The sequence below is a fragment of the Paenibacillus sp. SAFN-117 genome, from assembly GCF_051966115.1.
GTDB lineage: Bacteria > Bacillota > Bacilli > Paenibacillales > NBRC-103111 > Paenibacillus_L > Paenibacillus_L residui.
This window is the reverse complement of sequence record NZ_JBQCLK010000008.1, coordinates 1-57,671: the sequence shown is the minus strand read 5'-3', so window position 1 is coordinate 57,671 and position 57,671 is coordinate 1. Positions and strand designations below refer to the sequence as shown.

General features: G+C 50.9%; 46 protein-coding genes, 1 pseudogene and 1 riboswitch (1 of these 48 running past the window's edge). Of the genes and pseudogenes, 25 read left to right on the top strand and 22 right to left on the bottom strand.

What is annotated here, in order from left to right; all coding sequences use genetic code 11:
- A protein-coding gene (locus ACTHRH_RS07255; RefSeq protein ID WP_225312774.1) for a glycosyltransferase family 2 protein crosses the window boundary here: on the bottom strand, positions 1-10 show its 5' portion. It extends 959 nt beyond the left edge of the window; the window shows 10 of its 969 coding nt (coding positions 1-10); its start codon is at positions 8-10; its stop codon lies off the left edge, out of view.
- Positions 11-44: 34 nt separating this feature from the next.
- A complete protein-coding gene (locus ACTHRH_RS07250) occupies positions 45-3,854 on the bottom strand; it encodes a glycosyltransferase family 39 protein (protein ID WP_440414815.1) in 3,810 nt (1,269 codons plus the stop codon).
- A gap of 602 nt (positions 3,855-4,456) precedes the next feature.
- On the opposite strand from ACTHRH_RS07250, the gene ACTHRH_RS07245 reads away from it, so the two are divergent.
- From ACTHRH_RS07245 to hisC, 7 genes are all read left to right on the top strand, one after another.
- A complete protein-coding gene (locus ACTHRH_RS07245) occupies positions 4,457-5,167 on the top strand; it encodes an ABC transporter ATP-binding protein (protein WP_225312773.1) in 711 nt (236 codons plus the stop codon).
- The gene (locus tag ACTHRH_RS07240; protein ID WP_144939049.1) at positions 5,118-6,215 is read left to right on the top strand and encodes an efflux RND transporter periplasmic adaptor subunit; all 1,098 of its coding nucleotides are present in this window, start codon (positions 5,118-5,120) and stop codon (positions 6,213-6,215) included. The genes ACTHRH_RS07245 and ACTHRH_RS07240 overlap by 50 nt, the downstream gene beginning before the upstream one ends.
- A 5-nt stretch (positions 6,216-6,220) precedes the next feature.
- The gene (locus ACTHRH_RS07235) at positions 6,221-9,139 is read left to right on the top strand and encodes an ABC transporter permease (RefSeq protein ID WP_440414812.1); all 2,919 of its coding nucleotides are present in this window, start codon (positions 6,221-6,223) and stop codon (positions 9,137-9,139) included.
- A gap of 4 nt (positions 9,140-9,143) precedes the next feature.
- Positions 9,144-10,022: an ABC transporter ATP-binding protein gene (locus ACTHRH_RS07230; protein ID WP_144939045.1), complete on the top strand. Its 879-nt coding sequence runs from the start codon at positions 9,144-9,146 to the stop codon at positions 10,020-10,022.
- A complete protein-coding gene (locus ACTHRH_RS07225) occupies positions 10,019-11,482 on the top strand; it encodes an ABC transporter substrate-binding protein (RefSeq protein ID WP_440414809.1) in 1,464 nt (487 codons plus the stop codon). Before ACTHRH_RS07230 ends, ACTHRH_RS07225 begins: the two co-directional genes overlap by 4 nt.
- 114 nt (positions 11,483-11,596) lie before the next feature.
- Complete coding sequence (locus ACTHRH_RS07220; RefSeq protein ID WP_440414807.1) at positions 11,597-13,813, top strand: hypothetical protein; 2,217 nt, start codon at positions 11,597-11,599, stop codon at positions 13,811-13,813.
- Positions 13,814-14,084: 271 nt separating this feature from the next.
- The gene (gene hisC / locus ACTHRH_RS07215; RefSeq protein ID WP_150960299.1) at positions 14,085-15,200 is read left to right on the top strand and encodes a histidinol-phosphate transaminase; all 1,116 of its coding nucleotides are present in this window, start codon (positions 14,085-14,087) and stop codon (positions 15,198-15,200) included.
- 161 nt (positions 15,201-15,361) lie between these two features.
- Here hisC and ACTHRH_RS07210 read toward each other — a convergent pair whose 3' ends face one another.
- Positions 15,362-16,159: a M55 family metallopeptidase gene (locus ACTHRH_RS07210; RefSeq protein ID WP_144939037.1), complete on the bottom strand. Its 798-nt coding sequence runs from the start codon at positions 16,157-16,159 to the stop codon at positions 15,362-15,364.
- 149 nt (positions 16,160-16,308) lie between these two features.
- Here ACTHRH_RS07210 and ACTHRH_RS07205 point away from each other — a divergent pair, with 149 nt between their 5' ends.
- From ACTHRH_RS07205 to ACTHRH_RS07180, 6 genes are all read left to right on the top strand, one after another.
- Positions 16,309-16,551 (top strand): YkuS family protein, encoded by a 243-nt coding sequence (locus ACTHRH_RS07205; RefSeq protein WP_379288142.1) that lies wholly within the window; start codon positions 16,309-16,311, stop codon positions 16,549-16,551.
- A 316-nt stretch (positions 16,552-16,867) separates the two neighbouring features.
- Positions 16,868-17,143 (top strand): hypothetical protein, encoded by a 276-nt coding sequence (locus ACTHRH_RS07200; protein WP_144941814.1) that lies wholly within the window; start codon positions 16,868-16,870, stop codon positions 17,141-17,143.
- Between the two features lie 461 nt (positions 17,144-17,604).
- Positions 17,605-18,513: an N-acetylmuramic acid 6-phosphate etherase gene (murQ, locus tag ACTHRH_RS07195; protein ID WP_440414804.1), complete on the top strand. Its 909-nt coding sequence runs from the start codon at positions 17,605-17,607 to the stop codon at positions 18,511-18,513.
- Positions 18,514-18,619: 106 nt separating this feature from the next.
- Positions 18,620-19,558, top strand: a complete 939-nt coding sequence (locus tag ACTHRH_RS07190) for a DUF4434 domain-containing protein (RefSeq protein ID WP_150960284.1) — start codon at positions 18,620-18,622, stop codon at positions 19,556-19,558.
- Positions 19,559-19,629: 71 nt separating this feature from the next.
- Positions 19,630-20,556 (top strand): ROK family protein, encoded by a 927-nt coding sequence (locus tag ACTHRH_RS07185; RefSeq protein ID WP_144941819.1) that lies wholly within the window; start codon positions 19,630-19,632, stop codon positions 20,554-20,556.
- 166 nt (positions 20,557-20,722) lie between these two features.
- Positions 20,723-21,559 (top strand): sugar phosphate isomerase/epimerase family protein, encoded by an 837-nt coding sequence (locus tag ACTHRH_RS07180; protein WP_440414802.1) that lies wholly within the window; start codon positions 20,723-20,725, stop codon positions 21,557-21,559.
- Positions 21,560-22,398: 839 nt separating this feature from the next.
- On the opposite strand, the gene ACTHRH_RS07175 is transcribed toward ACTHRH_RS07180, so the two are convergent.
- Together ACTHRH_RS07175 and ACTHRH_RS07170 are read right to left on the bottom strand one after the other, a co-directional pair.
- Positions 22,399-23,967, bottom strand: a complete 1,569-nt coding sequence (locus ACTHRH_RS07175; protein WP_379288149.1) for an FAD-dependent oxidoreductase — start codon at positions 23,965-23,967, stop codon at positions 22,399-22,401.
- 12 nt (positions 23,968-23,979) lie between these two features.
- Complete coding sequence (locus ACTHRH_RS07170) at positions 23,980-25,074, bottom strand: hypothetical protein (protein ID WP_379288151.1); 1,095 nt, start codon at positions 25,072-25,074, stop codon at positions 23,980-23,982.
- Positions 25,075-25,476: 402 nt separating this feature from the next.
- On the opposite strand from ACTHRH_RS07170, the gene ACTHRH_RS07165 reads away from it, so the two are divergent.
- The 8 genes from ACTHRH_RS07165 to ACTHRH_RS07130 all read left to right on the top strand — a co-directional run bounded on the left by ACTHRH_RS07165 (position 25,477) and on the right by ACTHRH_RS07130 (position 35,281).
- Positions 25,477-27,807 (top strand): helix-turn-helix domain-containing protein, encoded by a 2,331-nt coding sequence (locus ACTHRH_RS07165; protein WP_440414799.1) that lies wholly within the window; start codon positions 25,477-25,479, stop codon positions 27,805-27,807.
- A 315-nt stretch (positions 27,808-28,122) separates the two neighbouring features.
- Positions 28,123-29,091 (top strand): ABC transporter permease, encoded by a 969-nt coding sequence (locus ACTHRH_RS07160; RefSeq protein ID WP_379288157.1) that lies wholly within the window; start codon positions 28,123-28,125, stop codon positions 29,089-29,091.
- Between the two features lie 23 nt (positions 29,092-29,114).
- A complete protein-coding gene (locus ACTHRH_RS07155; protein WP_144940322.1) occupies positions 29,115-29,990 on the top strand; it encodes a carbohydrate ABC transporter permease in 876 nt (291 codons plus the stop codon).
- Between the two features lie 65 nt (positions 29,991-30,055).
- Positions 30,056-31,627, top strand: coding sequence for an extracellular solute-binding protein (locus ACTHRH_RS07150; RefSeq protein ID WP_144940324.1), 1,572 nt, complete (start codon positions 30,056-30,058; stop codon positions 31,625-31,627).
- A 634-nt stretch (positions 31,628-32,261) separates the two neighbouring features.
- A complete protein-coding gene (locus tag ACTHRH_RS07145; RefSeq protein WP_379288162.1) occupies positions 32,262-32,804 on the top strand; it encodes an RNA polymerase sigma factor in 543 nt (180 codons plus the stop codon).
- Positions 32,791-33,948, top strand: a complete 1,158-nt coding sequence (locus ACTHRH_RS07140; protein WP_440414796.1) for a hypothetical protein — start codon at positions 32,791-32,793, stop codon at positions 33,946-33,948. The genes ACTHRH_RS07145 and ACTHRH_RS07140 overlap by 14 nt, the downstream gene beginning before the upstream one ends.
- A gap of 195 nt (positions 33,949-34,143) precedes the next feature.
- Complete coding sequence (locus tag ACTHRH_RS07135) at positions 34,144-35,055, top strand: NAD(P)/FAD-dependent oxidoreductase (RefSeq protein ID WP_440414794.1); 912 nt, start codon at positions 34,144-34,146, stop codon at positions 35,053-35,055.
- A gap of 79 nt (positions 35,056-35,134) precedes the next feature.
- Complete coding sequence (locus tag ACTHRH_RS07130) at positions 35,135-35,281, top strand: hypothetical protein (protein WP_440414792.1); 147 nt, start codon at positions 35,135-35,137, stop codon at positions 35,279-35,281.
- Positions 35,282-35,312: 31 nt separating this feature from the next.
- On the opposite strand, the gene ACTHRH_RS07125 is transcribed toward ACTHRH_RS07130, so the two are convergent.
- Complete coding sequence (locus tag ACTHRH_RS07125; RefSeq protein ID WP_440414790.1) at positions 35,313-36,065, bottom strand: DUF2161 domain-containing phosphodiesterase; 753 nt, start codon at positions 36,063-36,065, stop codon at positions 35,313-35,315.
- A gap of 277 nt (positions 36,066-36,342) precedes the next feature.
- Here ACTHRH_RS07125 and ACTHRH_RS07120 point away from each other — a divergent pair, with 277 nt between their 5' ends.
- Both ACTHRH_RS07120 and ACTHRH_RS07115 read left to right on the top strand, forming a co-directional pair.
- Positions 36,343-37,263, top strand: a complete 921-nt coding sequence (locus ACTHRH_RS07120; protein ID WP_144940332.1) for a hypothetical protein — start codon at positions 36,343-36,345, stop codon at positions 37,261-37,263.
- A gap of 171 nt (positions 37,264-37,434) precedes the next feature.
- A complete protein-coding gene (locus tag ACTHRH_RS07115; RefSeq protein WP_144940334.1) occupies positions 37,435-39,330 on the top strand; it encodes a PrkA family serine protein kinase in 1,896 nt (631 codons plus the stop codon).
- 242 nt (positions 39,331-39,572) lie between these two features.
- Here ACTHRH_RS07115 and ACTHRH_RS07110 read toward each other — a convergent pair whose 3' ends face one another.
- From ACTHRH_RS07110 to trmL, 3 genes are all read right to left on the bottom strand, one after another.
- Positions 39,573-39,815 carry an AbrB/MazE/SpoVT family DNA-binding domain-containing protein gene (locus tag ACTHRH_RS07110; protein WP_144940336.1) on the bottom strand — a complete coding sequence of 81 codons (243 nt, stop codon included), beginning with the start codon at positions 39,813-39,815 and terminating at the stop codon, positions 39,573-39,575.
- A 163-nt stretch (positions 39,816-39,978) separates the two neighbouring features.
- Entirely contained in the window at positions 39,979-40,380 is a 402-nt protein-coding gene (locus ACTHRH_RS07105) for a DMT family transporter (RefSeq protein ID WP_144940338.1), read from the bottom strand.
- A 141-nt stretch (positions 40,381-40,521) separates the two neighbouring features.
- A complete protein-coding gene (gene trmL / locus ACTHRH_RS07100) occupies positions 40,522-40,986 on the bottom strand; it encodes a tRNA (uridine(34)/cytosine(34)/5-carboxymethylaminomethyluridine(34)-2'-O)-methyltransferase TrmL (protein ID WP_379288170.1) in 465 nt (154 codons plus the stop codon).
- Positions 40,987-41,396: 410 nt separating this feature from the next.
- On the opposite strand from trmL, the gene ACTHRH_RS07095 reads away from it, so the two are divergent.
- On the top strand, positions 41,397-42,137 hold the full coding sequence (locus ACTHRH_RS07095; RefSeq protein ID WP_379288172.1) for a response regulator transcription factor: 741 nt from the start codon (positions 41,397-41,399) through the stop codon (positions 42,135-42,137).
- A gap of 137 nt (positions 42,138-42,274) precedes the next feature.
- Here the strand turns inward: ACTHRH_RS07095 and serC are convergent, their stop codons facing one another.
- Positions 42,275-43,363, bottom strand: a complete 1,089-nt coding sequence (serC, locus tag ACTHRH_RS07090) for a 3-phosphoserine/phosphohydroxythreonine transaminase (RefSeq protein WP_379288174.1) — start codon at positions 43,361-43,363, stop codon at positions 42,275-42,277.
- A 107-nt stretch (positions 43,364-43,470) separates the two neighbouring features.
- Here serC and thpR point away from each other — a divergent pair, with 107 nt between their 5' ends.
- Positions 43,471-44,067 (top strand): RNA 2',3'-cyclic phosphodiesterase, encoded by a 597-nt coding sequence (gene thpR / locus ACTHRH_RS07085; RefSeq protein WP_440414786.1) that lies wholly within the window; start codon positions 43,471-43,473, stop codon positions 44,065-44,067.
- 192 nt (positions 44,068-44,259) lie between these two features.
- Here the strand turns inward: thpR and glnA are convergent, their stop codons facing one another.
- The 12 genes and pseudogenes from glnA to thrS form a co-directional block, all read right to left on the bottom strand.
- The gene (gene glnA / locus ACTHRH_RS07080; RefSeq protein ID WP_144940348.1) at positions 44,260-45,684 is read right to left on the bottom strand and encodes a type I glutamate--ammonia ligase; all 1,425 of its coding nucleotides are present in this window, start codon (positions 45,682-45,684) and stop codon (positions 44,260-44,262) included.
- A gap of 252 nt (positions 45,685-45,936) precedes the next feature.
- Entirely contained in the window at positions 45,937-46,629 is a 693-nt protein-coding gene (locus tag ACTHRH_RS07075) for a phosphatase PAP2 family protein (protein ID WP_144940350.1), read from the bottom strand.
- A gap of 8 nt (positions 46,630-46,637) precedes the next feature.
- Positions 46,638-47,695 (bottom strand): annotated as a pseudogene (ftsW, locus tag ACTHRH_RS07070) (putative lipid II flippase FtsW).
- Between the two features lie 162 nt (positions 47,696-47,857).
- Positions 47,858-48,028: riboswitch (M-box (ykoK) riboswitch) on the bottom strand.
- 176 nt (positions 48,029-48,204) lie between these two features.
- Positions 48,205-49,263, bottom strand: a complete 1,059-nt coding sequence (aroF, locus tag ACTHRH_RS07065; protein ID WP_144940356.1) for a 3-deoxy-7-phosphoheptulonate synthase — start codon at positions 49,261-49,263, stop codon at positions 48,205-48,207.
- 275 nt (positions 49,264-49,538) lie between these two features.
- Positions 49,539-50,486, bottom strand: a complete 948-nt coding sequence (locus ACTHRH_RS07060; RefSeq protein WP_144940358.1) for a 4-hydroxy-3-methylbut-2-enyl diphosphate reductase — start codon at positions 50,484-50,486, stop codon at positions 49,539-49,541.
- Positions 50,487-50,601: 115 nt separating this feature from the next.
- Entirely contained in the window at positions 50,602-52,071 is a 1,470-nt protein-coding gene (locus ACTHRH_RS07055) for a sensor histidine kinase (RefSeq protein ID WP_440414782.1), read from the bottom strand.
- A gap of 2 nt (positions 52,072-52,073) precedes the next feature.
- On the bottom strand, positions 52,074-52,763 hold the full coding sequence (locus ACTHRH_RS07050; protein ID WP_440414780.1) for a response regulator transcription factor: 690 nt from the start codon (positions 52,761-52,763) through the stop codon (positions 52,074-52,076).
- Between the two features lie 368 nt (positions 52,764-53,131).
- Positions 53,132-54,688: a trypsin-like peptidase domain-containing protein gene (locus tag ACTHRH_RS07045; protein WP_440414778.1), complete on the bottom strand. Its 1,557-nt coding sequence runs from the start codon at positions 54,686-54,688 to the stop codon at positions 53,132-53,134.
- A gap of 187 nt (positions 54,689-54,875) precedes the next feature.
- Positions 54,876-55,286 (bottom strand): YugN family protein, encoded by a 411-nt coding sequence (locus ACTHRH_RS07040; RefSeq protein WP_379288183.1) that lies wholly within the window; start codon positions 55,284-55,286, stop codon positions 54,876-54,878.
- 45 nt (positions 55,287-55,331) lie between these two features.
- On the bottom strand, positions 55,332-55,460 hold the full coding sequence (locus ACTHRH_RS07035; RefSeq protein ID WP_260982190.1) for a hypothetical protein: 129 nt from the start codon (positions 55,458-55,460) through the stop codon (positions 55,332-55,334).
- A 125-nt stretch (positions 55,461-55,585) separates the two neighbouring features.
- The gene (locus ACTHRH_RS07030) at positions 55,586-56,212 is read right to left on the bottom strand and encodes a 3D domain-containing protein (protein ID WP_186328457.1); all 627 of its coding nucleotides are present in this window, start codon (positions 56,210-56,212) and stop codon (positions 55,586-55,588) included.
- A gap of 118 nt (positions 56,213-56,330) precedes the next feature.
- Positions 56,331-57,671: threonine--tRNA ligase (thrS, locus tag ACTHRH_RS07025; protein ID WP_440414775.1), on the bottom strand; the 1,341-nt coding region annotated here is incomplete at its 5' end.

Below are 57,671 nucleotides of genomic sequence, written 5' to 3'. Positions count from 1 at the left end.
CGTATGACAATGAGCTACCTCCTTGACACATGCGGCTCACAGTTCTAACTATAAAAATACCAAGATGGAAACCACTTTAACAGGCCTGCATATTCTTTGCTGATGATCATGCCGGACAAGATGGGATAGAACATGGCGAAGAGAACGAGACATAAGCCCAAATAGGCATAGATCGGTATTTTCATCTGCGGCCGCGCTTCTATTCCCTTTTTAAAAATAAAGGTCAGGCACAGAATCAGAAAAGGCACCATCGCGAAGAAGTGATAGATAAACGTCAGTCTGGGAACGAGCATCCAAGGGATGTACTGTGAGAGAAATGCGGTCACCGCGACCAGCATCCCCCGGTGCCGGTTCTTGAACAGCCACACAATGACCGCCAGAACCGCCAGCGTGCCCAGCCACCAAATCGCCGGATTCCCCATGGACACAATGCTCGAAACTTGTCCTTCCGGGAGCAGAGATTGGCCGGAGTAATACCAGATCGGACGAGCCATGAACGGCCATTCCCACCAGGGGGAAGAGAACGAATGCTCCGCAACCAGCTGGCTGTGGTAATCGAACATATCCTTCTGATATTGTATCAATTTGGCCAGGCTTACTTCTTCACCCGCGGTCATCATGATCGGGACAAAAGACAAGCTGTAAATAATGAGCGGAAGGATGACAAAGAACAAAGAGCACCATAACACACTGGCCAGCGCCATCCTTGGAAAAGCAAGAACCTCCGCTGCCGAGGCACCGCTTCCCGCGGAGTCCGCCGATTCCGCAGCATTCAAGTTACTGACCTCAGCCTTATTTCGCCGCACGGCGGAATATTCGCGGTATCTCTCATACAGAGTGAGAAAAAACAGGAAAGCGAGTCCCACTCCTCCATAAATCACTATCCACTTGCTCGCCGCCCCGATGCCGAAGAACAGCCCGGACCAGAACAAGGGGACCAGCGTCTTCCTCAGGCCGTCCCGATACATATTCATTTGATAGTAACGGTACATAAAATAGTACATGAGCATGATGAAAAACACGCCGTAAACGTCAATGGTCGCTATCCGGGTTTGGGCGAAATGCATAAAATCGCAGGCAAACAGGAAAGAAGCGATAAAGGCATAACGAGTGGCCCCAAACATGCGGAAGGCGAACACATAGATGATTGGAATCATCGCGATTCCGAATAAAGTACCCACTATCCGCCAGCCGAAAGGATTCATTCCGAACACGGCCACCCCGGCGGCGATCAGCTCTTTGCCCAATGGCGGATGTGTGTTCTCGTAAGGTTTGATGCTCTCCAAATGCTCATAGGCCGCCCTTGCATGATAGATTTCGTCAAAGTAGGTGCCGTGCAGGAAGGTCGGATGATAGACCGCCGCATTCGGCTCGTCGAATAAGTGCCGGGCAGCCTCCTCCACCGCTCCGCCCTCAGTCCGGATCGAGCGGACGGGAAGCGGCTCCGCCGCATCCTTGACGAAGAAGGCCAGCTCCTTAAGCTCGAAGCCTGAACGTTCAGCCGTAATCCTGGTATAACGTGCCTTCACATCTACCGGGACGCTGGTCCAGGTAAACACTTTGACATAGTTCATGTCTACCGTTTTGGGCTCGCCCCAATCCCCGTTCTCCGCAGCAAATTCAAGCCGGAACCGGCCATCCCCGATTCCGCCGAAGGCGTTCGTCCGGTCAATCAGCCGTTCTTCGCCAAAATCCACGATGACGGCCTCGCCGTCCCTGGAAGGCTTCCACGATTGTTCGGGCGCCCGGAAGGAGCCAAGCTGGAATAATGCAACTGCGGCATAGATTAAGGTGAGAAGCGATATCAGAATCCAGTCTTTCCTTTTCCAGCGGTTTCTAACGCTCCCATGCTGCTCCTGCGAAGCTTCCTTCGCCCTCCTCACCCAAACCGCCTCCTCATCAGGATCATACACCGGCCGCACTTTTCCATTAACGAACCGGTCCCAGGCGGTCTTGATCAACAATGCCAACAGCAGAACATTAGCCAGAGACGTCAGCAGCAGCAGCCCGTCAAACCGTCCGACGGCGTACATATGCTCCAACCCGTGCGCAAGCACATAGCTTACGTTAACGTAGGAAGTGATGCTGAAGCCGACGAACAAGTGCAGCACCCTCCGATCCCCGGATTGGATGAAGCTGAGCAGAGCCAGAAGGAGTGCGGGAAAAAGATACCTTTCGTGCATCTTAACGCCTAGGACAAATACGACCGAAATCAGAACAAGAGCCATTAAACAATAATCGGGCTCCGTACCTTTCTTGCGTTTGAAGAACAAAAAGGCAGTAAAGATGGTGACCGCGACAATAAACAGCCACCCCCAAGTCTGGTAGGACAGGAACAGAAGCTTCTGTTCCTGAGAAACCCAGTTGCCTCCTGTCAGCGCAAACAGATTGAAGGCATTGAGAGTTGCGTAAGGGTAAGACTGCAGAGTTTCCAGATAGAGCTTAAATACCCACAACAGCGGTTTATGTAACGCAAATGGCAGGACGCCTGCAATAAAGACTGCGGCCCCGGCCACAAATCCCGTTCCCAATTGCCTCCAGCTGCGTTCCCGGGCGAATCCCAGCAGCAATACGGGAGTGAATATGAGCGCCTGCGGCTTGATAAGAACGGCAAGCGCGAACCAGACGCTGGCTGCGGTCATCTTCCTTCCTTGTACCTGAAGCACAGCCAGCACCAGAAAGAAAGTGAAGAAAGAGTCCACCTGTCCCCAGGCTGCCGAATTCACCAAAACTGCGGGATTGAACGCGTAAAGTGCAGCCAATCCGACCGCCGCGGGACGGGACAGCCGGGCGGAGGCCATCCGGTAAACGAGAAGCGATGCGGCCAGGTCGGCCAGAATGGCGGGAAGCTTCATCCAGACGGCAAGCGCAGTCGAAGATGCGGACAGCCCCAGCCATTCCTGGCCTTTACCCAATAAGTACAAGATATAAATATAGCCCGGCGGATAGTCCGCGAAAGTCGTTTGATCATAAAATCCGGTCAGCCCCGCTTCTACCGCATCTCTTGCCCAATATGCGAATGTAGCCATATCTCCGGGGTGCCCGTGCACCTTGACAGCAATCCACAAGCGCAGCAGCAAAGCGGAGGAGAGCAGCAGAGCCACCCATTCCGCCGCGCCGCCAGAGCTCTGTCCGGACAGCCTCCATTCTTGACGGATTCGCCAGTGATAAAGAACGGCAAATCCGAGGAAGAACAGGAGCGCGTAGACAAGCGGCGAGAATAAGGAGACCTTCGCGTTCCCGGAATCCGGGCCGCCATCGGTATCCAATTGTGTCTCGGCGGGAGCGAAGGACACCGGTTCGGCCCCGGCCGGCAGCCCTTCAACTTCCTCGAAAGCCACATCATCGAAGTAGACACGCCCCGTATTCAGGCTGCCATAGCCGCCGAGGCGCAAGGCGACCTCCAGCTTCTGCTGCTCCGGCCCCGTCCTCCCGTATAGTTCTACATACTCCCATTGACCTTGCGTATCTTGGAAATCGGCTGACGTTTCGATCGTTCCGAGAACAGACAGATTGGCCCCCTTCATTCCTTCGGGGATCTGCTCCGCTTTAATCCAGCCGGACAGCCGATAGAGTGTATCCGGCTTGACCGATACGCTCTGCACCCATTTGGCATCGTTGGGCACCGTGCTTTCTATGAGAAGGAAGAACGATCCGCTGCGGGCGCCCTCCCCATGCTCAACAGCGAATCGCGTTGCCTCCTTCCCGGAGATCCAGCTATCGGCCGCCCACGCCTCACTTTTATTTTCAAATCCGGCATTCTGCAGCAAATTGACGGAAGCTGAGCAGGTCCCGGTCCACGACACTGCAGCCAACCAAATAATTAAGGCAAGAATCCATCCTTTTCTATTCAAAAGTATTCACCTGCTTCACTGATTCATCCGTTGACTCTCCTATTTCGTCTATTATGCCAAAATCCGGCTTTGCGCGATAGCCTAAAAATAATTAAAGCACTTCTTCCCATCACAACGTGACATGATGTCTGAATTTTCAATTTTTATGGCAAATAGCATATTTTTCTAAAAAATATCGGGAAATTTGAAACTTTTTCTAGTTTTGAATCGTCATATTTAATGTAGGAGTCTGGCCACTATTCTTCTTCCACCCGGCATTCTTGCTCTCGATCATTTCCCGGATTGGATAAACATCTGCAGAAACGTATACAAAGTCCTCGAGGTTACTGCCGCTTTCGCGCCATCGATAGGCCGATTCATATTCTTGAATCTCCCTTCCCGGATGGAAAAAAAGGAGAGGATTGTCGAATGATGGGATTCGTAACCAAATTGTTACCCATTATTTGCCGTGTCTGATTTAGTATTACTGGGAACTCATAGAGTGATTAATAGAATTAAGAGTGCCAGAAGCAGGGGTGTTAGATATCATCTAGCCCTATCTCCAGACAAGGTGTCCCTAAGCGGCGCCATTTTTAATGACAATGACAAAAAGGAGGTTAAGAATGGGGGGAGTAGTAGAATCCGGCGAGTCTTTGCTCACCGTCCGGTCGGTCCAGCGAACTTTCCAGACTGCAGGGCGTAAAATCCATGTTCTCAAAGGAATCGATATGACGCTGGAGCCGGGACGGCTGTTTATGTTAAGAGGGCGTTCCGGTTCAGGCAAGACAACGCTGCTCAACCTGATCGGCGGCCTTGACCAGCCTGATGAGGGAGAAATCATATTCCGGGGACATCCCTTTCACCGTTTGAAGGATGACCAGAGAACGGAGATCCGGAGGAGAGACATCGGATTTATTTTTCAGACCTATGCTCTTCTACCGCTTCTCTCCGCTTGGGAGAATGTAGAACTTTCGCTCCGCATGTCGAAAACCATTCCCAAATCCCAATGGAAGGAAAGAGTGGAATACTGTCTGGATCTGGTAGGACTGAGCAAACGAATGAAGCATCGTCCTTTCGAAATGTCCGGGGGAGAGCAGCAGCGGGTGGCGATAGCCAAGGCCATTGCCCATCGTCCCAGCCTTATCCTGGCGGACGAACCGACGGCGGAGCTGGATTCCCAGATGGGAGCGCAGGTCATGTCGGTTTTTCGCAGAATTATTGATTTAGAGGAAGTAACAATTTGTATGACAACACACGATCCTACGATTTTGGAGGTAGCCGACCATGTTTTCGAAATGGTGGATGGCAAGTTCATTCAGCCCCAACAAGTCTAAGTGGCGAATTCTAGCGATTTCCTTGCTATGTTTATCCGTAATTCTCTTCTCCGGCTGCTCCCTTCTCCCCAAGGAGGAAGAAGAAGAGGAGCTTCCGGTCATTAATCCGCCGAAGCTCTCCACCAAGCCCGAGTATGAAGTGAAGACCGGCTCCTTGCAGAAGACGGTCAAGGGATCCGGAAAGCTTATGTCGCTTAAAGAAGAAGAGCTGTTCTTCTCTGAAGAGAACAAGCGCATCAAGGAAATTTATGTTCAGACCGGAGATTATGTGGAAGCCGGCCAGCTCATTGCCGAGTTGGACGTTTCCGATCTGGAAAGCCAACTGAGACAGAAAAGACTGCAGCACAAGAAAGAGGAGCTCGCCTTGATCGAGGTGCTTCGCGACAGCGGGGACAAAACCTCGGATCAGATCGAACAGGCGAAGCTGGACTTCCAAATCAAGAAGGAAGAAATGGCTGAGCTGGAGGAAAGTATCTCCAAGTCGAAGCTCTATGCCCCCTTCTCCGGAAGTATCGTTGGAGTTTATATGAAGAAAGGAGATTCTCCAAAAGCATTCGATACTGTAGCGGTTCTCGCCGATTTGTCCACGCTGACCGTTGCAGCAACTCTCAATGCGGATGATCTCAAGAATGTAGCCATTGGGATGGAAGCTATTGTCGACATCAATGCCGCCGGACAGCACAAGGGTAAAATTCTGCAGCTCCCCAGTCCGAAAGCGGATCCCAATAACAATCAGTCCGGCAGATGGGGAGGCAACGAAAATCAGAAGGATACCATCGACAACTACATGCTCGTTCAATTGGATCAAATGCCGGAGAACGTTTCGCGCGGGACCCGTCTAAGTGTCACCGTCATTTACGAGCGGATTGAAGATGCCATCCTGATTCCTCCATCCGCATTAAGATCGGTGGGCGGCCGCAACTATGTCCAGGTTGTTGATGAGAACGGCAATAAACGGGAAGTTGATGTCGAAGTCGGCCTGCAGAACTCTACGGAAGTGCAAATTCTCAAGGGATTGACTCCCGGCCAGAAAGTAGTAGGTAAATAGAGCTTATGGCTATGCTTCGTTTTCTTATTCGAAAAATGTGGAACACCCGATGGCTGACACTAAGTTCCCTGGTCGGATTAATAGTGGCGGTCTCCTTTACGACAAGCATTCCGATGTATGCGGACGGAGCTTTGAAGCGGGTAGTCGCCAAATCACTGCAGGAATTGGAAGGCGGCATGCCTCCCGGCTCCTTGCTGATGCGTTACCAGGCGGTGGGCTCTGACCGGCCGGAACTGGCAGACGTTAATGAGGTAGATCGATACATACGGGAGCAGGTTCCGCAGGATCTGGGCTTTCCTTATTCCGTCTTTGTAAGGAGCCAATCCATCCGCGGCGCTTCCATTACACCGGTCGATTCATCCCGAATCGAATCGACCCAGCGCAGGCAGATGACCCTGTCCTCCTATTCAGACTTGGAGGAGCAGATCGAAATTACATCCGGTTCCCTGTATTCCAAGGAAATCAAGGACGGGGCCGTTGAAGTCATCATGCTGGATGAAGCGTTATACCGCAATGATTTACGGGTAGGCGAGGTATATAACTACCCGATTTCCGGCGGTTTCGGCATTCCGCCTGTCAAAATCAAGATCGTAGGGGTATTCAAGCCGAAGCAGGAAACCAGTCCCTATTGGTTTCAGCAAATGGAATCGCTTCTGAATACTATGCTGGTAGACGAGGGAGTTTTTCAGAAGGAATTGCTGGAGAACAAGAAAATCCCGCTTAGTATGTCCAACTGGTACTATGCCTTCGATCTGAAGGATATTCAGACAAGTCAAATTGCGAGTTTGGAAAGAAAGCTGGAGCGGCTCGACATTAACCTGTATCAGCAGTTGAAGGATACGAAAGTGGATATTTCCTTCCTGGATTTGCTTGGAGAATTCCGCAAGCAGGGAATGCAGCTTCAGTTCCTGTTGTTTACTCTGGCGGCACCGATGATCGCGATGGTGTTTTACTACATCATAATGAATTCCCGCCAAGCCTTGGAAAGACAGCGCAATGACATTGCAGTTCTACGTTCCCGCGGGGGAAGCACCAGGCAGATCATTAATATTTTCTTCCTGGAAGGTGTTCTGCTTGGCGGCACCGCTCTTATTATCGGTACCTTGATAGGCTGGTTTATGGCGAAGAGCATCGGAGCTAGCAGCGGATTCCTGACCTTCGTTGACCGTAAATCCATACCGGTAGGCTTCTCCATCGAGATGTGGCTCTATGGCGCAGGTGCCGTACTGATCGCCATCGCGGCCAGCCTGATTCCGGCCATCACCTTCGCCAGATCGTCCATCGTGACACACAAACAGAAGTTGGCCAGAACGAAGAGGCCTTTCTGGCAGCGCTGGTTTCTGGATGTCGCTCTGCTTGGCCTTGTCGGATACGGATGGTACTTGTTTCAACAGAGACAGTTCTTCAGTATGCAAACCGGACTGTCCGCCGATCAAATGCAGGTTCAGCCGCTGTTGTTCTTCATACCGGCCATCTCGATCTTTTCGCTTGGCTTGATTGTACTAAGAATTTTTCCATGGCTGCTCAAGTTGCTGGGCTGGATTTGCAAACCGTTCCTGTCCGTATCGTCTTATTTGACGCTGAATCAGCTCTCACGCTCGGCAATGACGTACTATCCGTTGATGCTGCTGCTCATGCTGACGCTCGGTCTTGGAATCTATAACTCCTCGGCTGCGCGAACCATCGATTTGAACTCGACGGAACGGACTCTTTATCAATTTGGAACGGATGTCGTAATCCAAACCGTCTGGGACACCGTCTCGGACGATCTGCCCCGTGACCGCAGACCCGACAATGGTCAAGGCGACAACGGAGGCAATACGGGCGGAGGGAATACTGGCGGGGGGAACTCGGGAGGCGGAAATCCCGGCGGTCCCGGAGGGCCTGGAGGCCCGGGAGGCCCAGGCAACGTCCCACCATCCCAATTGCGATATTTAGAGCCCCCATTCGAAATTTTCCGCCAGATGGAGGGCGTTGAACATGCAGCCCGTGTTCTTCAGACCAAAGGGAGCGTCCTCGTCTCCGGAAGATCGGCCGGCCAAGGTACTCTAATCGGGATTGACAATGATCAATACTATCATGTCGCCTGGTTCCGGGATGACTTGTTCCCATACAAGCCGCATCAGTATCTTAACCAGTTGGGAATTTACGAGCAATCGGTTCTCATTCCAAGCAATTTCGCGGAGAGGTATCAGTTGAAGGAAGGCGACGTCCTGACCATTTCCATTCAGCAGCAGCCCGTGGAATTTGTTGTCGTCGGTATTCTGCCATACTGGCCAGGACAATATCCCGAGCAATCTCCCTTCTTCGTCGCCAATCTGGAGTACATTTACGATCAGGTCCCTCTTCTGCCTTATGAAGTATGGCTGAAGATGGAGGAAGGAGCCAAGGTCGCTCCGATTCTGGAAGAATTGGCCCGGCAGAATATCGAGGTTGCCAGCGTGAAGGATGTCCGCAGCGAATTGATTTCGCAGAACAAGCATCCGTCCCGCGGAGGAGTATTCGGCATTCTCAGTCTTGGCTTCCTTGTATCGGTACTGGTTTCTCTAATCGGTTATCTGCTGTTCTGGTTCTTTAACCTGTCCGGCCGGGTCGTACAATTCGGCGTACTGAGGGCGATGGGGCTCAAGCGAAAACAATTGACCTTCATGCTTCTTATGGAGCAGGTTTTCACCGCAGGGCTGGCTATTGCAGTCGGAATCGGTATCGGCAAGCTGACCAGTTATCTGTTCTTGCCGTTCCTGCAAACTGCCGACGACGTCAAACAGCAGGTACCGCCATTCCGCGTTATCTTCGATGCGAAGGATACCAATCAGTTGTACATCGTCGTTGCCTTCATGATGCTGACAGGAGCAGCGCTCTTGTTCGCTCATATCCGCAGACTTCGTGTTCATCAAGCTGTAAAAATGGGAGAGGAGCGATAAGACGATGATTCATTGTGAAGGACTTGTCAAGATATTCAAAACCGATGATATCGAGGTTGTCGCTCTTCAAGGCTTAAACATAGAAGTCAAGCAGGGCGAAATGATGGCGATCATCGGAAACAGCGGAAGCGGCAAGTCTACCTTCCTGAACATATTGGGCGGCCTGGACCGGCCGTCCGCCGGTCAGGTTCGTGTAGGAGAATGGGACTTACTTAAAATAACCGACAAGCAATTGGTCGAATACAAGCGCAAAACAGTCGGCTTTGTATGGCAGAATAATGCGCGCAACCTGCTCCCTTACCTCACGGCTCTGGAGAATGTGGAGACTCCCATGATGCTGGGAGGCAAGGTAGACCGGGCCTATGCCCTGCAGCTGCTGGAGTGGGTCGGGCTGAAGGAACGGGTCAATAACAGGCTGACGCAGTTATCCGGAGGAGAGCAGCAGCGGGTCGCCATTGCGATCTCGCTGGCCAACCGCCCCTCCCTGCTGCTGGCCGACGAACCTACAGGCTCCGTGGACTCCATGACATCGGACTTAATCATGGATACATTCCGCCGTTTAAATCGCGAATTGGGAGTGACGATTGTCATCGTTACCCATGACCTGTCTCTGGCCAGCAAGGTGGACCGGGTTGTCGCTATCCGTGACGGATTAACGAGTACCGAATTTATCAAGCGCAATCCGAATCTGGATCATTCCGCACAGGGCCACCATCTTAACGAGGTTCATGAGGAGTTTGTTGTATTGGACCGCGTCGGAAGACTGCAGGTTCCGAAGACTTTCCTGGAAGCATTAAATATAGGAAACAAAGCTTCCATGGAATTTGATGGAGAGAAAATTATTATCAAGCCACCTAAATCATTGGAGGGGGACCAAACATGAACAAAAGAAAATTATGGGCTTCGGCACTGTCGCTGTCTTTGCTGACTCCAGCATTAGCGGCCTGTTCCTTCACAGGAGACGCGAAACAGGAGACTCCGCAGACGCTTCGCATCGCCACCACTACCGGATGGTTTGACGAGGAATATTTCCGCAGGGAGTATACGGAACTGTTCGAATTGGAGTATAAGAATATCGAAGTAGAAATTGTTCAATTGGGAGAAAATTACCGTTACTCCCGGGGTCCGAGGGAAGAGGAAGAAGATCCGATGGTCAAATTGAAAGAGGCGATGCAAGGGCCTAACCCGCCCGATGTAGTCTTGTTCAGTTATGATCAGATGCCTGAACTGGTTAATGAGAACCTGCTTTCTCCGCTTGAACCGATGATCAAGGAAAATAAATTCAATACAGAGGATATCGTCCCGGCAGTCCTTGATGGAATCAAACAGGTCGGAAACGGACAAATTTATGCCCTTTCTCCTACTTTCTATTCTTCCGCACTCGTTTATAATAAAGCTATGTTCGATGAAGCGGGAGTAGGGTATCCGACCGACGGCATGAGCTGGAACGATCTTTTCGATCTTGCCAAGCGGGTCAGCAAGGACGACGGAAGCCAATACGGCTTTAATTTCTATTCGTACGGCGGCAGCGATCTTTTCAGTACTGTGCAGAATTATGCCAATGTTTTACGTTTGCGCACCTTTGACAAAGAAGGGGAGAAAATGACTGTCGACTCCGATAGTTGGGAAGAAGTATGGAAAACGATTATTCAGCTCGGCAAAGATAAAGTTATCCCTTTCATGGACCCGAACAATCCGGAGGATTTCAGCCGATTCAATAATGACAACCCTTTTGGCTATAACGATTTCCTATCGGGCCGGCTCGCGATGACAATCATCTCGCTCTATGAAATCAAGGAACTGATCAATGCGAACAAAGAAGCGGACAACATCGAAGGCTACACTCCGATTCAATGGGATATTGTATCGGTTCCTACGGCACCGGACGGAAGCAGTTATAACTTCGGATTTAGCGAACTGATGGCGATTAATGCGAAAGCCCCCAATCCCAAAGCGGCATGGAAATATATCGAGTTCATGAACGGGGAAGATTGGGCCAGACTGAAATCCCGCAGCTCGAACAATCTGATTTCCAACAAGAAATATACGAAACGCAGCGACGGTGAGGAATATAACGTAGAAGCTTTCTACAATGTTAAGCCCGCACCTCCGGAAACTATGGAAGATTATCAAATCTATCGCAAGCTGCCTAATATTTATGATGTTGTATGGCTGGGACAAAAATATTTCAATGAAGCCATGGAAGGCAAGACCGGAATTCGCGACGCATTAAAAGCTTGGCAGGAAGAAGGCGATGCCTTGCTGCTGCAAATGAAGGAGAATCCGGATGCCTCCTCATTCGATAGAGGCGGCGGCGAAGTGATTACCGTTCCGGCAGGCTGATTGGCAAGTCATCGAAGCCCGTCTTGGTAAGAGTGAAGAGTTGGGAAGCGGCCTTCGCCGTATTGGCAAGGCCCTCCCTTTCTAATTTATACAACAAAGAGAGGAGCACCGGACATGAAACAACGTTGGAAATATCCATTTGCCGTAATGACATTAGCCGCGGTCTTGACTACAGGAACTGCTATGCCGTCTTATGTTAAGGCGGATGGAGCGAAAGATACCGCGGCCATAGAAGAAGTGGTGGCTGGAGAACTACCCTCCATCGGATCGATATCGATTGGAGGAAACAACACGATCGAACTGAAGCAGGCTTCCCTGTCCAACGCAGCGGAGAGCGGCAGAATTGTCACCTTTACATTAACGGTCAACAACCAGGGAAATAATGAGATTCAATTTATTGATTACTGGGTGCGCCTTAAGAGCAGTTCCGGCACCTCCTTCCCGGTAACCCTGTTCGCAGCGGACAAAGACAAGAACCGAATTCCGGCCAAAAGCAGCATGGATTTCCGGTTTTATGCCAAAGTAAACGATAAGACGAATCTCGAGGATTTATCCTTCAACTTTATCCAATGGGATTTCTCCCGCAGCGATTTCGAAAAACCAATCGGATCGGTCGCCATACCGAAAGATTACTCCCTGCTGACTGCCGTAGGCTCCAAGCGCATGGCCACGATCGGGAACGAACCGATGAAGAACGGCATCAAGCGCGTATCCGTCAGTAAGAATGATACCCATTTCCTCCCCACCATCTATTTCGAGATGGAGAATACCGGGAAACGCGGGGCTAAGCTTCCCGAGCTGCAATTCAACCTGCGGACAGCCGAGGGACTCCTGTATCCTCTGAACGTCTCCGGAATTGACAAGGAAACGGTAATTAACCCGCTCGTCAAGAAAGAAGTCACTTTAACAGGCTCAATTCCAATCGATGTCAATGAGAGCGGTTGGCAGCTACAGATAGCGGAAACCGTCGATCTCGGCAACAATCAGACCGTTCAGGTTCCGATTGCGGAATTTATTCTGCCGGACTCCACCAAGGAGGAAGTATCGGTCGGTCGGGATTATGAATTTTCCAACGAAGACGGTACCTATGGAATTCGTCTGGAGGAGCTCAAACGCCTGCCCTGGGAAGATGAAGACCTGCTCACCGCACAAGTTACTTTGAAGAACAACGGCACCCAATCGCTGTCGATCCCTAACCTTACCGGGTACTTTAAGCTGGACGATGCCGTAACGGTAGACGCTACGATCATTCGCGGGGATAAGGTCATTGGTTTACAGCCAGGCCAGGAAATTACCGTTCAATACCTTGGGAAAATCCCGTACACCTATGATTTTTCCGATGTTAAACTATATGTTCAAGAGAAGAAGGAAACTTCCCAACAGCCGGCACCTGGCGTTCCGGGTGGAGACAATAGCGGCGGAGGCAAGGTCGAGGACCTCATCCAGTTTGTCCATAATTCGGATATGATGGTAGTGCCGGCCGTCGGCAGCGGACAGAAGCAAAAGATCGACGATGTCGGGCGCAAGGCGCAATATTCGGTGAGGGAAGTACATACGTTCACTGGAAAGACCGGAAATATTGTTGTCGCCCTGGTGGAGGTCGAGAACCTGGAGAAACGGTTTAACGAAGTCTCCAAACTGGTCGCCCACTTCGTAAATCCTGACGGAGAAGTATACCCTCTCAATATTTCCGAATTGAAATCGAAAGTCAGCCCGGGTGGCAAAGCTCTGCTGCACCTGTCCGGAGTGCTTCCACAGGGAGCGGAGACGAACGATATGCAACTATTCATTGGCCAAGCCGTCAAAGAAGGCAAGCTGGCCGGGAAAGAGGATGTTCCCGACGCCTATATTCAACCGTTAGCCTTCGCTCTGCCTCTTGAGAAATCAGAGCCGTCCGATGACTTGAGAAATATCGAATTCTTCCCGTACACCTTGTCCATGAAAAACATCGGCACCACGATGAATTTCTTGAGTGGCGACCTGAAGTTCTCGTTCGATTACGAGTTTGGCAAGGATATACTGGTTGTCAGCAACACCGAAAATCACAAGCTGGTGATCGAAATCGAGGATAGCGACGGCAAATTCCAGCACGCCCAGGAGTTCAGCCTGGAAAGCTCCGCGGAATCCGGGGGCGGCGGACAGCCTGGAGGCGGAGGCAATACCCTGCAGTTGGGCTCCCATACAGCCGTTGTCAACATCAATGATCCGGAGCTGGTGTTCAAGCTGGAGTCTTTAGACAAGTACAAATTAAACGTGTACTATCAATTCCAGCCGGGTCAGCGGAAATTGATTACCAGCAAAGAACTGAAATGGTTCTATACTGCTGATTAATAGAAATCATTCTCCTTTATGCTATGAAACGGGCGTTCTCTCCAAGGCAGGATTAATGCTTCCTCTAAGAGAACATCTTTATCGCCCAAATGAAATGCAACACCCCAAGCCGCGCAGAGAAACTCTGCGCGGCTTTTGCATGCATGAAAGTAATTGGAATGGCTATGAAAAGCCCAAAAAAATATATGGTCTTTACTTTGCTACCAATTTAATGTATTATCCAATTAAAGTGATAAAGTTTATTTTATATTTCAAGGAGGATTCAATAACCATGAGCTTAGGCAGCATTTTTCCCTCAACCCGTAAACAAGTCGAGCAGCTGGAGCCTTATTCTCCCGGCAAGCCTATTTGGGAGGTTCAACGAGAATGGGGATTGGAACGGGTTGTTAAGCTGGCTTCGAACGAGAATCCGTTAGGTCCTTCTCCGAAAGCGGTCGAAGCGATTATGCAGCAGCTTGCCGAGCTGCACCGCTATCCCGATTCCTCGGGAGGAGAACTGAAACGGGCTATCGCTTTGCATTATCAACTGCAGGAGCAGCAGGTCATGATCGGAAATGGTGCCGATGAGCTCATTACTCTTCTCTCCGAAGCCTATTTGGAGGATGGAGACGAGGTCCTGGTCCCCTCTCCTTCTTTTACCGAGTATGCCTTCGGCGGAAAGCTGATGGGGGCGAAAATTGTAGAGGTTCCACTGGATCCCCGGTTTAACTATAACCTGGATCGCATGGCTTCCGCCGTCACGGATCGGACCAAGATTATCTACTTATGCTCCCCCCATAATCCGACCGGAAGCTATATTCCTCGCTCCACACTGGACTCTTTCATTCAGAAACTGCCCAGCCATGTGATTCTGGTGCTGGATGGCGCGTACTCCCACTACGCGACGGCCGGGGATTATTCCAATGGGTTGGACTGGGTCCGCCGGAATAAATCCGTCGTTGTTCTGCAAACCTTCTCGAAAATATATGGTCTGGCCGGCTTGAGAATCGGCTTCGCGCTCTCCGTCGAACCGATCATCGCGGCCATGCATAGAGTGAAGGAGCCTTTCAACGTGAACACGCTCGCTCAGAAAGCTGCGGTCGCCGCTCTTACAGATGAAGAGCACGTTCAAAGATCTCTCGCCGTTAACGAAGAAGGCCGCCGTTATTTATATGCCGCCTTCGAAGCCAAAGGTCTTCCATACACCCCCAGCATGAGTAACTTCATATTAGTGGAGTTAGGGGAAATCGCATACCGTGTTTATCAACATTTACTTAAGCAAGGCATCATTGTCCGGTATGGGGGTACTTGGGGATTAACGGGGCATCTGCGGGTTTCGGTCGGTTCCGAATTGGAGAACAGGCTTTTTGTAGAAGCGTTAGACAAAGTGCTGTCTCAACTGGAATAGCCGGATGGAGGGCCGACCTCCTCTCCTCTCCTCTCCCCAGCCCGGCGGTATGAGAAAAGCTCCTGGCGGGTACCCCACAGTGACGCTTAGCCTTCGAAGCGTATTCCGGGTACTATGCAGGGGAGTTCGCAGCTTCGCGCATTCGGGGCTCTTATCAATATCTATACTAAAGCACGGCTCAACAAACGAACAAAGTCGGTATCCTTGTACAACATCCTTACTCCATCCAATCGGATGCTCGTCTCTCCGTCGACATATCTCCTATCGGCCAAATCGGTGCTGTTCATCTCCAGCAGAAGCTCATATGGCCCGGGAATGACTAACGGACGACACGCGTCGCGTCCTGCTATGGCCTGCTTGACGGCCTCTCGTATCTCAGAGTATACCTTCCGAGGAGGCTTAAGCAGAGCGGCATGGCGGCCAAGCGCCGTCTTGGTTTCGTAAGTATGCACCGTACCTAGAGCCTGCTTGGCTTCGCGGCAAGTGGCATCATCACCTGTTACGAGCAAGACGGGAACGTCATGAAGACCGAACAGCATGGCGTCCAGCACAATTTCTCCAACCGGATTTCCGTTAAGCTCGGTATACTGGTAAGATGCAGAGCTCATCGTATGATCGCGGACCGCCCGTCGGGTTCCGGCCATACCGTGGTAACCGATCAGCAAAGCCCCGTCAAAGGATGAATCCAGTCCGGGAAATCTTTCGGCTATCGGTGTTCCTCCCATACAATAAAGTGCATCGGGATGCAGCAATTCCGGGATAAAGTTAAATCCTGTAGCATGGGCATCCTTAACGACGATATGCTTGGCCCCTGCTTCCAACAAACCCTCCACAACGGCATTTACTTCTTGTGTCAGCAGATGGCGCGCTTCGTTGTAAAGCGGCTCTCCCCTCATCAACTGCTCCCTGAGCACAATTCCGGTAATGCCCTCCATATCCACACTTGCATAAATCTTCATTCCTGTCCCTCCCCTGGGCTTAACGAATAACGAATGAATTCTTCCTGTACATTATAGCTTACATTTCGAGGTGAGAAATAGAAAATTACGAATAGTTTTTGAGCTTTTGAAGCACTCTATTTTTTACGGAATGGAGGTGGTTGGAAAATATGGCACGTATTGCTGTAGAAAATAGTCTAAGCAATGTTAAAGATGCGCTGCAAAATAACGGACATGAAGTGCTGCAACTGGATGAACAAAGTCTGCAGAGCTGTGATTGCTGTGTTATCTCCGGTCAGGATCAGAACGTGATGGGAATCGCCAATGCCGAAACCCGGGCATCTGTCATTAATGCACAAGGGCTGACAACTGAAGAGATTATCCAGCAGGTGAATCAAAGAACCATCAGCTAAACGAGCCGTAATCAACAGGGAGTGCCGTCCGGGCCTCCCTGCAGTTTTTTATGGCGGATTTGCAACCGCGTCCTCCCCGGAAGTCAGTGAACTCTATTACTTCTTCACCTGTCGAGACATGCTATGGAACGTCCCCGGGTTCAGTGATAAAATAGAAATATCAATCGATGAAAGACGAACAACATGACCACACTCTGGATGATCTCCATCCCCATCCCCGAACCAGTGAAATACATTGTGCTTGCTTCGGGTTGCCGGAACAAGTCTTGTTCTATGAAAGTATTAAAAATGCATCTGCAGACAGGAGGAGGTTATTATGAAAATCGTATGGCTGCTTGCGGGAATCATCGGATTGGCCGGAATTGCACTGGCCGTGTTCTTCTTCCGCTCCCTTTCCAAGCCAAAGACCTCTCAAAATGTCGTTCATATCTCCCAATATAAAAAGAAGACTGCCCGTGGAGCTCAGAAATGCACTTATTGTAAAAAGAGGGTTGATTCGCTGACTTTCTATTCGGGCCACGAAGGAAAGGTCATAGGCTTATGCCGGGATTGCTCCAGGCTTGCCAAGCATCAGGATCTTATGCCGATCTGACCGGGCACCGTGCACCGGGCATATGCTTATGGAATGAACCCGGATCACGGCCTTCCTTCCTGGTCCTTTCAGTTCAAATCTGTGACAACCATCCCTTATCATTTTTTTGACTCCATATCTCATAATGGTTATCCACTGCGCTTGTCGTTTTACTTTCCGCCAAAATATCCTCCTCATTGTTTCCTTTCTCTATTCTGCAAATTCACCATCGCTATGAACGGTTTCATCGGTCTGCTCAACTCCATTCAAGGATTTCCGCGGCATAATCTCTTAAAATGCGCCTCAGATATGTCCGTAAGATTGAAGGAAATACTGCCTTTGTCATTGCCAATAACAGGATACACGCCACTGGCAATTATTTCTTTACTTTAAGGATAGCGCCTCTTATAATGGAGTTAGTTTCCTTATAAACCATATATTTTTGGAGTTTTCCTCCAGAGATTAAAGGAGCTCAATACTAGATGAACGAAACCGATCGGTTGGATACCGAGCAGGTCAATCCTCTCAGCGATGACCTGGACCAGATGTCAACGGAACAAATCTTACGAGTCATGAATGACGAGGACCGGCAGGTACCTGTCGTTGTCGGCCGGCATCTGCCCGTCATAGCTCAGGCGGTGGATTGCATTGCGGATGCATTAGGCCGGGGCGGCCGGCTGTTCTATGTCGGCGCAGGAACGAGCGGCCGGCTGGCTGCGCTGGATGCGTACGAATGCCCGCCAACCTTCGGCACTCCTCCTGAGACCGTACAGGCGCTCTTGGCGGGAGGGAGCCAGCTCATCCAGGCCGACGAATCCGCCGAGGACGATGCCCGGCAAGGGGCAGACGACCTGCGGGCCCGATCCGTTGGGCCGAATGACGTAGTCGTCGGCATTGCCGCCAGCGGCCGGACGCCGTATGTGCTTGGGGCCTTGTCCTGCGCCAAGCAATCGGGGGCGCGTACGATCGGCCTGAGCTGCAGCGCGGGCTCGGCACTCGGCCAGGCGGCGGACATCGCCATTGAAGTGCCGGTAGGACCCGAAGTATTGACCGGCTCAACCCGGCTGAAGGCGGGAACAGCCCAGAAGCTCATTCTTAACATGCTCAGCACGGCAGCTATGGTGAAGCTGGGCAAGGTTTACCGGAATTTCATGGTCGACATGCAGCCGACGAACAACAAGCTGCTTCAGCGCGCCGAGCGGATCGTAACGAATGCGACAGGCGAAGAGGAAGCATCGGCGGTCCAGGCTCTGCAGCAGACCGGTTACAATGTCAAAGCAGCCATTGTGCTGCTGATCTCAGGTACGGATGCCGCTACCTCTATCCGGCTATTGGAACAGTCCGGAGGCCGGGTTCGTGACGCCATCCGTTTAGCTCAGAACAAGGATTGAAGAAACATCAGCACCTAACCGTTTTTGAATGAATTTGCGAAGCCATCAGCAAGCACAACCGTACAAGTTGACCCTTCCACTTCTTAAATTTAAGGAGGCAATAAGCATGTTAAAAAGAATTAGCGGCTCCTGGTTTGATTTCTATCATCCGAATCCATACGAAGGCGATACCTGGAACTCCACTACTCAGCAATTCACAGAGCAGGATTGGGACAAGAAGCTTGAAGAAATGGCCGAGGCCGGCATGGATACGCTCGTCCTGCTGCAAGTGGCGCTGCACGGCAAAGCCTTCTATCCTTCGGAGGTTATTCCGCTGAGATGGGATACCGTATGTCCGGACCCGCTGGAGGCTGTGTTGAAGGCCGGTGACAGGCTGGGAATATCCATCTATGTCGGGTTGGGCTTCTTTACCACTCCGATTATGGGAAGCCTGTCGATTACCGGAGACCGCAACCGGCTCCGATACGAGATCGCAGACGAATTGGCGGCTCGATACGGGCACCATTCCTCATTCGCCGGTTGGTATTTTCCGGTGGAAGCGGCCATTCATTCCTACTTCCCGGACGAATACATCTCCTATGCCAATGAATTATCCGCTTATTGCCGGAAGGTCGGTCCCCAGAAAATATTGATCGCTCCGTACGGGACCCGTTCGATCGTTGCGGATGACAAATTTGTCGACCAGCTGAAAGCGTTGGAGGTAGACTATATCGCCTATCAAGATGAAATTGGCGTGAACCGGACCACCTTCGAGGCTGTAGACGAAGTGTTCGCGAAATTGCGCGAGGCTCACGACCGGGCAGGCAAGCCGCTGTGGGCGGACCTGGAAGTGTTCCGTTTTCAGGGCAAGGTGCTTTATCCGGGAGCCCCGGAAAGAGTTATCCGGCAGTTGGAAACGTTATCGGGCCACGTTGATAAAATATTGTGCTACCAATACCTGGGCATGATGAACAAGCCCGGAAGCCCTGTACATGCGGGAGACGAATCCTCCGTCAAGCTGTATGAGGAATACATGGCATATATTCGCAAGCATGGATTAATCTAATTCGTATACGGAACAAGGGCCGAATTGGGGCAGCTCCCGTTCGGCCCGAATCGACTGGAGGCGGAACGCGGATGACGACTTTGGCGATCGGCATTGACATCGGCGGTACTCAAATTAAAGCGGGAATAGTATCCCGGGACGGACAGCCTGTACATACCGATACGGTACCTACAGAAGCCTCATTGGGCAGAGACGCCTTACTCGGCAAGCTGGCAGGCCTGCTGGAGAAATACCGCCGTATGGCTGAACTCAACGGCTGGCGACTGGCGGCAGCGGGGGTCGGAACGGCCGGGTTCGTCGATATTCGTGACGGCTCGGTTCCTTTTGCCAGCGGGAACCTTCCGGGCTGGAGCGGTGTCCGACTGCGTGAAGAGCTGGAGAAAGCATCAGGGCTGCCCGTCGTGGTTGCTAACGATGCCCACGCCCTGGCTGTCGGTGAAGGATGGCAAGGCGCCGGACGCGGCCTGGACGGCTTCCTCTGCGTAACCTTGGGCACCGGCATTGGCGGCAGCCGGATCATGAATGGGAGGCCGGATTATGGCTGTGCCGGTTATGCCGGCGGATTCGGCCACCAGGTAATCGTTCACGAGGGCAAGCCCTGCACATGCGGCGGCAGCGGCTGCTGGGAAAGCTATGCCTCCGTCACAGGCCTGATTAAGCTGGCCGAAGAGGCGGGCTTCACCGGAGCCAGTCCGGAGCAGCTGTTCGAGCAAGCCCGCTCCGGCGGGACTGCTGCCGTTAGGCTGATTCGCACCTATATCGGCTACCTTGCTGCCGGTCTCGTGAATCTGGTTTATGCGTTCAATCCGCAGACCATTATTATCGGAGGCGCTGTGACGGCGCAAGGCGATTTCTTGTTCGATCCGCTTCGCCAACAGTTGAACGACAGGCTGATGCCGGTATATCGCCCGGTTGAAATCCTGCCGGCCAAGCTAGGCGGCTCCGCGGGATGGATGGGCGCTGCCCGCCTAGCTTGGCTGGCATCGGCAGAGGAATAATCCCCGCGAGGGAGATTATTAACCATTGGAATCAAGCAAGCCCTCTAGCCCCTCTGAAGCAGGCGTTTGGGGGGCTTAACCTATTTTGCTGTACTTTTGTCAAACTCTTGCTTCTATTTCCCCGACAGGCTATAGTAAGTCCAAAAGCAAACAGGAGTGTGGACAAGTGGGATTAGGAATTCTGGCCCATACGGTCGGTAGGCTTCCGCTTAAACAGTTAACCGAAACTTTGGGGGCTCATAAGATTGATTTTGTTCAACTGGCTTTAACCAAAGCAATCAGCGACATCGACACGGGCACGGGCCGATTAAGTCCGGGGTTGGCCAATTATATCGCTGAACATTTTGACCGGCAGGGTATTCGCATCGGCGTGCTCGGCTGCTATATAAATCCGATTCATCCCGATCCGGAAATCCGACGCGAGGAAATCCGGCGTTTCAAGGAACATCTCCGGCTGGCTAGAGACTTCGGCACATCCATCGTCGCTACCGAGACGGGAGATCACGATACGTTCCGCTATCAGGACCCCGAAAGATACCTCGAGATCGGATGGACGGTGTTAAAGGAGAGTATCACGGAGTTAGCGGAAGAAGCGGAGAAATGGGGAGTGACCGTCGGTTTGGAGCCGGTCTGCGTACATACGCTCTCCAGTGCTGACCATATGAAGCGGATCTTGGAGGAAATCCCCTCCAGTACACTCGGGGTCGTCTTCGACCCATGCAATTTGCTTGATCATCGGAATTTCGCAAGTCGGGAAGAGGTTGTGCGGCAGGCCCTGCAAACTTTCGGGGAAAGAATCGTATTGGCCCACCTGAGAGATGCCGTTTATCGTGAAGGGGAACGGCCAGACGTCGTTAAGCCGGGGGCGGGAACTTTTAACATTAGCGGATTCCTGGAGAAGCTGCACGAGTACAAGCCTTGTATCGACATATCCATCGAAGGGCTCCAACCGCACGAGATTGACGAAGCGTTGGACTATGTAAGAAGCCGGATGCCTTTCTAACAACAAGAGGGTTTTTTTTTGCGGGAAACAATCTTTACCGGGACGTCGAACGGAGCGTTAATAAGCCGGCTCCGCCCTTGTGAACTGTTCCTTCTGCATTTCGTCCAGGTAAATTCACACGATTTGCGTGGAGATATGACTAAATTACCTTGAATATCTTGACACGCTGCCCTGAAAATCCCTTTATTCTCACCATTCGATGGTGCAGCTCAGCGTTATGGGCGTTACTAACTGTATTTTATGTAGGTAGATTGAGGCGAATGGCGCAAAATGACTAAACTACCTTGAAAATCCGTCTATTTTACCGTCTGCAGGCATCGTTGCAAGCGGAGCGGCACGTCTAACTGTATTTTGTACAGGTAGATTCAAGCGAATGGGCGAAAATGATCAAACTAACTGGATAAACTACAGTTAAAATGGGCAACTTTGGGCGAAACGGCTGTTTTGGCGCAAACTAGCTGTAGGTTTTCCAGTTAGTTTCCATATTTCTTCCGAATATAGAAATCTAACTGTATGAAATCCATTTAGTTTTCAAATTTCACACTATTGAAGCAATTCAACTCTATTCTACCTTGAAAATCCATCCATTTTCATCATCTGATGGTGCCGCGGTCAGCGACATGGGGGTCTAAATGAAAAACTGTAAGGATAAACGGCTATCGCCGTCCTTTGGACAGGCACGTTTACCGATGTAATATAAGAACACGTGTAAGATGAGACTTACAATTTTTTATATTAAATAAAAAACCGCTAAGCCCCAATTCCGACGGGCCTAGCGGTTTTTGGTCTATGGGGCATACTGCGCCCTATGCCCATTGCTGCCGGGCATTTCCTTCAAGCTATACCGCTGTGATTGCGGGCCAATCCAATTCAATGCCTTCGCGCACCAGCAGAGCCTGGAAATCAGCCAGCAGCTCGGCCTGATTTCTTACCTGCCGTGGGGTCACTCCGCGCTCCAGACAATAGGCGGCCAGATAACCGGCAGCCTCGCCGATATTCCATTCCACCGGATGGAGGCGATAACATCCGTTCGTCAAGTGGGTGACCCCAATGTTCTTGCATGCCGGCAGCAAGTTATTGACCCGTACCGGAATCAGGCTGCCCAGCGGGATCTGGAACGGCAGGCTCGGGATATAGAGGCCGACCGTCCCTCCGGTCGTAGGATGCAGATCGATCCGGTAACAACCGACTCCAACCGAATCCGGGAACTTCTCGGCCCCCTGGTCTCCGCGTGTCGTCGGGCTGATGTGCTGCTCCAGTACGGTAAATTCCGCACGGATGCGGCGGGACTCGCGGATGTACGGGTACTTGGCCAGTCCGTCCTCCGTTCCCACTACATCCTTCCTCAAGCGAATTCCCGGATATCCGCGCCCCCCGTCCGGACGCGGTGCTTCCGTCTGCAGCCAATAAAGCAGGCTGAGGCTTAATTGCTTCGCTTGCTCCAGATTCCGCTCTCTCTCATCCTCGCTCACTTCATATATATTCCCAAGCCAATAATCATTCTGCGGCCAATTGACAATCGTTACATCGCTGTCGAAGACTCCCTCCGCGAACAGAGTACGGTCCACTATTCGCCGATAATCCCATAACGGAAAATAGCCGGGCTCCGGAAACAGCGAATAACCCTTTTGATGCGAAGCGAAGGAAGTCCAGCTCAGCAGCTTATCCGGTTGGAAATCCGCTTGATACTGCTTCCAAAATTCGTAATCCCGCGGCTTCTCAATCGTATGATCCTCCCCTTCGCGGTAATCGACGGCAAAGCAGTAGGTGATCGACTGAATATCTCCGGGCTGTGCAGGTCCTTCCAGCGCATTCGGCTCTCCAGTCTCATCCCTGGATTCGGCTCCTGTCACGTATTCGACGCCGGCTAACGGCAGCACATCCCCGCATTCTGTAGCATCAAGGAAATAAGGAGCGGTCAGCACCGTCTCTTCCCCCGTCCGCAAGCAAGAAACCGTTACGGAGACGACATCGTCACCGGACGTTTCCGCCCTAACCACCCTCCGGTTCAACAAAACCTGTACGCGGCCGCTGTGGATATACGGTGCCAGCATTTCTTCGAAGCAGGCAAGCGCCACCCGCGGGTCTATACAAAGGCGGCTGACAATGCCGTTCCCCGGATTGAGACGTTCGTTCCGCATCGCCTCGGGAGTCATTGCAAAATTTCTTTTGTAGTAATCGCGTGCCCGGTTCCGAAACTCCCGGTAGGTCGCGGTGCAGCCGAACTGTTCAATCCAGCGGTGCTCGTCTGCGGGAACGGCTTGGCTGGTGAACTGGCCGCCCAGCCAATCGGTCTCCTCCGTCATAATTACCTGTTTGCCCTGTTTGGCCGCAGCCAGCGCTGCTGCACAGCCGCCCGTTCCGCCTCCGATAATAACGATATCGGCACGTAGACTTTTTCTATCCATTAGATTCATCACCTATTTCCTTTCACTCGATTCTGCGTTTATATCCTCGGCCTGGTCCAGCACAAGATAGGATAAAATCCCTGCGAATGTAGCCGCTTTGCGAAAGGTTGTCGTCACCGGAGTCCGCTCCGGATCATCAGAGGTTACCTTGGGCCGGAAGCAAGCGGCTCCTTCCTTGATAACAGCTTCCTCCGTCTCACGCAGCCGGCTCATGACATAATTACTTGCTCCTTCTATCTCGGGGCAGCGGGAGAAGGACAGCCAAATTTCCCAAGCGTTGTTCCAATCCCGGCACCACCAGGGAGCTTCGTTGAAGTCATTCGGACCTTCCTCCATCGCCTGCAGCATTGTGTCTACCGCTTCCCTTGCCACCCGGTTCCAACGGTCCTGCAACGGCGGCGGAAGAAGCGGAACGACCGTGTGGGCAAAGGCTATGATCGTGCCTTGGTAAGCAACGCTGTTGCCCATACCTACCTTGCCGTCCCATAGCTCGGTATAGGGCCACCAGCCCGGGCTATGCTTTCCGAACCGGTCCGCCACATGACTCACAATTTCCTCCGCCTTCGACCGGTACTGCTCCTCTCCCGTAACCTGGTATGCTCTTCCGAAAGTATGGGCGGCATATATATCGCCATTCAAGACATCGTGTCCTGTAGCGTTCGGATTTTTATAGACGGCGCCCGGATTCTCTTCGGCCACCTGAGTCAACAAGTATTGAGCCGACTGCACAAGGCTGCTTCGTGCCGCTTCACTGCCAGTTCCCTTATAAAGATGATATAAGCTGTTCGCTACCGCACCGATTTCCGCAATGTCGACCGTCCCGGCTTCTCCCTTCTTTACATAATAGGGTTGTCCGAACGCGCCCTGAGGAAGCTGTCTACGCCGTACATCCTCTGCCAGCTTGCGGGCGATGTCCTTGCCGTCTCCCTGATGCAGCTTCCAATCCAGCAAGTAAAAGCAGGCCGCCTCACCTGTCGTGCAGCAGCTGGCCCGATCCCCCAATTCCTCATCGTAAATGTAGAGCGCGCCCGTCTCTCCCTCTTCTCTAAGCAGTCCGTCAAAATAAGGCCTTAAACGGGATACGACGGATGACACAATCAAATTCATGCTGGAGCTCCCCTCTTTGATTGAAAATTTGGTACAATGAAGATAGAATTAATATATCATGAACAGGAGATTTTTTCCCCTATTTCTTATTGAGAATAAAGAAAATTTCCAGAATGGAAGCCGCGGCCTCTTTGAGCTTCTTCGCCGTACACAGATGCACAATGAACCGGCGAATATCGTGGACGTTCTCTCCGATGAACGATTCCGCGCCCCGGTTACCTTCATAACATGATCACGGTCCCCACACCCGAACTTTCATAGCGGCCGTGTTTTTGCTTTGAACGGCGTCTTCCGCTATTTTACTTTGACAATAACGAATAAACTTATCACAATGATAAAGTGGCCCCGCTTACATCTGAGGCAGGAGGCTTTACGCGACTTTGGGATGGGGTGAATAACTGAATGCTTCATAAATTGAATCTATGGCGAAACCGATCCTTCAGAAGAAAATTATTTATATATTCCATCCTGATCTGTATAGTTCCGGTGATATTGCTTGGAACCGCTTCCTCCATTATTGCCTCGCGCATGGTTCAGGAGGAAGTGAATCATAACCAGCAGATTATTCTGCAGCAGATGCAGTTCCAAATGGACAGCATGCTGCAATCGCTGGACAGGGCATCCATCCTGCTGGCTAACAATGCCGCCGTGGAGAAATCCGTGGAGCTGGGCCCTACCAACAAAAATATTGACTACACGCTGGAAATGATCGATTCGATTAAAAAACAGCGCAGCTTTTCCAATATCGATTATGATGTCGCTATCGCCTTCACACTGTATAACAAAGTATATTCCAGCAGGGACGGTTTCCTGGATCTTACCGACTATCCCTATTATGGATTGATTAAAAATACGGAGACCCACTACGGATCCGCGGTCGCCATTCCGCCCCATACGTATCCGGGACAGGACGAGCTTCTGTTTATGCGGCCGGTGCCGATCTTCTATTCCGAACAGAAGAAAGGGCTGCTTATTCTGCAGGTCCCGAACGAAAAGCTGACTTCCTTCATCCAATCCGTCAATTTGGGAGAGCGAAGAAAGCTGTATATCGTCAACGAAGAAGGAACCATTGTTCTGAGCAAGGATTCGGACACTATCGGAACGAAGCTAAGCCCATCCGTCTTCCAAGCGGCGTCATCCGGAACACAGTCCTACTCCGGCCCTGTTGCCGTTGACGGAACCGATTACAATATATCGGCGATCAAATCTTCTTTTAACAATTGGAGCTATATCGCCATGACAGAAACCGCACTGTTAACGGATAAAGCCGATAGAATTCAGACGATCACCTGGATTGTCGCTGCTGTTCTAACCTTGGCGGCCGCCCTTCTATCCTTCGTTGGTGCCAAGAGATTGTCCTTTCCGATCCAGAGACTGCTTAACAAGCTGTCTGGCGATGCCAGGAAATCCGCGCATACGGACGATATTCAGGAGTTGGACTCTTTCATTCAGAGCATGGTGAAGACGAATGACCGGTTGAAGAGTGAAATTAGCGAGCAGCTCCCGTACCTTAAGGAAACCGTCTTCCAGCAGCTTCTGCGCGGCGAGATGAGTGCCAAAGAGATTATCAGAGCCTCCGAAAGATACGATTTTCCGCTTCGGGGGGCCTGGTTTCACGTCTGTCTCGTCGATGTCGATGAATATGTCCGCTTTCAGCAAAATTACCGTGAACGCGACCGTTCGTTGATGATGTATGCCATTCGCAAAATCGTGGAGGAAATATGCGAGGAGAAAGAGAATCTCTCCTGCTTGACGGTAACCCCTCTACCGGGGCAAGTCGCCGTGATCCTTGGCATAGAGGAATCCAACAGCGAATCGATAGAAGCTATGGACCGAATCGCCGCCGAATTCCGGACCAATATCCGGCAATATTTTCAATTCTCCGTGACGGTGGCGCTCAGCCGCCCTTACAAGGGCTATACCCAGATCAGTACCGCTTATCAGGAAGCGCTGGAGCTTCTAAGCTACCGGCTGTTAATGGGACATGACCGGATCATCTCTTCCCGGACGATCGAACCGGATATCGAGCAGTCACGAACGACCGTCGTCCGATGGCAGAAGGAAATTGTGTCCAGTATCTCTCAGGGAAACATTGAACAGGCGAAAGCGAAGCTGGAGGAAATTGCCGGACTGGTCCCCCGCTATGTCCATAATTCGGAAACGGTGCTCGGATTGTTCGCTTATTTGATCGGAGAGCTGGACTATTTCCTTCAGGAAGCAGGATTGAACGCAGAGGAGATATTTCCGGGTGATCCGTACAAGCAGTTATACTCCATGACCCGTTTGTCAGAAGTGACCGTCTGGTTTACAGAAACGATCTTCCCGGCGATTCATGCTCAATTGAGCGGCCTTCATGCCAACAAACAAAAGAAAACCGCACGGCAAGTGATGGACTACATTCACGAGCATTTCGAAGAAAATATTTCATTGCAGCTCGTAGCCGATGAGCTCAATCTGTCCCCATATCACATCAGCCGGGCGTTTAAAGAAGAAACGGATACGAATTTCGGGGATTATCTGATTCAATACCGGATGGACAAGGCGAAGGAATGGCTGATTTACAGCGACATGCCGATTAAAGAAATTTCCGAAAGGCTCTGCTACACTTCTGTACAGAATTTCACCAGAATCTTCAAGCAGGTTGCGGACATGCCCCCAGGTCAATATCGTAAAAAGTATCGTGACCCGGCCAAAGAGAATCCCGATGGGGAATCGTCAAAGCTTCTCTCGTAATTAAGTGTCCTTGGTTCGAACAACTAAATACCAAATTATGCAAAACAGGAGATCGGGCGTGATGATAATTTTGCCCTGATTTCCTGTTCTTTTTTTCATCTCAAAATAACATAATACCGCCAGTGACGAGAGGGTATTACAAAGTGTCCGGATCCGGCTATGGCGGATTAATCTTTTGTTGCACTTCTTTATCTTTTACCGCAAAACCCGCTTCCCTCAACAGATAATTGCGTTTAATCCGCCTAAGCCCCATAGTAAGCAGTACGAAAGCGCAGGTTTACGCCATCAAACTATAAGGAGGTAATCCGTACTGTTATGAAAGCCCAACCAACCGAATCTCTTCCTACACCTCCCCTTCCGGGTTCCAAAGCAACCATTTGGCGCAAGCTGGCGAAAAGAATGTGGAAGGACCGGTTTTTGCTTCTCATCGGCCTGCCGGGGATCGCTTATTTCATCCTCTATAAATATGTCCCGATGCTCGGTCTGTATTTGGCCTTCATTGATTTCAATCCGTTCATCGGGATTACGCAAAGCGAATGGGTAGGCTTCGCCCATTTTAAAACGATTTTTGCCGACGCGGAAATCGTCAACGTTCTATGGAATACCCTGCAAATCTCTTTTTTGCAAATCGCTTTTGCATTTCCTATCCCGATTGTGCTGGCCCTGATGCTTAACGAGCTGCGCGGTCAAGTTTACAAAAGGGTTGTGCAATCCATCGTTTACCTGCCCCACTTCTTATCCTGGGTGGTGGTGATCGGGATCTGTATCATCTTTATGCGAAGCGAGGGATTAATCAATCAGTTTCTTATCAACGTGTTGGGCTGGGAACCGGTTCCGTTCCTGTCTAATCCGTCCTTGTTCAAGCCTATCGTCGTTCTTCAAGTCATTTGGAAGGAATCCGGATGGGGGACGATCATTTTCCTGGCTGCCTTGGCTGGCGTCAATCCCCAGCTTTATGAGGCCGCGGTCATGGACGGGGCCGGTCGGTTCCGGCGTATGTGGCACGTCACTCTGCCCGCCATCCGCAGCACGATTGTCATTCTGCTTATTCTGCGACTGGGCAATGTTATGGACAGCGGCTTCGAGCAAATCTTTCTGATGCTGAATCCGTTCAATATGGAAGTCGGGAACGTGCTGGATACTTACGTCTATTTCAAGGGAATCGAGCAGTCCGACTACAGCTTCGCTACCGCTGTTGGATTGTTTAAGGGAGCAGTCGGCCTGATTCTGGTCATGTCCGCCAACTATCTAGCCAAAAAATTCGGAGAAGAAGGAATCTACTAACAAGGAAAAGAGGTGCAGCCTAAGTGAAGGAAAATACATGGAGTTCACGCCTGTTTGACGGAGTCAATATCGTGCTGCTGGCTCTTATTTCGCTGGTCATGCTGATTCCCTTTCTGTACGTAGTAGCGGTATCCTTCTCATCGTACAAGGATTTTCTGGAGAGCAGCTTTGTTCTTATCCCTAAAGAATGGGTCATCGACTCCTACCAGTATATTTTCGGCTCCAGCTCGTTCGTGCGCTCTATCTTCGTGACGGTTTATATTACGATACTCGGTACGTTCATCAATTTGTTCTTTACGGCTACGCTGGCATATGTTCTGTCAAGACCGGTTATCGGTCAGAAAGTCGTCTTGTTCGCCGTATTATTTACTCTGCTGTTCTCGGCCGGGATGATTCCGACCTATCTGGTCGTCAAGGAGACCGGGCTCTTGAATTCCATCTGGGCGCTCATTCTGCCGGCTGCGATCAGTCCGTTTAACCTGATTGTCATGAGACAGTTTTTCATGAGCATTCCGCCGGAATTGAATGAGGCAGCCGTGATCGACGGGGCTAACGACCTGCATACGTTTATCAAAATCATCTTGCCTTTGTCCAAGCCTTCCATGGCGGCCTTCGGCCTGTTCTACGCGGTTGCTCATTGGAACAACTATTTTACAGGAATTCTGTACCTGAACGACCCGGCCAAGTGGCCCATTCAGGTCATTCTAAGGCAAATCGTAGTGGTCAATGAAGCACAGAATTCGCTCGGGAATCCGCAAGTGCTGCTGGAGCACTCTCCGCCGGCGGAAACGATTCAGATGGCGGCCATCATCGTCGCCACCCTGCCTATTCTGCTGGTCTATCCGTTCCTGCAGAAGCATTTCGCCAAGGGGGTGATGCTCGGTTCGGTTAAAGGTTAAATCGAAGCAGTATTGCCTGAGAAGTCATTATCGGGATAAACTTTGGATAAGGGGGATAATCTGCAATGAAAATGAAACCATGGTTAGCAGCAAGTCTGGTGCTGGCGGTATCGGCAATGACGGCCGCCTGTGCCTCGAAGCCGGAAAGCGGCGGTGCAAGCGGCGGGGAAACAACCAAGGAGAACGAGAAATTCACGATTACCGCTATCGATTTCCGTTACGGAACGATTCCGCCGGCGAACGGCAAAGGCATCGAGATGATCAATGAGCGGTTCAATGTGGATTACAAACCGCAATATGTCGTACAATCCGATTATGTACAGAAGCTTAGTGCCGTTATTGCTTCCGGAGACATTCCGGACATCATTGTCATGGAAGGCACGGATTCGAATTTCTATAAATGGGCCAAGCAAGGGGCGTTCCTGCCTCTTAACGAATACATGGACAAATACGAAACGTTCAAGCTTATTCCGGACAATGTCCGCAAAGCCGTAACCATCAATGGCAATATCTATGCTATTCAAAGGTATTTGACCGAAAATTATGAGCTGACTCCGGTAATCCGTAAAGACTGGCTGGATAACCTCGGCCTGAAGGTTCCGACGAATTATGAGGAATTAAAAGAGGTGGCCATCGCCTTCACGAAGAATGACCCGGACGGCAACGGTAAAGATGATACTTACGGTATGGCCATGTCCCAGAATATCAACCCTCATTACGGAATGGGAGCTTATTGGGATTGGAATGCGTGGTACCACAAGAACGAGGATGGACAATTTATTCCCGGCTTCATTTCGGAAGCGCGCAAGCAGCACATTTCCTTCCTGGCCGATCTTTATAAGGAAGGGGCCATTTCGAAAGATTTTGCCCTGCTGAACTGGGCACAGACGAACAAGGAGTTTTACTCGGGTAAAGCAGGAATCTTCATCGGTACTCCCCGCGGAATGAACTCCACTTACATGCAGGGGCTCGTCGATATTGATCCGAAGGCCGACATTGTGCCGATTCCTCCGTTCGAGGCTCCGGATGGCTCCAAGGGCTTCACCTCGTCCGCCGGATACTACGGTGTGATTATGCTTAACGCCAAGCTCAAGGATCAGCCGACCAAGGTGGAGAAAATTCTGGAGATGATCGATTTCGGCCGCAAGTTCTATCCTTTGGAGGAGCGCAAGCCGGATAATGCCGACTTCGACTGGATGAACGGCCACGAAAACAATGGCTACAAGATAGTAGACGGCAATGTACAGAGAGAACCGGATGAGAAAGGTCTCTCCCCGTTCAATTATATGCCGGATAACCGGATGTGGGCACCGAACGATCTAGCCAACGGCTATTCGAAGGAATACCCGGTTGAGCTTCTCCGTAAATTGGCGGCAGAACTGGAGACTATGCATAGTGAAACAAAGCATTATATCAATCCGATGAATGCAGTCTTCTCGGAAACACGATCTGCCAAGGGCTCAGAGCTGGATAAATTCCTGTTCACCGAACAGACGAAGATGATCGTCGGCGAAAGACCGATCTCCGATTGGGACAAAATGGTTCAGGAATGGATGGACAAAGGCGGCGCCCAAATTATTAAAGAAGCTAATGAGGGCATGAAAGAGAACGGTTATACCGAGCCGCAATGGAAGTAATATAAAACGGGGCTGCTCATTGGTCATCTTAGATGACTTATGGGCGGCCCCTTTATTAATTTCATTTTTCATTATGATGTCTAATAATCGGGGTTCAGGCCAAGGAGTCCCTTCTCATTTTTTGTGTATCTGTTCTAAGAAAGCTCCCGAATTGTTTTCAGCTTGCATTTTTTCTAATTGCTCAATTTCTTCGGAAGTCACTGCATAAGGATGAATACATACAAAACGGCATACAAAAAGCACCCCATCGCACGACAGGATGCTTTATAAGCCTATTAAATGACTTACAGCCCTTTGGTCTTATCATCATTGTAGGCAGCCGTCAGGATAGCCGTGATGAACATGATGAATACAAGAATACTAATCCAGAAAGAAAGAGACATTAGAAGCACCCCCCGGGCATTGGTTAACTTTATTTAAGTATCGATGGCGTTCTTATAAGTAAACACCTATATTATACCCAATGAAAGTCAAAAAGAAAACGGCCAAATGTGAACATTTCCTAACACCGTCTATAGCTGTCGGCATTGTTAAAGCTGATAAACGGAAAGTCGGCCGAAGACAAAAAAATATAGGCAACTCCGGTGGGAACCGGTTTCGTTTTAAAGTGTCTAATAGGTTGGAGGTGAGGCCAGTGGAGAAATATTTACAGTATGCATCCAAGATGGATGACCATGCTTTTCGCGAATTAATGAATGAATATGGTCAGGAGGTCTGGAATTATGCTTATTTTCTAATTCGCCGCTTTGACGCAGCGGATGATCTTGTGCAGGAGGTTTTTATCCGCGTTTATCAAAATATTGGCTCCTTTCGCGGAGAATCATCGATTAAGACATGGCTGTTCGCCATAACGCGAAACTTGGCTTTTAATTACAAGAGATCTGCCTTTATCCGCAAGGTCACTTTAACGGATTGGATCGGCAGGCGAGAAAGCTCCCCCTCGGCCGAGAAGGAAGCGCTGGATCAAATACTCACGGACGATCTGTGGAAGATCGTACTGGACCTGCCGGACAAGTACCGGGAAGTGCTTGTGCTGGACGCCAGATATGGACTTTCCAATAAAGAAATAGCCGGCCTGTTGAAGATCTCCGAGGGCACGGTCAAATCCAGGCTTCATCGGGCAAGAAACAAGGTAAACGAGCAGATGAAGGAGGGAATCAAATATGGCATCATCTAAACCGGAATGGTACAACCGGCTGCAGACAGGACCCTTTAAGAAGCATACGTTTACACAGCATACTATTCAACGGATCGAGGCCCGGATTTCGTCTGAACGAAGCCGCAAGCGACTTTCCCGGAGAAGCAGGGGGATGCGGATGCTGGGTGGAATTGCGGGAGCAGCTCTGTGCCTGGCCTTGCTGTTGTGGTTGATGCCTGGTGGCCGCCCTGCCAACACTATTTCCGGAAATCCGGTTTTTAACGCGGCTAAAATCCATGTAGGCGATAAGGTGGGAGGCATGAAGGTGATTTCCAAGGAGGAAGGCACCTACGGAGTCGACTCCGTCAAGACTACTTTCGAAGGAAGACTCGAGCTTAGCGGCCAATTTGAATATTATTACAGGGACACGGAGCCCTATAATCCGAATGATGTCATTTTTATCCCCGATGAAGCGTCAGTATTGCGGCTTCCCCGCCCGGAATCGATGCAGGATATAAGAGTAAGGCTTGCTTTGGACTTTACGGATCCGCAGGAGAAGGCTAGCTTCGGGACTCAAGGATCCACCGGAACGGCGACCATCATCATTGACAGCTATAGCGTTGTGGCCGCCGAAATTGTCGAAGGCGTCCCTAACCGGGCACATCTAGCCCGTATATCTGAGATTTCTCTTGCTCCCCGGGTAGATCCGGAAACGGCCAACCCGGATTTTGACAAAGCCATGGCTAACTTCCCTCCCGCTCCATTGAATGCAAAAGGCGAGCTGGATACCGAAGGCATGCAGCCTTGGCTGGAGCAGGTGGATCAGCAATTTGCAGAAGGATTGGTCATGAATGAGAAGCCGATTAGCGCTAATCAGAGGGGACGGGTACATGAGTGGCTGAATCAGGTATTTACGGAGGAGAAAACTATTGAACTGCTGGATAGTTATGTACCGGAGATTGGGGGCGGCGAATATATGATCTTCGGAGGGCTAACCAATCTGTTCCCGCCCGTAATAATCGAGAAATTCGAGAATCCGTCTCTGGAACGGCAAGGCGAAAATTATTACCGGTATTCCGTTATGCTGATAGCAACCGGCACTGAAAATTACAAGCTGTTCTGTTCCGTTACCTTAGAGAACGGAGCCTGGAAAATCGGGGATTATTATTATGAGCCCTTGTGAGGAACTTCCGTGAAAATGCTGTAGTCCATTCGTCACTTGACAGTGCCGCGCAAAGCGTAATGGATGTCCCCAACTGAGAAGTTTTCAGCTGCGTCCCGCTTATTTGGATTAATGGACGATTTCGTGTTAGGTCATACTAACCTTGTACGATATGACCCGCCGGATATAAAGCGGCAGCTAAGGAGAACAAAGTATATGAGCTACGAATGCATTATTGTAGGAGGAGGCATTGCCGGACTGCAGGCCGCCATCCAGCTCGGACGGTATGAACACCGTGTGCTCGTCATCGATGCGGGCAGCGGGAGATCCGTGCTGTGCCGACAATATCACAATCTTCTCGGATGGCCGGAAGGGGTATCCGGCGAATATTTGCGGCAGTTGGGGCGGCAGCATGCCGAAAACCATGACGTTGAATTTGCCGACGATTTCATTGTCGATGCCTATCGCGATGAACCCGGTTTCGTCCTTAAGTCCCGAAGCGGCCGTGAATATCACTGTCTGACACTTCTTCTCGCCACAGGAGTCGTTGACCGGATTCCGGATGATCTCCCCGAGCTCCTTCCCTGCCTCGGCATAACCGTGTATGTATGCCCGGATTGCGACGGGTACGAAATCCGCGGCCTCTCCACCCTCGTCCTGGGCTCCGGGGAAGCGGGAGCCCGGATGGCTCTCACGCTGCAGCCGCGAACCCACCAGCTTGTCTACATCAACCACGGGAGACAGGAGGTTAAACCGGATACGGCTGCCCGTCTGAAGCATAAGCAAATTCCGATCATTGATCAGGCCATCGGCGAGGTTTTGGTCGAAGGAGACGGCCATTTCCGCGGGGTTCGCTTAACGAACGGAGAGCTGGTGCAGGCGGAAAGAGCCTTCGTCGCTTTCGGAGGCAATCTGGTGAACTCGCAATTGGCGGAGAAGCTGGGGATCGAAAGGCTGGAGAACAAGCACATCCTCACCGACCCGCGAACGAAGATGACCAACGTCCGGAACGTATGGGCCGCAGGAGATATAGCGGTGCATTCCGAGCAAGCCGCCATAGCCATGGGCGATGGCTCGCAGGCAGCCATATGGATTCACAAGGCTCTTTCGGCACTGTCGGACCATTAGACCAACTAGCCGTTTGAATAAACCCTGCTTCTCCGAGACAAGCTATTTCAAACACAAGAAAAGAGGGAGGCGTTCCAATTTGAAAAACTCCAACCCGCAAAACCATAATCCCCAGTCCAACGATAAAGAGAACAAGAATTTAACGGATAAGATGCCTTCGGACGATGCGTTACAGGCTATGACCGGATTTATTAACCGGAAGGATCCGGACAAGGACGATTGTTAAACTCATGTCAAAAAAATAGAAAACCCTGCAGCTAAAATGGCAAAGCAGGGTTTTCGTCATGGTATGAATCCGGGCTGCCCGCCCCATCTTCCATCCGTTCAACCACATGGGCAAACTCTTGAAGCGCCTTCTCCCCTTGAGGGGCAAGGGCATAAATCCCCCGGCTCACCCGCTGAAACCAGCGGTAATAATTATGTTGCAGAAGTGCCGCCGTCTTGGGGTTCCCGGTCAGCTCCTTCAATTGTCTGGGAGCCATTGGTCCGTTAAGCTTCAGATAATAAGCGCATTGAAGAGCTTTTTCCCGGTATGCGGTGACGAGCTTGCGCTGGGTACTTCCGCCTATATTATAATCCCCGCTCCTCTCATTAAACTCTTTCACCAGCTTGGCCGTTTGCTTCAGGTTCTTCCTGGGAACATAGGGTTCAGGGTGGCATACCACTTCCACCAGCGGTGCTTTCCGCTTATAATAACGGACCGTCATCAGCCCCAGGCCGAGCATCCTGCACAGCCGCTGCAGATCCCCCCATTTTAGTTGATGAGGGGCCCGTCCATGCTCCTTCTTCTCAATAGCCAAATAGACCATGTCCGATTGACGCAGCCTGTCCACTCCCTGTACGAGCAGCGGAATCGTAAAAGACTTCTTCAGCTCCACAATGACGGGGGGCTCCTCTCCGCGTATGGCAACCAGGTCGCAATTCTTCACTTCTCCCTTAACTTCATAGCCCAAGCTCTCCATATATGCCTTAACCGGCGCATAGAGCTCGGTTTCGCTTCGAATCGGCACGTATTCTTCTCTCCCTGTTAATGCTGCAATGTGCGCAATCGTATGACGCTTTCCCTATTCGATTGATGTAACTTTATCCAAATATGGATGCCTACTCGCAGGTCCATTCCCGTCCGTTTCCCCGTTGCCCGGGCCGTCCCCTGCCATTTTCAAGCGGGTAAAGACCTATGCCTTCTATGGAAAATACGGCTTCGTTCATCTTTTTCCCATTATACCATACCCCCACAAACCCTGTACCGTTCACGAATGTTGAAAGCAAGAAAGGAGATGATCCCCCATGGGCCAATTGCCCAAGCGCTGCTTATTCTGCGAAAAAAATATTACCGGCATATATGTAAAGGAGCTGGGGAGTTACCTTTTTAGAAAATGCTATTGTACCGGGACAGGAGAGTACGAAATAACCGAGGAGGCTTATGAACGGCTCAATGCCCGCCCGCATCAACAGAAGAGAGAGCAATACCCGCTTGTTTCCGGGTACATCCGGGAAATGTGCGAGCGGCAGGAGCAGGTGAAGCTTGTGACCGATGATCTCAGCTTCATTCTGGAGTCGCCCGGAATCCCCAGGACGCTGGAGGCTAAGAAGAATAAATGTCTGGTTTATCTGTACCGTCATTCAGACCGGCCCGAGGACCCCGTCGTTCTGGATCCGATCCAGTCCGCCTACAACCTGACGTATTCCCCGAATTTGCAGGAATTTATATATATTTTGGAAGAGCTAAAGGCAAGCAAGCTTATTTCCCGGATGGGATCTACGCTGCGGCTGACCCCCAAAGGCTGGGAGGAAGCCGCGAGATTAACCGAGGGCAAGTCCGGACGGACGGTCTTCTTTGCCGTGCCGGGCGCATCTCCCGCCGCGGAAGCCCTGCGCGATACGGTCATCCCGCAGTTGGATGAGAACGGATATGCAGCGGTTATACCGCCGGCGGCAGCGGAGCTCCCCGGGCATTCCCGGGACACGCTCGAGCAAATCCGGCAGAGCGACCTGGTCATTGCGGACCTGAGCGGGTCCGATCCTAAGGTATGTTTCGAAGCCGGTTATGCGCAAGGAACCGGCGTACGGGTCGTGTATATCTGCCATCAAGATGATTCGCCGGAGCCCGGTTTGTCCCTCATCCATCCGGGACAACCGCTCCGCTGGAGCACTCCGCAGGAGTTGGCGGACAAGCTGACGGCCTATCTTGCGGCGGGGGCAAGCTAACGGCGGAAACTTGGCAGAATAGCAGGAATTCGCCGCATGTAAGCTTCTTAAGGAGATCGTTTCGAAGCTTTTTTATCCGGGGGATCTTGGAATTTCGGGAAACATCTCTCGCTCCTCTGCATAGTTATTAATACGTTGGTTTAGCACTTGCTGGGGAGAGAGGAGGCAACCATGGATATTTTCAAACGTATATCCGAACACCGGACCGAAATGGAGAGGCTGTCATGGACCGGTACCTTTGCGGAATATCTCGAAAAAGTGAAGAACAACCCGGAACTGGCAATGACCGCGCATGCAAGAGTTTATAAGATGATCGAATCCCATGGGATCGAAGAGCACAACGGGCAGATTAAATATAAATTTTTTGAGCAAGAAATTTATGGCTTGGACCGCTCCATCGAGAAACTGGTTGAGGAATATTTTCATTCCGCCGCACGGCGGCTGGACGTCAGAAAACGGATTCTGCTGCTGATGGGCCCCGTCAGCGGGGGAAAATCTACGATTGTCACTATGCTGAAAAAGGGGCTGGAGCGGTTCTCCCGCCAGGAGGAAGGCGCCGTCTACGCCATTAAAGGCTGTCCGATGCATGAAGAGCCGCTTCACTTGATCCCGCAGGAATTGAGAGAGGATGTCGAGAAGGAGCTTGGAGTCAAGATCGAAGGAACACTCTGTCCATCCTGCCAAATGCGGCTAAAAACCGAATACAACAACCGGATAGAGGACGTCCTGGTCGAACGCGTGCTGATTTCGGAAGAGAACCGGGTCGGAATCGGAACGTTCAGTCCGTCCGATCCGAAATCGCAGGATATTGCCGACTTGACGGGAAGCATTGATTTCTCGACCATTACGGAGTACGGCTCGGAATCCGATCCGAGAGCCTACCGGTTCGACGGAGAATTAAACAAGGCCAATCGCGGACTGATGGAGTTCCAGGAAATGCTGAAGTGCGACGAGAAATTTCTGTGGAATCTGCTTTCCTTAACGCAGGAAGGCAATTTCAAGGCCGGACGCTTCGCATTGATTTCCGCCGACGAATTAATTATTGCCCATACGAATGAATCCGAATATCGTTCGTTCATCGCGAACAAAAAAAATGAAGCGCTTCAGTCGCGTATTATCGTCATGCCTATTCCGTATAACCTGAAAGTATCCGAAGAAGAAAAGATATACGCCAAGCTTATCAAGCAGAGCGATATGCAGCATATTCATATGGCTCCCCATTCCCTTCGCGCCGCAGCCATTTTTTCGATTCTGACGCGGCTTAAGGAATCCAAGAAGCAGGGAATGGATCTGGTCAAGAAAATGCGGATGTATGACGGGGAATCCGTGGAGGGCTACAAGGAAAACGACCTTAAGGAAATGCAGAACGAATTTGTCGAGGAAGGGATGTCCGGAGTCGATCCGCGGTATGTCATCAACCGGATTTCGAGCGCGCTCATTCGCCATGACGTGCAGTGTATCAACGCTCTGGATGTGCTGCGGGCTATCAAAGACGGCCTGGATCAGCACCCTTCCATTACGAAAGAAGAACGGGAGCGTTACCTTAATTTTATTTCTATTGCCCGCAAGGAATATGATGAATTGGCGAAGAAAGAAGTGCAGAAGGCCTTCGTCTATTCTTTCGAGGAATCGGCGAAAACCTTATTTGAGAACTATCTGGACAATATCGAATCATATTGCAATTGGACGAAGATGAAGGATCCTCTCACCGGAGAGCCGGTGGACCCCGATGAACGGCTGATGCGTTCCATTGAGGAGCAAATCGGCATTTCGGAAAACGCCAAAAAAGCGTTTCGCGAAGAGATTCTCATCCGACTGTCCACCTATTCCCGCAAGGGCAGAAAATTCGACTACAACACTCATGAACGGCTGCGAGAGGCTATTGAGAAGAAGCTCTTCGCCGACCTTAAGGACATCGTTAAAATTACGACATCGACCAAAACGCCCGACGCCACTCAGCTCAAACGGATTAACGAGGTGACCCGCAGGCTTATAGACGATAACGGCTATTGCCCGGTCTGTGCGAATGAGCTGTTGAAATATGTGGGCAGCCTATTGAATAGATAGGATGGGCAGCGGATAAAAAAAGCTCCTAACGAAGCCTCTTCGAAGACGAATAACCCGGTTTTAAAGGTAGCTTTTTATGCCAATTAGAAAGTTGTTCCATTTTAATGCTTTAATGAACTTAAACTTTCTAATGTGGTAAGATAGAAGCGCACCTGCCAGGTTGGCAGATGCGCTTTTATTTTTGTTATCGTCATCATTAACAATCGCGGTTGTATAAAGTCCGGGCTTATGTAAGCAGCTTATTATTTCCCCGTTACCTGCTGCAAACATTCCGCACAAATGTGCTTGTCCTTAAATTCAACAACGCTGTCCATGGTTGTGCAGAAAACACAGCGTGGGCGATACCTTTCCAAAATAATATGGTCACCCTGCACGAGGATTTCTACCGGGTCCCCTTCATTCATTCGGAAACGGTTCCTTAACGATTTAGGAAGGACAATTCTTCCCAGTTGATCAACCTTGCGAACGATCCCGGCTGGTTTCATTCTAAATCACCCCAATCTGAGTTAGCATTTCACCCCTCTTTATGATATTCGTAACCGCCTTCTGTTTTATGTCGCTAATTCTGCCATTACCTTAATATGGGAAAATGCACTTACCAACCGCGCACCTAGTAAATACCCCCGCCTTTCCGGGTTGAAACACCCCTTACTTATCTTGATTGGCGTTCGCATCAGGCTGGACAATAATAGACAAGGATTCATTGTTTACGGCCGCACCGCCCTTTGCTTTCGCTTCTCCTCCTATGTTAAGACCTATAACTCCAAGAATAATAAGCAGGATGGAGGCCGCCTTGAGCCAGGTCATCGATTCCTGGAACACCATATAGCCGATCACCGCGATAGCGGCTGTACCGAGCCCCGACCAGATCGCGTATGCGACACTTACGGGAACATGCTTCAAGGATAAATTCAGGCTGGAAAAAGCAAGTAAATAAAAAACGATCATCAGAGCGGACGGCCAAACTTTCGTAAAGCCTTGCGACAGCTTCATCGAAACCGTCCCGGCTATTTCCAGTACTATGGCTAACAACAAATAAACCCAGGGCATCCTCTTCACTTCCTCTCGAATTGGACTTGTTGTCCGGATCCTATATACGGCAACGGACAAAGAAACATAAACAGCGAGCCGGTTGCCGCAACCTGACTCGCACTCTAGCTTATTATGGGTCGGCGCGTATAGCAGCCGTTATTAGGTTAAGCCTTTAAATTGAAGCTGGCGAAGGCCTTCGTATAGAATAATGGCCGCAGAATTGGACAGATTAAGCGACCGGACCTCTCCATTAATTGGAATTTTGATGCAGGTATCTTTGTGCTCCTCCAGAATCTCCTTGGGCAGACCGGCCGTTTCTTTGCCGAACACGAAGAAATCTCCATCCCGAAACTCGAAATCGCTGTACCATTTCTGAGCCTTCGTCGTCGCGCAGAAAAACCGCCCGTCGGGATACAAACGCTTAAGGTCGGCGAACGAATCGTGATACTCCAATTTAACGGATGGCCAATAATCCAACCCCGCTCTCTTCAACGCTTTGTCATCTGTAGAAAAGCCCAAGGGGCGGACCAAATGAAGACAGGTCCCCGTTGCGGCACAAGTCCGCGATATATTTCCCGTATTAGCGGGGATCTCCGGTTCTACCAAAACAATGTGAAATGCCATAGCTTCTCATTCACCTTTCTGAAAAATGCTCTGCGTCTATGATAATAAGCCCTGCTTAAAGTCTAGCGGCAATTGATGGCTGACATCTTCGCTTCCTGGTTTGGGAAAACAATCAGGCTGTTATCCTCGTGATTTGCGGAAAATTGCGAAATGCAGCATGGAGACAATCAATCACCTGCAGATTTGCAGGTTCTTCTCCCGGCTTACCGCATCTCTAATCTTGACACAGTTGCCGCCCAGGTTTCAAGTGCTTGTTAGCTCCCCGCACTCCGGCCGCCTATGACGAAAAACACGGCCGTTCGGAAGTTAACGATTTATAAATTTTACATATAGTTTACTTATCATTAATTCGCCACTGACATAGTTAAGCAATAATGAAAATAATTCAGTAGAAAAAGGAGACCATGCGGATGAAGAACAGAATTTTGGTCGTTGACGACGAACCGTCCATTGCCATGCTGTTGGATTACAATTTGAAGCTGGCCGATTTCGATGTGCGTTGTGTTCACGATGGCGGAGCGGTATTTGAATCGATCCGCTCTTTCCGACCCGATCTTCTCGTGCTGGATCTCATGCTGCCTACGATGGACGGCGTTCAAATCTGCCGCAAGCTGAGGAGCGAGGGAAGCCGCATCCCGATCATCATGCTGACGGCCATGCAGGAAGTGTCGGACCGGATCGCCGGACTCGACCACGGAGCCGATGATTATATGATCAAGCCATTCAGCCCGCAGGAGCTGATTTCACGTATCCGGGCCGTATTGCGCCGGGCCGAAGCTTCCGCCCCGCAGCCGCCGGCAAGCGATATCCATCTGGGCGATATCTGCATAAGCTCCGAACGCAGAGAAGTCACCCTGAACGGCAAGCTGATCGATCTGACGCCCAAGGAATTCGAATTGCTGCTTTATTTGTGCCAGCATCAAGGACGAGCCTTAAGCCGCCAGCAGCTGCTGCAAAATGTATGGGACTATCATTTCCTTGGCGATACCCGGATCGTAGACGTCCATATCAGTCATCTTCGCGATAAAATCGAGGCGGACCCGCGAACTCCCCGGTATATTCAAACCGTTCGCAGTGTCGGCTACAAAATTACAGACCCGTTGACTGTCCACGGTCAACGCAAGAGCGTTTCTTCCGCCCTCCAGGCTTAATTGGGAAGAGTCATCTTGAGCACAACATCAAATAAAGCAGCGCATTCCCGCAGGAGGAACACGCTGCTTTATTTAGTTGTAGTCACAGCCGATTGGCAATTGAACTACTCCTCTCCCGCTCGGCAATTGCACTGCACCTACCCGTTACGACGCTGGAAATCAGCCATGAAATCGGCCAAAGCCTTGCAGCTTTCATAAGGTACGGCATTATAAGTCGATGCGCGCAGATGTCCGACGCTGCGGTGCCCCTTCAAGCCGACAAATCCGTTCGCGGCCGATTCCTCAATAAATTTCTTCTCCAGCTCGTCCGATTGCAGCTTGAAAGTGATGTTCATGATCGAACGGTCCTGCTTGACCGCCATTCCCTCATAGAATCCCCCGCTGTTATCTATGGCGTCATAGATCAGAGCCGTTTTCTCCCGGTTCATCTTCTCCATGGCGTCGATTCCCCCGTTCCTCTGAATCCACTTCAAGACGAGGTTCATCATATATACCGAATAAACCGGAGGGGTATTATATAACGAGTTATTTTTAACATACGTATCATAGCGGAGCATTGTCGGAATCGTCTTGGGAGACTCCTTCACGAGATCTTCGCGCACGATAACGAGCGTCACCCCGGAAGGTCCGAGATTTTTCTGCGCTCCTGCATAAATAAGCGAGAATAGGGAAGCATCGAATCGATGGGACAAAATATCGCTGGACATATCACCGATTAACGGTACGCTGCCCGTCTGCGGAAAGGTGGTATATTGAGTCCCTGCGATCGTTTCGTTAGAAGTAATATGAAGATACGCCGCGTCCTCGGGAAGCTGAATCTCGTCCAGGGATGGCAGATTAAGCGGTCCTTCCTCTTTGGAAGCCGCCGCGGCATAAGTGTCTCCGAACAGCTTCGCTTCCTTATAGGCCTTGTCCGCCCAGCTTCCGGACAGAACATAAGCGCCCTTCCTGCCGGGAGCAAGCAGGTTCATCGGCACCATCGCAAATTGTGTGCTCGCGCCCCCCTGCAGGAAAAGAACCTTATACCCGGAAGGAAGCTCCAGCAATTCCTTGACCAGCTGCTGGGTTTCATCGTTAATCTGCTCGTATTGCTTGCTGCGGTGCGAGATTTCCATAATGGACATGCCAATCCCGCCGTAATCGACGATCTCTTCCTGAGCCTGCTGCAGCACCTCCAGCGGGAGTGCCGCCGGCCCTGCGTTAAAATTGTATGCTCGATTTGCCAAGTTCCACACCTTCTCCATGTATGATATCGTAATGATAACAATATTTTTATACCGCTTCAACATTTAATAGACATTAGAGACAACCGCAAGGAGGCATCCCGATACCTATGGCATCATCAGCCCGGCTCTTTATCGCCGCCCCGATCGCTCCCCCGGTCAAGAGAACGCTGGAGGAATGGACCCGGCAGCTATCCAATGAGCTTCCCTTTCGTAAATGGACCCACCCGCTGGATTATCACATTACTCTGCAATTTCTCGGAGAGACTTCGCCGGAAACCCGCAGCCAAATCGACCAAGCCCTTCCGGGAGTAGCCGCAATGCATCCGCCCTTTGTTCTCTCTCTGGGCAAATTAGGCTATTTCGGTCCGAACCGTTCTCCGCAGATTCTATGGGCAGGAGTCGAAGGAGAAACCGCCCCTCTGCTGTCCTTGCACCGCTCAACCGTTCAAGCCATGCAGAAGCTCGGCTTCATGCCGGAAGACAGACCTTACCGCGCTCATATTACATTGGCGAGAAAATATATCGGTTCGGCCCCCTGGCCCTCCTCATCCCTGCCGGGTATGCTCTCGACGGAAGATCTAGAAACCGCCTGGAGCGTAAACGAGATTGTGCTTTACCAGAGTCATTCCGGCCAACGCCCAATGTATGAAACGCTTTCCACTTACCCCTTAGCCGGGAACACGTTGAACGACCCCACAAAGTGACGTATGCCTTCGAAGCGTATTCCGTCCGCACCCTAACAGGGTCGGCGTCTACACCTTCCTCTAAACGCGGTCGCTCTTCATGACTTTCCTTCGATAAAGGTTTATACAATACTTTGCGGGGAGCCCCCAATCTTATAGATTCTATACTATTGAACAAACCGCCGGCAGCAGCCGGCGGCATTCGTGAGCCGTTTAGCAGTCGAAGTAGAGCGAGTATTCATGGGGATGAATCCGGATTTGCACACTTTTGGCTTCGGCCCGTTTCAAATCAATATAGTTCTCGATAAACTCCCTCGTGAACACTCCGCCCTGCAGCAGGAATTCATAATCGGCCTGCAAGGCGTCGAGCGCTTCATCCAACGTGGACGGCACACTGCGGATATCTCTCTTCTCGGCATCCGATAGATCATAGATGTTCCGGTCCATCGGTCCGTAACCAAGCTCTCTCGGGTCGATCCGATTCTGAATTCCGTCCAGACCGGCCAGAAGCATAGCCGCAAAAGCGAGGTACGGGTTCGAGGTCGAATCCGGCGTCCGGAATTCGATGCGGCATCCTTTCGGCGTGACGGCAGCAACCGGGATACGGATGGCGGCCGAGCGGTTTCCTTTGGAGAAGACCAGGTTCACCGGAGCCTCGTAGCCGGGTACCAGTCTTTTGAACGAATTGGTGCTCGGATTAGTCAGTGCCAGCAAGGCATTCGCATGATGGAGGATGCCCCCGATGTAATATAACGCGGTATCGCTTAAATTCGCGTAGCCGCCTTGACGGTAGAACAGCGGAGTGTCCCCGTCAAAAATACTTTGGTGAACATGCATCCCGCTTCCGTTATCTCCAAACAAAGGCTTCGGCATGAAGGTTGCGACCTTCCCGTACTGGCGGGCGGTGTTATGCACGATATATTTATATTTCATTAAATTATCCGCGCTCGCCGTCAGCGTATCGAAGCGAAAATTGATCTCTGCCTGACCGGCGGTAGCCACTTCATGATGATGGCGTTCGATCCGGAGGCCCGATTCCATCATGATGCGGCACATTTCGCTGCGCAAATCCTGCTGCGTATCCGCCGGGGCAACGGGGACGTATCCCCCCTTATGCCGAATCTTAAAGCCGAGGTTGCCTCCCTCTTCCTTGCGGGAGCTGTTCCAGAAGGCTTCCTCCGAATCGACTTCATAATAAGATTTATTCATACCGCTCTCGTAGCGGACATCGTCAAAAATGAAAAATTCAGGCTCCGGCGCAAAATACGCCACAGTACCAATTCCCGTCTGCTGGAGAAACTCTTCCGCCTTCTGCGCGATTCCTCTCGGGTCTCTGTCGTATCTCTCTCCATCGGGAGTGTAGATATCACACATCACAATCAACGTAGGGTGTGCCGAGAACGGATCGGCATAGACGGTTTCGGTATCCGGCATCATAACCATATCGGAATCTTCCACGCCTTTAAACCCCGGGATAGAGGAGCCATCAAAAGCAACGCCGTTGACGAAGGTATCTCTCCCTACTTCAACGGCCGGCAGTGAAATATGGTGGGCCTTCCCATTCAAATCCACGAATCGAAAATCCACCCATTCTATTCCGTTTTCTTCTATCATCCTTAATATTCCGTCAGCAGACATGCCTGAATACCTCCATTATCCGAACATTTATTGAGAAGCTAATGATTAACGTTCCATTTTTATCATCTTTCCCTGAATAATTATAAATCTGCTCGAATTAGCCGTCAATAGATATGTCAGGTTTTGTTACATGGAGGTTACAGCCTTAAATATTACCAGTATCCCTGATAGAAACATGCAAATCCGGCCGTCACCCTGACAGGTTCGGCTTTACCCCGTCCAAACAGGGAAATTCCCTATAGTAACGACAGCCTAATTCGCAGTGCCGGGAGATGTCCGTCCTTCCGAACTATGTGGACCGGATAATGCTGGCCGGGTTCCTCTATCCCGCAGGATGAACCAGACCGTGAGAAGCAGCCAGAAACCGCTGGCCAGATAGCCGCCAAGGACATCGCTAGGATAATGAACTCCCAAATAGATTCGGCTGGTACCAATCGCCAGGACCGTTCCCGCGCTAACGAGAAGAATGATCCCGCGCCACAGCGGCCGGTGAATATACCGGAACAATAGAAAAACTATCATTCCATATAAAGCTAAAGAATTCATGGAATGCCCGCTGGGAAAGCTGAACCCCGTTTCCTCAATCAGGCGGTGCAGCTCCGGACGCTCACGAATAAAAGAGTGCTTCAATATTTTATTCAGCAAGGCGCAGCCTCCCAACGCCGCTACGGCGAACATACATGCCCGCATATCTTTCTTGACTGCAAAGAGATAAATCAGAACGGCGATTGCGACTCCCACGATAAATTCGGTCGATCCCAGGAACGTAAAGCCTTTCATCACCAGGGTCAATACCGGAACCTCCCAGCCCTGTACAAGCGCAATCATTTGACTGTCAAAATAATGTATCGCTGGTCCGTCAATGTCGAAAGCCAACAGGCTAAAACAAGCCGCGAACAAGAGGCTTAGTATGAGCACCGTGTTCCATTTCTTCGTTTGCCCCATGATTTTCCCTACCTTCCTGTTGAAAGTGTCTTTTGATTTTCCATTCGAAGTCGATTATTCTCCCGGGAGATGCTGAGCAGGATGCCTGTCCCCGCCATACTTATTAACAAAGAGGAGCCCCCATAGCTCGTAAACGGAAGGGTGACCCCGGTAATCGGCAAGCTTCCGGTGACCGCCCCCAGATTAAACACGATCTGTATGCAGAACATGGCCACAATCCCCATGCCCAACAGCGTACCATATAAATCCTTGCATTTTAAAGCCGCAACGAAGCCGCGCATAATAAACAGGCCCAGCACCAGCATAAAGCCAACGATTCCGATAAAGCCCAATTCTTCTCCGATCACCGCAAATATAAAATCGGTATGGGCCTCCGGGAGATAGTGGAATTTCTGAATGCTCTGGCCCAATCCCGCCCCCGCAATCCCGCCCCGGGATAATGCAAAAAACGACTGGATCAGCTGATAACCCGAATCAGCCGGATCATCCCATGGGTTTAAGAAGGAGGTCAGCCTGCGGAACCGGTAGCTTTCGAAAATAGCCAGCATCAGCAGTACCGGAGCCACGGCTAAAGCCAGTAAGGAGATATGCCGCAGATTGGCTCCTCCTACGATGACGAGAATGAAAGTAATACAGAGCAAATTGAGAGCCGTGCCCAGGTCAGGCTGGCGCAATATCAGCACAACAACAATTCCGATCACTACTAAGATGGGAGCAAGGCCCTTCTTAAAATCTTGAATGTGGTTCCTTTCTTACTGATCAAATAGGCTAAATACAGGATGATCGAAAGTTTAACGAACTCTGCGGGCTGCAGGCCGAATGGGCCTATGTAAAGCCATCTCGTCGCCCCCTTGGCATTGGTTCCGACCAAGAGCACCAGCACAAGCAGTATCAGAGCAAAAATTAAAGAAGGGTAGGCCAAACGCTTCAGTCGGCTAAAGGGGATATTCATCAGCACCAATAAGACCAGCCATCCCAGCAGGGCAAAGACGATCTGTCGCTGGACAAAATACCAAGAGTCCCCATACTTGTGCAAGCCAAGGGGTGAGCTGGAACTGAAAACCATGACCAGCCCGAAGCCTACTAATAAAAATGTGGAAAACAGCAAAATAAAGTCTGGCCTGCCTCGCGGCTTGTGTTCCATTACGGCCATCCCCCTTTCTATTTCCCCCCTAAAATAAAAGCACACCTTCAAGGAATGAAGGTGCGCGTTAGACAAACAGCACAAAAAGAACCTCCATTCGTTGAGTTTTAGCACTGCATGGCATAGGATCGATCGCTTTCCAGCTGCGTTAAAAACCACCTTATGTCGATGGTTTCTGTTGACCCATTGGCGTCTTTGGACATTTCTGGGCAGCAGCATTTCTCCATGCAGGAGCCTCACCTAACGAGGTTATGGATTCAATTATTATCGTCTACATTAACGAATACGCTTTGCTTTGTCAACCCGTTCAGGCATGACAATGCTAGAGTGCTGTTGAATTTGACCATTTAACAAACTTTCAGTTTTCATCCGGTCCGCATATAGAGACCCCGCCTCCTGTGATAGAAGCGGGGTCCCGATTATCTGTAAATTTATTTTTTCCAAGATCCGGCGAGTACCGGTTCTTTCTTCGTGGAGAATGTTTTGCCGCATAACGGTGCGAGCTTCTCCAGATCAAGCAGCAGGTTGGCGAACTGGTCGGGGAACAACGATTGAACGCCGTCTCCAGTCATCGAATTGTCCGGGTCCGTATGCATCTCTACAATAAGTCCGTCTGCGCCTGCGGCTACAGAAGCTTTGCACATTGGCTCCACCAGCTCCCGGCGTCCTGTGCCATGGCTTGGGTCGGAGATGATCGGCAGATGGCTCAACTGCTTCAGTACCGGAATGGCTGCCAGATCCAACGTGTTTCTCGTATAGGTCTCGAAGGTCCGGATTCCGCGTTCGCACAGCATTACGTTAGGATTGCCTCCGGCGAGAATGTACTCCGCCGCGTTCAGAAATTCATCGTAGGTAGCGCTGAAGCCTCTCTTCAGCAGAACCGGAGTCTGGATGGTGCCCAGCTTGCGCAGAAGGTCGAAATTTTGCATATTGCGTGTACCGACCTGCAGAATGTCGGCATGCTCGGCGCATATATCCACATATTCCGGAGTCATAACTTCCGTAATGGTCAGCAGCCCATGCTTCCGTCCGGCCTCGGCCATCATTTCCAAGCCTTCGACGCCAACGCCCTGGAAGCTGTACGGACCGGTCCGCGGCTTGAATGCGCCGCCGCGCAGCACCTGGCCTCCGGCCGCCTTCACCAGTCTGGCGATTTCATCTATTTGCTCGGGGGATTCTACCGCGCAGGGTCCGCCCATAACTACCAGATCCTGCCCGCCTATTTCTACCCCTTTAATCGAAATCACCGTATCCGCCGGGTGAAACTCACGGCTGGCCAGCTTGTAGGACTTCGAAATTTTAATAACCTCGGAAATACCGGACATCTGACGAAGCTGCTCGGCCATGACCGGATCGGCCTTGCCGATTATACCGATGACCGTACGGTCCTCGCCTTTGGATACATGTGCGGATACTCCATGCTTCTCAATCCAATGAACGATTTCTGCAATTCGTTCATCTGTAGTATTATGAGATGTAATAGCAATCATGTTGATCTCTCCTTATCTATGCGCTCATTAGTCAATATGCTGTATAATCACACCAAGCCCTCGGGAGGTCTTGGTGAATTATTGTACGTTTCATTCGGGTTCGGACCGTCACCCGATAAATAGACTTGCGGACAGTAAATAGCATATCAGCGCATCATCCATCATCAATTTTCACACTGCGACGCTTATCCGCTGCTCTCCGTTAAAGCAACTATAACGGAAAAACTTCGACCCGTCAATGTTTTTTTGCCGGGTTCGAAGCTTATCCGTCGCAATCAGCCCTTCCTCTTGGCTACGGCAGGGATGAGCCGATTCATATCAATCGTCCTCTCGATGGCCCAAGTTCCCGGATCGTTCGGATCGAAACGTTCCAGATAATCTATCACTTCTTTGGTAATCGGTGTCGGAGTAGACGCCCCCGAAGTTACCGCCACCTTGCGCACTTCCATCAACCAGTCGGTACGCAGCTCGGTAATATCCGCGATGCGATAAGCGCGGACTCCGGCAATTTCTTCCGATACCTGGGCCAGACGGTTGGAGTTGTTGCTGCGCGGGTCTCCGACCACAATGACCAGGTCGGCATCCTTGGCCTGCTCCGCTACCGCTTCTTGCCGGACCTGGGTGGCCATGCAAATCTCATTATGGATCTCCGCAGTCGGGTACCTCCGGATCAGGCGGTTCATGATATGGCGTATATCCCACTGGCTCATCGTCGTCTGGTTCGTAATAATGATCCGGTCGGTATTCAAGTTCAACTGCTCGATCTCTTCTTCTTTCTCGATTAGGAAGACGTGATCCGGGGCGATGCCGACCGCGCCCTCCGGCTCAGGATGGCCTTTCTTCCCGATATAAATAATGGCATAGCCTTCAGCAGCCTTCTCGCGGATAAGGTCATGCGTGCGGGTAACGTCCGGGCAAGTCGCATCCACAACGGTCAGCCCTTTCTCCCGCGCCCGCTTGCGTACCTCCGGTGAAACCCCGTGCGCCGTAAAAATAACCGTTCCGCTCTGAACCTGATCCAATATTTCGAGACGGTTAGGGCCGTCCAAAGTAACTATTCCTTCCTTTTCAAAAAAACCGGTGACGTGCGAATTATGAACGATCATGCCGAGGATATAGATAGGCCGCGGCAAATCCATATTCCTGGCGGTTGTCATAGCCAGTGCCATGGCGTCAACGACTCCATAACAGTACCCTCTCGGGGAGATGCGAATTACTTTCATACAATCACCTATCATTCTGCCTCAGCGTATTCCTCATTACGAAGTACGGTGAATGAGCTTGTGCCTTATTCACCGGTTCATTTAGAGGTTGTTCAGAACTATCCCTATTATAGCATTAATCCTGCTCCCTCGATACGATGGGCAGCCAAATGACAAATTGCGTCCCTTCTTCTTTGCGTGTCGTAACCTCAATCGATCCCTCATGCTCGTCAATGATCCATTTGGCAATCGACAAGCCCAGCCCGGTTCCCTGGGTTTTGCCGCGGGAGACGTCCGCCCGGTAGAACCGTTCAAAGATATACGGCACCTCATCCTTGTCCATGCCGATTCCCGTATCGCTAATCCGGATTCCGATCTGGCCTGCATCCTCCGATGCGACCGCATCGATGGTTACTACTCCTTCGGGAGTATATTTAAAGGCATTTTCTATAAATATAAACAATAGCTGCTGCAAATAATCCGCATTACCCCGGACGATAATTCCTTCCATGGCCGATAAATCGCCCATTCTCCATTGGGCCTGTCTCGGGAAGAGGTTAGCCTTGCGCGATACCTCCTCAACCAATGGCTGGAGAGCCAGCTCCTTCTTCTCCATGACATAACCCGCATCCGCCCTTGCCAGTGAGAGCAAATTGTTGACGAGACGGCTCATCCGGGAAGCTTCATCGGCAATATCCCGCATCGCCTCCAGGGAAAGCTGCACATTGCGTTCGTCATCCATCGAGGGCTGCCCAAGCTGAGCCCATACCTTCTCCAGCAAATCCACATTGCCGCGGATCGTCGTCAGCGGAGTACGGAGTTCATGGGAGGCATCGGAAACAAACCTTCGCTGGGCCCGGTAAGCCTCATCCAGCTCCGTATAGGCTACCTGCAGCCGGCCAAGCATTCCGTTGATCGTCTCGGTCAGGCGTCCAATCTCGTCATTGGGCCCATCGTAAGAAATCCGCTTGCTCAAATCTTCTCCAATCTGGATTTGATCGGCGGCGGCAATTACACTGTCGATCGGCTTGAGGGCTTTGCGCGACAAGAACCAGCCGATCGTGCCCGCCAAAGCGACCGTAATCAATCCGATAAAAATCAGCGTATACCGTAAAGTGCTGAACAGCCGGAGATCATTGACAATGACATGTCCCACCTGCAGAATGGCTACCGGTCCCCCCTCCAGCAGCACCGGGTGATTATAGATTAGCAAATCCACCCCGCGGTAACGCGCTTGCTCGAAGTAGCCCCTTCGCTCATGAGCCGCTTGAATGGCCTCCTGCGATACAGTGAACTGAATGTCCGTCTTTACGAGCGGCGGGTTTCTGGTCACATTTTTGCTTTCCAAGTCATTAAATTGCAGCAATATATTGTTATTGCGGAGATCCGATTCATCCAGCTGCAGATTTATATAGAGACCTCGGCTCGATACATAAATATCAGGCTTGATACGGGAATAAATATCTTCCGCTTGAGCTTTAACCCCTCTGCGGACATCACCAAAATATACATAATGCAAAGAAGAATACAATCCGATCCCCAGTATCAACAATGTTAGTAAAAGCACTCCGGAATACCAGAGTGTTAAGCGTAGTCGGATAGACATCTTCAGGATTCCCCTCTCAGCACATACCCGGCCCCACGTACCGTTTGAATGATTCGGCTGCCTCCATGTTCCTCGGTTTTTTGGCGGAGCAGAGCAATATACACTTCCAGCACGTTTGATTCGCCGCTATAATCATAACCCCATATTTTGTCCATGATGACATCCCGGGACAGAACCCTTTTCGGATTTTGCATAAAGAGATGAAGGAGGTCAAACTCCTTGGTTGTCAGCTCAATTCGCCGGCCCGAACGAATAACCTCGCGTGTATCGGTATCCAGAATAATATCTTCGAAGCTGATTCGGTTGCTGCTCTGCTCGCTGCGCTCGGTCCTTCTTCGCAGCAAGGAGCGTACTCTGGCCAGCAATTCTTCCAGTGCAAAAGGCTTGACGAGATAGTCATCGGCCCCGAGATCCAATCCTTTGACCCGATCGGCGATTTCGTCTTTGGCCGTCAGCATCAGGATCGGAGTGTTCATCCCGCTTTCCCGGATTCTGCGGCAGACCTCCCACCCGTCCACCTTCGGCATCATCACATCAAGAATGATCAAGTCCGGGTCCTGCTGCAATATTTTTTTCAAACCCTCCTGCCCATCGTTGGCCGTCTCCACTCCATAGCCTTCGAAGACAAGACTTCTCCGCAGCATGGAAGTAATCTTCTCATCATCGTCGATGACCATAATATTCTCTCTCAACTGCCTCACCCCTCTAAGACCGATATATTATTATCCCTAATCGGGCCAAGCTTCCGAAGTCGGCATTGAAACCAACCGTTTCTTGCATTCGTCCGTCTGCCTCATCCGCAGATTGTGCCGCTCCTATGCCCAGCCCGGGAATTAAACATTTAGCTTCTTACATTATTATAACAAGAAACGAAACGGTCTTTACAGCATAGATACGGCAAACAAAGGCTTCCCTTCTGCAGAAGGATTCACGGAACAAAAAGAGAAGCAGCCCACGGAATGTCCGCGAAAGTCTGCTTCCCTCAAAGTACGGTGATTGACCGCCTCGCGCAAGTTTGGACAACGCACTCGCTGTTATCCCCCAGATTTTCTTTCTTTATCTATTTCTGCTGCTCGAGTTCATTCATATCTCCGATTGTCACTTCAATGTCCATCTTCTGGCCGTCGCGGACAATGCCCAGCGTTACTTTATCTCCTACCTTGGTAGTCAATACCTTCGCCTTGAAGTCAGCCATGTCCTTAACCTTCTCTCCATTGAAGGTCAGGATGACGTCGTTCTGCTTCAGTCCTGCCTTGAAGCCGGGGCCTCCCATCAGAACATTGGCAATGATCGTGCCTTCAGTGCTGTCCAGCTTAAGGACGTCCAGATACGATTTTTCGATATTCGCCACAGTAATTCCAACGAACGGAACCGGCTCTTTAGGGATGGCCACCCCATTCTTCAAATTATCCAGCACGTTCTGAACGGTGCTGATCGGAATTGCGAAGCCGATCCCTTGTGCTTGCGCACTGACCGCCGTATTGATGCCGACGACTTCCCCGTTCAGGTTCAGCAGCGGTCCGCCGGAGTTGCCGGGGTTGATCGATGCGTCGGTCTGCAGCAGGTGCTTGTATTGCCGGGTTCCCTGTTTGTCCTGGATCGGGATTTCTCTTTCCTTCGCGCTCAGGACTCCGACCGTTACGGTGTGATCGAATCCGTATGGGTTCCCGATAGCTACGACCCAGTCGCCGACGTTAATTTCCGAAGAGGCCATGCGCAGATACGGGAAGTCCTGGTCTCCCTTGATTTTCAATACGGCAAGGTCCAGATCATAACTGTTCCCGAGAAGCTCTGCCTTGAAAGGCTCATCGTAGCCTTGAACCGTCACCAGAATTTCATCCGCGCCGTTGATAACATGCTCATTCGTAAGTATATATCCGCTCTTGTCGAAGATAAAGCCGGTTCCCATTCCCGCCGCCTGCTTGCTGCCCTCTTGGGGAGCATTCGGCGAAACGCCGAAATCATCGCCGAAGAAGTAGCGGAAGAACGGATCATCCATCAGAGGATTGCGGCTTCCCGATCCCGCTTTGACCTGCTTGTAGGTTTCGACCTTAACGACCGCGGGTCCGGTCATTTGGGCAATCTCGGCTATATTGGTAGGGCGGTTGGAATCCCAGGCCGCGCTTTGAGCCAGGCTGCCGCCGCCATTGTTATTGCTGTTGGTTGCAGCGGCATTCCCGCCGCCGTTGCCCATTACTCCTTGGGCGGGCGAGAACCAGTTGCCGCGGTCCGCCGTGAACATCAATCCGCCCATCACAAGAGCTCCGGCCAGGAATGAAAGAAATCCCGTCTTCCAGCGGCTCTTCTTCCGCTCATGGTTGACCGACCAGGACGCGCTTGCCGATGACGGCGTGTCGTCAGACAATCCGATCGGTTTAACCGGGCGGGGGGCCCTCATTTCTACCTCCGTTGAGGATCGATAGGGGAGTGACGTGGAGCTGTCAGACTTCGATTCTTCTTGCGATGGCCGTGACTTGTAAGGGCCATAGGAATAGTAGTAGGACGAAGTAGAGGAGGGGCTGTTCTGGTTAGTGGAGTCCTCCTCCTTAGGATTGCTATCCGGCTTTGGAGCGTTGAAAAAATCATCAAAACCGCTCTTCTTTTGATTATCATCCATTGCAAATTCCTCCTCCTGCCAATAGATTCGATATAAGACAACATCCATGGAATGTTATTCGAATAAAAAGCAAATATGATTCTACTAGTTTTTATTCTTAACTATATAATGGACCGTTAACCTTAAACGAACCTTAAAACCAGTTAAAGAGGAGTTAAAAACTTCTGAATGGGGAAGCTGGAGTCATTTATACCAGATTCCGCTCCACCTTACGGACGACTTCCCGGGCCTTCTCCGCCCATTCGTCCCCTATTTCCGCATCCTTATCCACCGGCCTCTGAAACTGATCAACAAGAGCCCCCATCACTTGAACATCCGCCGTGGGATCCCCGCCTTCCCGGTAAAGATGTCTTAAAGCATAGGGAGTGCCTAACAGCACCACCGCATCGGATTCGTCGCTGTCTCCGTCCAGGGTGCCATGGGTTACACGGAAAGGAATCCGCACCCACATCTGCTGCTTCTCATCCAGGGAGCGGTCGAAGCTTCCCTTTTCATAATCCCAGTTTCCCCCTAAAGTAAAATCAAGCTCTTTCAAGCTGCGATACAGATTTACGAAAGCTTCCTCCCGGTTCTCCAGTGAAGACGGGATCAGAATCATAAAGATTCACTCCTTGCCATGGTCATATTTGCATGCGGGTTGGCGTTATTTGCGCACTCCCTCGCTCGGATTGTTCTGCGCGGGCTGCTTGGCGTTCTTCTCCACGACTTCCTCCGCGAATTCCGAATTGTAGATTTCTTGATTTTGTTTGCTTTGTTTTCCTTTCTTCTTCACGAACCTCACCTCCCGGTCGGTTAGTATTATTGTCATTCCGGCCTTTTTTATGTAGCTTCCGAAATGAAAAGCAAGAAGCAGCCCCGATTCCAAACTTGAGGCCGCTTCTTTATTTAGATTCGAGCTTAGGGATATAGGGAAAAATCGACCGGGATGGCCTGGCCGGAATTAAGCTGGTCCATCATCGCTTCCGTCACCTTGCCTTCCCCTCGTTTCAACACGTACACGTTAACGTTACGTTTACCCCATTCGGAGTAAACCTGGTCTTTGGTATGAAAATACAAATCTATTTTCTTTCCTTTAATGGCACCTCCGGTATCTGCCACCACGCCAAACCCGTAGCCGGGGATATACATTAACGTTCCGATCGGGAACACTTTAGGGTCGGCGGCAATGGTGGAAAATCCGTTCTTTTCCCTGCGGACCTTCACGCCGGAATACGTGATTCCGTAGCCGGGGTGTCCGGGACGCTTACCTGTTGATTCTACGCCGGCGTAATAGCCGGTTGCGACCACTTCGACCGTTTCCGCATGCTGCAGATTGGAAAAGGGAAGTTCGTAGTCCTTGATTTCTGCTGTATCCACCGCTTTGGCTCCATTATGCTCCGAGGCCACGGATGCGGCTGTGCCCGTAAGCTTATCCGCTTCGATAAAAGCCTGAGATTCGCCAACAAGCATTCCCGCTGCAGTAACCAAAACAATAAACATTAGAAGCAGCTGGAACAACTTCTGGCGTAAGTTCAAGGAAAACATATTTGGATACCCTCCCTAATAGGGGAGGATGCCCAATTCGAGACAGATTATTCACGTAATATGGATAATCCTTCAAGGCAATCCGGCATCGCGACTAGAGACAGCCGGAAGCCGGGCATTATGAGTCTAATTTTTTCGTTTTGATCTCCTTAAGGGCCATTTCCAACAAGAGCTCCGGACTATATTCTCCCAATACCTGTCCCTGTTTCCGGACACTGACGGTTTGGTTGGCGGCCTCCTGCTCGCCGATTACCAAAATATAAGGGATTTTGCGGAGCTGCGCCTGACGGATTTTATAACCGAGCTTCTCGCCGCGCCCGTCCGTTTCCACCCGGATTCCGCCGGCTTCCAGTTGATTTTGTATCTGCAGAGCGAGCGGATTAAACTTATCCGACACGGGAAGCAGGATCATTTGTACCGGAGCCAGCCACAAAGGGAATGCTCCCCCGTAATGCTCGGTCAGAACTCCGATGAACCGGTCAATCGATCCGAAAACCGCTCTATGGATAACAACAGGACGATGCCGTTCATTGTCTTCTCCGATGTAAGTCAGGTCGAATTTCTCCGGCATTTGGAAATCCAATTGAACGGTAGCGCACTGCCAGCTTCGTTTCAGCGAGTCCAATATATGAAAGTCTATCTTGGGTCCGTAGAATGCGCCGTCCCCTACATTGACGGTGTACTTGACTCCTCTTTGTTCAAGAACCCGGGCCAAAGCATTCTCCGCTTGCTCCCACAGCTCTTCCGAGCCCATGGAATTTTCCGGGCGTGTGGACAGCTCCATACGATATTCGAAACCGAATATACTGTAGATATGTTCTATAAGCTCAAGAACCTTCGCAATTTCTTCCTCGATTTGATCGGGACGGACGAAGAGATGGGCGTCATCCTGACAGAAAGTACGGACCCTGAACATTCCGTTCAACGCCCCCGACAGCTCATGACGATGCACCTGCCCGAATTCGGCTATGCGGATGGGCAAATCCCTGTAAGAACGCAGTTGATGCTTAAAAATCAGCATATGTCCGGGACAATTCATCGGCTTCAAGGCAAATCTGGCTTCATCCGCCTCGGTAAAATACATATTTTCGCTATAGTGATCCCAGTGGCCGGACTGCTCCCAGAGACGCTGGTTCATCATAAGGGGAGTTTTCACTTCTTCATATCCCCGTGATCGCTGTACCTCTCGAGAGAATTGCTCCAGCTCATTGCGGACGATCGTGCCGTTGGGCAAGTAGAAGGGCATTCCCGGAGCTTCTTCCGAGAATAGAAAAAGCTGGAGCTCTCTTCCGAGCTTCCGGTGATCGCGCTTCTTGGCTTCCTCCAGCAGGTGCAGATGCTCATCAAGCTGCGCCTTCTTCGGAAATGCCGTGCCGTATATGCGCTGCAGCATTTTGTTCTTCGAATCGCCCCGCCAGTATGCCCCCGCCACGCTCAGCAGCTTGAACGCCTTGATTCT

Coding starts and splice junctions, on each gene's coding strand:
- ACTHRH_RS07245 (WP_225312773.1), top strand. CDS start 4,457: ATGGGGGGAGTAGTAGAATCCGGCGAGTCTTTGCTCACCGTCCGGTCG.
- ACTHRH_RS07240 (WP_144939049.1), top strand. CDS start 5,118: ATGTTTTCGAAATGGTGGATGGCAAGTTCATTCAGCCCCAACAAGTCT.
- ACTHRH_RS07235 (WP_440414812.1), top strand. CDS start 6,221: ATGGCTATGCTTCGTTTTCTTATTCGAAAAATGTGGAACACCCGATGG.
- ACTHRH_RS07230 (WP_144939045.1), top strand. CDS start 9,144: ATGATTCATTGTGAAGGACTTGTCAAGATATTCAAAACCGATGATATC.
- ACTHRH_RS07225 (WP_440414809.1), top strand. CDS start 10,019: ATGAACAAAAGAAAATTATGGGCTTCGGCACTGTCGCTGTCTTTGCTG.
- ACTHRH_RS07220 (WP_440414807.1), top strand. CDS start 11,597: ATGAAACAACGTTGGAAATATCCATTTGCCGTAATGACATTAGCCGCG.
- hisC (WP_150960299.1), top strand. CDS start 14,085: ATGAGCTTAGGCAGCATTTTTCCCTCAACCCGTAAACAAGTCGAGCAG.
- ACTHRH_RS07210 (WP_144939037.1), bottom strand. CDS start 16,159: ATGAAGATTTATGCAAGTGTGGATATGGAGGGCATTACCGGAATTGTG.
- ACTHRH_RS07205 (WP_379288142.1), top strand. CDS start 16,309: ATGGCACGTATTGCTGTAGAAAATAGTCTAAGCAATGTTAAAGATGCG.
- ACTHRH_RS07200 (WP_144941814.1), top strand. CDS start 16,868: ATGAAAATCGTATGGCTGCTTGCGGGAATCATCGGATTGGCCGGAATT.
- murQ (WP_440414804.1), top strand. CDS start 17,605: ATGAACGAAACCGATCGGTTGGATACCGAGCAGGTCAATCCTCTCAGC.
- ACTHRH_RS07190 (WP_150960284.1), top strand. CDS start 18,620: ATGTTAAAAAGAATTAGCGGCTCCTGGTTTGATTTCTATCATCCGAAT.
- ACTHRH_RS07185 (WP_144941819.1), top strand. CDS start 19,630: ATGACGACTTTGGCGATCGGCATTGACATCGGCGGTACTCAAATTAAA.
- ACTHRH_RS07175 (WP_379288149.1), bottom strand. CDS start 23,967: ATGGATAGAAAAAGTCTACGTGCCGATATCGTTATTATCGGAGGCGGA.
- ACTHRH_RS07170 (WP_379288151.1), bottom strand. CDS start 25,074: ATGAATTTGATTGTGTCATCCGTCGTATCCCGTTTAAGGCCTTATTTT.
- ACTHRH_RS07165 (WP_440414799.1), top strand. CDS start 25,477: ATGCTTCATAAATTGAATCTATGGCGAAACCGATCCTTCAGAAGAAAA.
- ACTHRH_RS07160 (WP_379288157.1), top strand. CDS start 28,123: ATGAAAGCCCAACCAACCGAATCTCTTCCTACACCTCCCCTTCCGGGT.
- ACTHRH_RS07150 (WP_144940324.1), top strand. CDS start 30,056: ATGAAAATGAAACCATGGTTAGCAGCAAGTCTGGTGCTGGCGGTATCG.
- ACTHRH_RS07140 (WP_440414796.1), top strand. CDS start 32,791: ATGGCATCATCTAAACCGGAATGGTACAACCGGCTGCAGACAGGACCC.
- ACTHRH_RS07135 (WP_440414794.1), top strand. CDS start 34,144: ATGAGCTACGAATGCATTATTGTAGGAGGAGGCATTGCCGGACTGCAG.
- ACTHRH_RS07120 (WP_144940332.1), top strand. CDS start 36,343: ATGGGCCAATTGCCCAAGCGCTGCTTATTCTGCGAAAAAAATATTACC.
- ACTHRH_RS07115 (WP_144940334.1), top strand. CDS start 37,435: ATGGATATTTTCAAACGTATATCCGAACACCGGACCGAAATGGAGAGG.
- ACTHRH_RS07110 (WP_144940336.1), bottom strand. CDS start 39,815: ATGAAACCAGCCGGGATCGTTCGCAAGGTTGATCAACTGGGAAGAATT.
- ACTHRH_RS07105 (WP_144940338.1), bottom strand. CDS start 40,380: ATGCCCTGGGTTTATTTGTTGTTAGCCATAGTACTGGAAATAGCCGGG.
- trmL (WP_379288170.1), bottom strand. CDS start 40,986: ATGGCATTTCACATTGTTTTGGTAGAACCGGAGATCCCCGCTAATACG.
- ACTHRH_RS07095 (WP_379288172.1), top strand. CDS start 41,397: ATGAAGAACAGAATTTTGGTCGTTGACGACGAACCGTCCATTGCCATG.
- thpR (WP_440414786.1), top strand. CDS start 43,471: ATGGCATCATCAGCCCGGCTCTTTATCGCCGCCCCGATCGCTCCCCCG.
- glnA (WP_144940348.1), bottom strand. CDS start 45,684: ATGTCTGCTGACGGAATATTAAGGATGATAGAAGAAAACGGAATAGAA.
- ACTHRH_RS07075 (WP_144940350.1), bottom strand. CDS start 46,629: ATGGGGCAAACGAAGAAATGGAACACGGTGCTCATACTAAGCCTCTTG.
- aroF (WP_144940356.1), bottom strand. CDS start 49,263: ATGATTGCTATTACATCTCATAATACTACAGATGAACGAATTGCAGAA.
- ACTHRH_RS07060 (WP_144940358.1), bottom strand. CDS start 50,486: ATGAAAGTAATTCGCATCTCCCCGAGAGGGTACTGTTATGGAGTCGTT.
- ACTHRH_RS07055 (WP_440414782.1), bottom strand. CDS start 52,071: ATGTCTATCCGACTACGCTTAACACTCTGGTATTCCGGAGTGCTTTTA.
- ACTHRH_RS07045 (WP_440414778.1), bottom strand. CDS start 54,688: ATGGATGATAATCAAAAGAAGAGCGGTTTTGATGATTTTTTCAACGCT.
- ACTHRH_RS07040 (WP_379288183.1), bottom strand. CDS start 55,286: ATGATTCTGATCCCGTCTTCACTGGAGAACCGGGAGGAAGCTTTCGTA.
- ACTHRH_RS07030 (WP_186328457.1), bottom strand. CDS start 56,212: ATGTTTTCCTTGAACTTACGCCAGAAGTTGTTCCAGCTGCTTCTAATG.